The 50,136-nt window shown below is 66.1% G+C and carries 40 protein-coding genes and 11 tRNA genes; 16 read left to right on the top strand and 35 right to left on the bottom strand.

Going from position 1 to position 50,136, the window contains the following annotated elements; all coding sequences use genetic code 11:
- Positions 1-203: 203 nt before the first annotated feature.
- Positions 204-294, bottom strand: a tRNA-Ser gene (locus QMX81_RS07905).
- A 165-nt stretch (positions 295-459) separates the two neighbouring features.
- Here QMX81_RS07905 and QMX81_RS07910 point away from each other — a divergent pair.
- The gene (locus tag QMX81_RS07910; protein WP_121042995.1) at positions 460-1,164 is read left to right on the top strand and encodes a protein phosphatase 2C domain-containing protein; all 705 of its coding nucleotides are present in this window, start codon (positions 460-462) and stop codon (positions 1,162-1,164) included.
- Between the two features lie 45 nt (positions 1,165-1,209).
- Here the strand turns inward: QMX81_RS07910 and dnaQ are convergent, their stop codons facing one another.
- From dnaQ to QMX81_RS07925, 3 genes are read right to left on the bottom strand one after another with little or no spacing between them, the layout of a single operon-like run.
- Positions 1,210-1,941 carry a DNA polymerase III subunit epsilon gene (gene dnaQ / locus QMX81_RS07915; protein WP_121042993.1) on the bottom strand — a complete coding sequence of 244 codons (732 nt, stop codon included), beginning with the start codon at positions 1,939-1,941 and terminating at the stop codon, positions 1,210-1,212.
- A 4-nt stretch (positions 1,942-1,945) separates the two neighbouring features.
- Positions 1,946-2,398, bottom strand: a complete 453-nt coding sequence (rnhA, locus tag QMX81_RS07920; protein WP_121042991.1) for a ribonuclease HI — start codon at positions 2,396-2,398, stop codon at positions 1,946-1,948.
- 11 nt (positions 2,399-2,409) lie between these two features.
- Positions 2,410-3,054, bottom strand: a complete 645-nt coding sequence (locus tag QMX81_RS07925; protein WP_121042989.1) for a class I SAM-dependent methyltransferase — start codon at positions 3,052-3,054, stop codon at positions 2,410-2,412.
- A gap of 11 nt (positions 3,055-3,065) precedes the next feature.
- On the opposite strand from QMX81_RS07925, the gene gloB reads away from it, so the two are divergent.
- Together gloB and QMX81_RS07935 are read left to right on the top strand one after the other, a co-directional pair.
- Entirely contained in the window at positions 3,066-3,833 is a 768-nt protein-coding gene (gene gloB / locus QMX81_RS07930) for a hydroxyacylglutathione hydrolase (protein WP_282260350.1), read from the top strand.
- Positions 3,830-5,044 (top strand): lytic transglycosylase domain-containing protein, encoded by a 1,215-nt coding sequence (locus QMX81_RS07935; protein WP_282260352.1) that lies wholly within the window; start codon positions 3,830-3,832, stop codon positions 5,042-5,044. Before gloB ends, QMX81_RS07935 begins: the two co-directional genes overlap by 4 nt.
- A gap of 114 nt (positions 5,045-5,158) precedes the next feature.
- Here QMX81_RS07935 and QMX81_RS07940 read toward each other — a convergent pair whose 3' ends face one another.
- The 16 genes from QMX81_RS07940 to QMX81_RS08015 all read right to left on the bottom strand — a co-directional run bounded on the left by QMX81_RS07940 (position 5,159) and on the right by QMX81_RS08015 (position 15,481).
- Positions 5,159-7,132: a peptidyl-prolyl cis-trans isomerase gene (locus QMX81_RS07940; RefSeq protein ID WP_282260354.1), complete on the bottom strand. Its 1,974-nt coding sequence runs from the start codon at positions 7,130-7,132 to the stop codon at positions 5,159-5,161.
- A 212-nt stretch (positions 7,133-7,344) separates the two neighbouring features.
- A tRNA-Asp gene (locus tag QMX81_RS07945) sits at positions 7,345-7,421 on the bottom strand.
- A gap of 89 nt (positions 7,422-7,510) precedes the next feature.
- Positions 7,511-7,587: transfer RNA gene (locus tag QMX81_RS07950), tRNA-Asp, on the bottom strand.
- An 83-nt stretch (positions 7,588-7,670) separates the two neighbouring features.
- A tRNA-Asp gene (locus QMX81_RS07955) sits at positions 7,671-7,747 on the bottom strand.
- A gap of 28 nt (positions 7,748-7,775) precedes the next feature.
- A tRNA-Val gene (locus QMX81_RS07960) sits at positions 7,776-7,850 on the bottom strand.
- A gap of 11 nt (positions 7,851-7,861) precedes the next feature.
- Positions 7,862-8,134 (bottom strand): HU family DNA-binding protein, encoded by a 273-nt coding sequence (locus QMX81_RS07965; protein WP_019185801.1) that lies wholly within the window; start codon positions 8,132-8,134, stop codon positions 7,862-7,864.
- A gap of 207 nt (positions 8,135-8,341) precedes the next feature.
- Positions 8,342-10,816 carry an endopeptidase La gene (gene lon / locus QMX81_RS07970; protein ID WP_121042981.1) on the bottom strand — a complete coding sequence of 825 codons (2,475 nt, stop codon included), beginning with the start codon at positions 10,814-10,816 and terminating at the stop codon, positions 8,342-8,344.
- Between the two features lie 142 nt (positions 10,817-10,958).
- Positions 10,959-12,248, bottom strand: coding sequence for an ATP-dependent Clp protease ATP-binding subunit ClpX (gene clpX, locus QMX81_RS07975; protein ID WP_019185803.1), 1,290 nt, complete (start codon positions 12,246-12,248; stop codon positions 10,959-10,961).
- Between the two features lie 126 nt (positions 12,249-12,374).
- The gene (gene clpP / locus QMX81_RS07980; RefSeq protein WP_121042979.1) at positions 12,375-13,001 is read right to left on the bottom strand and encodes an ATP-dependent Clp endopeptidase proteolytic subunit ClpP; all 627 of its coding nucleotides are present in this window, start codon (positions 12,999-13,001) and stop codon (positions 12,375-12,377) included.
- Positions 13,002-13,067: 66 nt separating this feature from the next.
- Positions 13,068-14,360: a trigger factor gene (gene tig / locus QMX81_RS07985; protein ID WP_121042977.1), complete on the bottom strand. Its 1,293-nt coding sequence runs from the start codon at positions 14,358-14,360 to the stop codon at positions 13,068-13,070.
- Between the two features lie 233 nt (positions 14,361-14,593).
- Positions 14,594-14,678: transfer RNA gene (locus QMX81_RS07990), tRNA-Leu, on the bottom strand.
- A 100-nt stretch (positions 14,679-14,778) separates the two neighbouring features.
- Positions 14,779-14,854: transfer RNA gene (locus QMX81_RS07995), tRNA-Lys, on the bottom strand.
- Positions 14,855-15,015: 161 nt separating this feature from the next.
- Positions 15,016-15,091: transfer RNA gene (locus tag QMX81_RS08000), tRNA-Lys, on the bottom strand.
- Between the two features lie 80 nt (positions 15,092-15,171).
- Positions 15,172-15,248, bottom strand: a tRNA-His gene (locus tag QMX81_RS08005).
- 34 nt (positions 15,249-15,282) lie between these two features.
- Positions 15,283-15,359: transfer RNA gene (locus QMX81_RS08010), tRNA-Arg, on the bottom strand.
- A gap of 45 nt (positions 15,360-15,404) precedes the next feature.
- A tRNA-Pro gene (locus tag QMX81_RS08015) sits at positions 15,405-15,481 on the bottom strand.
- Positions 15,482-15,659: 178 nt separating this feature from the next.
- On the opposite strand from QMX81_RS08015, the gene QMX81_RS08020 reads away from it, so the two are divergent.
- Complete coding sequence (locus tag QMX81_RS08020; RefSeq protein WP_121042975.1) at positions 15,660-16,418, top strand: Bax inhibitor-1/YccA family protein; 759 nt, start codon at positions 15,660-15,662, stop codon at positions 16,416-16,418.
- A 138-nt stretch (positions 16,419-16,556) separates the two neighbouring features.
- Here the strand turns inward: QMX81_RS08020 and QMX81_RS08025 are convergent, their stop codons facing one another.
- From QMX81_RS08025 to grxC, 3 genes are all read right to left on the bottom strand, one after another.
- The gene (locus tag QMX81_RS08025; protein ID WP_121042973.1) at positions 16,557-17,564 is read right to left on the bottom strand and encodes an isocitrate dehydrogenase; all 1,008 of its coding nucleotides are present in this window, start codon (positions 17,562-17,564) and stop codon (positions 16,557-16,559) included.
- 409 nt (positions 17,565-17,973) lie between these two features.
- On the bottom strand, positions 17,974-18,366 hold the full coding sequence (locus QMX81_RS08030) for a carboxymuconolactone decarboxylase family protein (protein WP_019185812.1): 393 nt from the start codon (positions 18,364-18,366) through the stop codon (positions 17,974-17,976).
- Positions 18,363-18,662: a glutaredoxin 3 gene (gene grxC / locus QMX81_RS08035; RefSeq protein WP_121042971.1), complete on the bottom strand. Its 300-nt coding sequence runs from the start codon at positions 18,660-18,662 to the stop codon at positions 18,363-18,365. The genes QMX81_RS08030 and grxC overlap by 4 nt, the downstream gene beginning before the upstream one ends.
- A gap of 142 nt (positions 18,663-18,804) precedes the next feature.
- On the opposite strand from grxC, the gene QMX81_RS08040 reads away from it, so the two are divergent.
- The 9 genes from QMX81_RS08040 (at position 18,805) to lpxH (ending at position 32,119) form a co-directional block, all read left to right on the top strand.
- A complete protein-coding gene (locus tag QMX81_RS08040; protein WP_282260373.1) occupies positions 18,805-20,445 on the top strand; it encodes a M48 family metalloprotease in 1,641 nt (546 codons plus the stop codon).
- A 122-nt stretch (positions 20,446-20,567) separates the two neighbouring features.
- Positions 20,568-21,257: a phosphate regulon transcriptional regulator PhoB gene (gene phoB, locus QMX81_RS08045; RefSeq protein ID WP_121042967.1), complete on the top strand. Its 690-nt coding sequence runs from the start codon at positions 20,568-20,570 to the stop codon at positions 21,255-21,257.
- 98 nt (positions 21,258-21,355) lie between these two features.
- Positions 21,356-22,696 carry a phosphate regulon sensor histidine kinase PhoR gene (phoR, locus tag QMX81_RS08050; protein WP_282260377.1) on the top strand — a complete coding sequence of 447 codons (1,341 nt, stop codon included), beginning with the start codon at positions 21,356-21,358 and terminating at the stop codon, positions 22,694-22,696.
- Complete coding sequence (gene ppk1 / locus QMX81_RS08055; protein WP_121042963.1) at positions 22,693-24,774, top strand: polyphosphate kinase 1; 2,082 nt, start codon at positions 22,693-22,695, stop codon at positions 24,772-24,774. The genes phoR and ppk1 overlap by 4 nt, the downstream gene beginning before the upstream one ends.
- 76 nt (positions 24,775-24,850) lie before the next feature.
- The gene (gene ppx / locus QMX81_RS08060; protein ID WP_121042961.1) at positions 24,851-26,377 is read left to right on the top strand and encodes an exopolyphosphatase; all 1,527 of its coding nucleotides are present in this window, start codon (positions 24,851-24,853) and stop codon (positions 26,375-26,377) included.
- 236 nt (positions 26,378-26,613) lie between these two features.
- Positions 26,614-29,523, top strand: coding sequence for a TonB-dependent receptor (locus QMX81_RS08065; protein WP_282260381.1), 2,910 nt, complete (start codon positions 26,614-26,616; stop codon positions 29,521-29,523).
- Between the two features lie 146 nt (positions 29,524-29,669).
- Positions 29,670-30,809, top strand: a complete 1,140-nt coding sequence (locus QMX81_RS08070; protein ID WP_121042956.1) for a glycosyltransferase family 1 protein — start codon at positions 29,670-29,672, stop codon at positions 30,807-30,809.
- Complete coding sequence (locus QMX81_RS08075; RefSeq protein WP_121042954.1) at positions 30,790-31,329, top strand: phosphatase PAP2 family protein; 540 nt, start codon at positions 30,790-30,792, stop codon at positions 31,327-31,329. Before QMX81_RS08070 ends, QMX81_RS08075 begins: the two co-directional genes overlap by 20 nt.
- A 46-nt stretch (positions 31,330-31,375) precedes the next feature.
- Positions 31,376-32,119 (top strand): UDP-2,3-diacylglucosamine diphosphatase, encoded by a 744-nt coding sequence (gene lpxH, locus QMX81_RS08080; RefSeq protein ID WP_282260387.1) that lies wholly within the window; start codon positions 31,376-31,378, stop codon positions 32,117-32,119.
- A gap of 43 nt (positions 32,120-32,162) precedes the next feature.
- On the opposite strand, the gene QMX81_RS08085 is transcribed toward lpxH, so the two are convergent.
- Complete coding sequence (locus QMX81_RS08085) at positions 32,163-33,419, bottom strand: zinc-dependent metalloprotease (protein ID WP_282260389.1); 1,257 nt, start codon at positions 33,417-33,419, stop codon at positions 32,163-32,165.
- Positions 33,420-34,054: 635 nt separating this feature from the next.
- Between QMX81_RS08085 and QMX81_RS08090 the strand changes: the two genes are divergently transcribed.
- On the top strand, positions 34,055-35,533 hold the full coding sequence (locus QMX81_RS08090; RefSeq protein WP_282260391.1) for a DUF2235 domain-containing protein: 1,479 nt from the start codon (positions 34,055-34,057) through the stop codon (positions 35,531-35,533).
- Here QMX81_RS08090 and QMX81_RS08095 read toward each other — a convergent pair.
- The 7 genes from QMX81_RS08095 to QMX81_RS08125 all read right to left on the bottom strand — a co-directional run bounded on the left by QMX81_RS08095 (position 35,506) and on the right by QMX81_RS08125 (position 44,282).
- The gene (locus QMX81_RS08095) at positions 35,506-36,366 is read right to left on the bottom strand and encodes a ferritin-like domain-containing protein (protein WP_282260392.1); all 861 of its coding nucleotides are present in this window, start codon (positions 36,364-36,366) and stop codon (positions 35,506-35,508) included. The genes QMX81_RS08090 and QMX81_RS08095 overlap by 28 nt on opposite strands.
- A gap of 9 nt (positions 36,367-36,375) precedes the next feature.
- Positions 36,376-37,842, bottom strand: coding sequence for an amidophosphoribosyltransferase (purF, locus tag QMX81_RS08100; RefSeq protein WP_121042944.1), 1,467 nt, complete (start codon positions 37,840-37,842; stop codon positions 36,376-36,378).
- Positions 37,843-37,872: 30 nt separating this feature from the next.
- Positions 37,873-38,604, bottom strand: coding sequence for a CvpA family protein (locus QMX81_RS08105; RefSeq protein WP_121042942.1), 732 nt, complete (start codon positions 38,602-38,604; stop codon positions 37,873-37,875).
- Positions 38,605-38,662: 58 nt separating this feature from the next.
- Positions 38,663-39,691 carry an SPOR domain-containing protein gene (locus QMX81_RS08110; RefSeq protein WP_282260398.1) on the bottom strand — a complete coding sequence of 343 codons (1,029 nt, stop codon included), beginning with the start codon at positions 39,689-39,691 and terminating at the stop codon, positions 38,663-38,665.
- A gap of 98 nt (positions 39,692-39,789) precedes the next feature.
- Positions 39,790-41,067 (bottom strand): bifunctional tetrahydrofolate synthase/dihydrofolate synthase, encoded by a 1,278-nt coding sequence (folC, locus tag QMX81_RS08115; protein ID WP_282260400.1) that lies wholly within the window; start codon positions 41,065-41,067, stop codon positions 39,790-39,792.
- Between the two features lie 51 nt (positions 41,068-41,118).
- A complete protein-coding gene (locus QMX81_RS08120; RefSeq protein ID WP_282260402.1) occupies positions 41,119-41,763 on the bottom strand; it encodes a histidine phosphatase family protein in 645 nt (214 codons plus the stop codon).
- Between the two features lie 356 nt (positions 41,764-42,119).
- A complete protein-coding gene (locus QMX81_RS08125) occupies positions 42,120-44,282 on the bottom strand; it encodes a S46 family peptidase (RefSeq protein ID WP_282260404.1) in 2,163 nt (720 codons plus the stop codon).
- Between the two features lie 256 nt (positions 44,283-44,538).
- Between QMX81_RS08125 and tdh the strand changes: the two genes are divergently transcribed.
- Entirely contained in the window at positions 44,539-45,561 is a 1,023-nt protein-coding gene (gene tdh / locus QMX81_RS08130) for an L-threonine 3-dehydrogenase (protein WP_121042931.1), read from the top strand.
- Positions 45,562-45,759: 198 nt separating this feature from the next.
- Here tdh and QMX81_RS08135 read toward each other — a convergent pair whose 3' ends face one another.
- Positions 45,760-46,461, bottom strand: coding sequence for a TorF family putative porin (locus QMX81_RS08135; RefSeq protein ID WP_282260406.1), 702 nt, complete (start codon positions 46,459-46,461; stop codon positions 45,760-45,762).
- 196 nt (positions 46,462-46,657) lie between these two features.
- Between QMX81_RS08135 and kbl the strand changes: the two genes are divergently transcribed.
- On the top strand, positions 46,658-47,869 hold the full coding sequence (gene kbl, locus QMX81_RS08140; RefSeq protein ID WP_121042927.1) for a glycine C-acetyltransferase: 1,212 nt from the start codon (positions 46,658-46,660) through the stop codon (positions 47,867-47,869).
- A gap of 60 nt (positions 47,870-47,929) precedes the next feature.
- On the opposite strand, the gene QMX81_RS08145 is transcribed toward kbl, so the two are convergent.
- The 3 genes from QMX81_RS08145 to QMX81_RS08155 form a co-directional block, all read right to left on the bottom strand.
- Positions 47,930-48,274: a hypothetical protein gene (locus QMX81_RS08145; RefSeq protein WP_121042925.1), complete on the bottom strand. Its 345-nt coding sequence runs from the start codon at positions 48,272-48,274 to the stop codon at positions 47,930-47,932.
- 91 nt (positions 48,275-48,365) lie between these two features.
- A complete protein-coding gene (locus QMX81_RS08150) occupies positions 48,366-49,217 on the bottom strand; it encodes a pseudouridine synthase (protein WP_282260410.1) in 852 nt (283 codons plus the stop codon).
- A 19-nt stretch (positions 49,218-49,236) separates the two neighbouring features.
- Entirely contained in the window at positions 49,237-49,746 is a 510-nt protein-coding gene (locus QMX81_RS08155; protein WP_282260412.1) for a hypothetical protein, read from the bottom strand.
- Between the last annotated feature and the right edge of the window lie 390 nt (positions 49,747-50,136).

Raw genomic sequence — 50,136 nt, forward strand, 5'->3', positions numbered from 1 at the left:
CACCCCTGAACCCCGCCCTTCCGCGCTTGCGCGCTCCAGGGCCAGACGTTCGTCTGTCCGGATCTGCTCCTGCAGATCCGTCGAACCCCCGTCGGGGGTTCTCGTCCCCCCGCAATTGGGCGCCGCTCATTTCGTAGCGGTCGGAAGACGCCCGATCTCGGACATGAAAAAGGCCACCCAATGGGCGGCCTTTTTCATGTATCTGGCGGAGAGGGGGGGATTCGAACCCCCGAGGCGCTATAAACGCCTGCCTGATTTCGAGTCAGGTACATTCAACCGCTCTGCCACCTCTCCAGATGGTCCCGGCGAACCGGGACGCGAATGATACGGGCAGGACGCGCTGGCGACAAGTCATTGCGTGCAAAGAAGTGAATTTCTTCTGTATGGATGCCTTGCCGGATGTCCGGCGGGCCGCGATCATGCCGTTATCCCTCGCAATCCTCACCGGCACGCGCCTTCATGATCGAATTCGGACACCTGACCCACCCCGGCCTGCGCCGTGACCTCAATGAGGATACGTATTACGGCGATGGCGAACTGGCGCTGTGGCTGGTCGCCGATGGCATGGGCGGGCACGCCTGCGGTGAGGTGGCCAGTGCGCTGGCGCGCGAGACCATCGTGCGGGAGATCCGCCGCGGGGCGACGCTGGCGCATGCGATCCGCATCGCCGATGAGGAGATCATCCGCACCTCGCGCCGCCGCAACGACAGCCTGCCGATGGGCACCACCGTGGTGGCGGCCCGTGTGCAGGGCAGTCGGTATGAGGTGGCGTGGGTCGGCGACAGCCGCGCGTACCTGTGGCGCGACGGCACGCTGGCCCAGCTCAGCCAGGATCACAGCGTGGTCCAGGAACTGGTCGCGCAGGGCAATCTGACCGCCGAGCAGGCGCGTGCGCATCCGCATCGCAATGTAGTGACCCAGGCGCTGGGCGTAACCGATCCGGCGCACCTGAATGTGGCGACCACCACCGGTGAGCTGCGCCCGGGCATGCAGTTGCTGCTGTGCAGCGACGGGCTGACCGAAGAGGTCGAGGACAAGGGCATCGCCCGTACCCTCGCCTTCGATGATGCCAGTGCGCAGGAATGCGTGGATACGCTGGTCGCCGCCGCGCTGGATGGCGGCGGTTCGGACAACATCACCGTGATCCTGGTGCGGTGTCATTGAGGCAGGCATCCCGACCAACGCCCGGGATCTACCGGGGGCGGGCCGTCAGGCGCTGACCGCTTCCACCGCTTCAGGCTCACCATCCCAGATCGCGCGGCCGGCCTTCTTGCGCAGCTTGGCCAACCGCGCTTCGTGCGCTTCCAGCTCGGAGGCGGTGGCAACCACGCGCGGGCGTGGCAGCAGGCGCGAGGTGTCAAAGGTCTGCGCGTGGGCGCTGCCGGTTTTCTGCTCATCGGCCGAGCCGAAGCCGATTTCTTCCTGGCCCGAGGTCAGGGCGATGTACACATCGCCCAGGATCTGGGCATCGAGCAGGCCGCCGTGCAGCTGGCGGTGGGCGTTGTCCACGCCCAGGCGACGGCACAGTGCATCCAGCGAATTGCGCTGGCCGGGGAAGCGCTCGCGCGCCATCTTCAGCGTATCGATCACCGTGCAGCGGTCGGTGATCTTGCCGTAGTGGTCGCCCAGCAGCGACAGCTCGTTATCCAGGAAGCCCAGATCGAACGCCGCGTTGTGGATGATCAGCTCGGCGCCGTCGATGTAGGCGAGGAAGTCGTCGACGACCTGGGCGAAGTCCGGCTTGTCAGCCAGGAACTCCAGGGTCAGGCCGGTGACTTCCTGCGCGCCCTGTTCGAACTCGCAGTCCGGCTTGAGGTACTGGTGGTAGTTGTTGCCACTGGGGCGGCGCTCGAGCAGTTCCACACAGCCGATTTCGACGATGCGGTTGCCCTTCCGCCATTCCAGGCCGGTGGTTTCGGTATCAAGGATGATCTGACGCATGGGCTCAGTGTACCGGGCCAGCGGCGCGGATCCGGATCGCGGCGTCCCGCGCCAGCTGATCCACGCGCTCGTTGTCCGGGTCGCCGGAATGGCCCTTGACCCAGCGCCAGTCAATGGTGTGCTTGAGCGTGGCCGCGTGCAGGCGCTCCCACAACTCCCGGTTCTTGACCGGCGAGCCGCCGGCGGTCTTCCAGTTCTTGCGGATCCAGCCGGGCATCCACTCGGTCAGGCCCTGGCGCACGTACTGCGAATCGGTGAACAGCACGATGTTGCACGGCTCGGTGAGCGCTTCCAGCCCCGAGATGGCCGCCATCAGCTCCATGCGGTTGTTGGTGGTATGCGCTTCACCACCGCTCAGTTCGCGCTCGTGCGCGTTGTAGCGCAGCAACGCCGCCCAGCCGCCGGGGCCGGGATTGCCGAGGCAGGAACCGTCGGTGTGGATTTCTATCGTCTTCATTCCATTCCAGATCAGGTGGCCACGGTCCCGTGCCAGCGTGGCGCGGCCACGGGCGTCGGTCCCGGCAAGGCCAGAGTGCGTTTTTCAGCGGTGAACAGACAGGCAGCCCGCAGCGGGGCCAGATCGCGCCGCGCCGGCGAGCGATCACGCCACATCGGGCCGAGGTACTGCAGGTCTTCGCAGCTCAGGCCGGCCTGCGTGAGGGTGTGGCGCAGCCGCTGCGGGCTGCGCACGACCAGCCCGTGATGGCGCCACTGGCGGCGGTACGGGCTGAACGGGTTGAGCGTGGAAAGCCACAGGCGGCCGCCCGGCATCAGGACACGGGCGCAGTCGGCGATCAACGCCTCGGCATCCCGCGCGGTGACATGCTGCAGGACGATCGCATTGACGCTCTCATCCGGCAGCGGCAACGGCAGCCCGCAGTGCACATCCCCGGCGTAGGCCGCGCCGTCCCGGAACAGGCGCAGGCCACGGCCGGGCAGTTCCACACTCCCCAACCAGCCAGGCGTCGGTGCCAGCCATAGCCAGGGGTTCACCGGACGCTCGGCGAGGAGGGTGCGCAACCGCTCGGATTCCAGACGGCACAACGCTTGTGCCGGTTCAGTATCAAACCAGGATGCGACTGTCGCTTGACGGGGGCTCGGCACGAGGGGCATGGTCCAATTCTATGCGACTGACCGCCCTACCCGCGTTTGCGGACAATTACATCTGGGCGCTGGTCGCCGACGACCGCCGCGCCGTGGTCATCGACCCCGGCCACGCCGACCCCGTCCTGGCCGCCGCAGCGCAGCAGGGATGGGCCCCGCACAGCATTCTGCTGACCCATCACCACGACGACCACATCGGCGGCGTCGCCGAACTTCAGGCCCGTTTTCCGGCGGTGGAGGTCTATGCACCGGCGGAACCGCGCATTGAGGTCCCGGCCCATCGGGTCGCCGAAGGTGAATGCGTTCAGGCATTGGGGCTGGGGTTCCACGTAGTATCCGTGCCCGGGCACACCCGGAGCCATATCGCGTTTCACACCGCTGAACACCTTTTCAGTGGCGATGCGTTGTTCAGCCTGGGCTGTGGGCGCATGTTCGAAGGTACGCCTCCCCAGCTTCTGGCATCCCTGCGGAAGCTGGCGTCCCTGCCAGCGCAACTGATGGTCTGTTGCGCCCACGAGTACACCCTGTCCAATGCCGTCTTCGCGCGGCATGTAGACCCCACCAACGCTGCGCTGTCGCAGCGCCATGAGGAGGCCTTGGCCATGCGCCGCGATGACCTGCCAACGCTGCCGGTTTCACTGGCAAGCGAGCTGGAATGCAACCCGTTCCTGCGTACGAACACCCCCGCCATCCAGGCGGCCGTCAGCGCCCATCTCGGGCGTCCCGTTACCGATGAAGTCGATGTTGTCGCAGGGCTGCGACACTGGAAAGACGGATTTCGAACATGAGTCGGCGATTGTTGCCGCTCGCGCTTGGCCTGGCGATCGCCGTGGCCGGCAGCGCGGGCGCCCAGTCGTTGACCGCCGGCATGTCGCAGAACGTGGCCGGCCTGTCCTCCCTCCCCCTGACCGCTGCGGCGCTGCCGCCGGCCTCGGTGCGCAACGGGCAGGACATTTTCGCCAGCTTCCGCGATGGCCTGGCCGAACCCACCTGCGACGCCGAGGCGACCAGCCCGCGTTGGCAGAAGCAGTTCGCGCATGCCCCCTCGCGGTTGGCCAACCAGGATGATGATGCGCTGGTGCTGTTCGGCTATGTGGTCGAAGAGCTGCGCAAGTCCGACCTGCCCACCGAATTCGCGCTGATTCCCTTCGTGGAAAGCGGTTACCGGCCCAACGCCCGCAACGGCGGCGGCCCGGCCGGCCTGTGGCAGTTCATCGCCACCACCGCCAAGAACCACCGCGTGCAGATGACCCCGGGCTACGACGGTCGCCTCTCGACAGTGGATTCCACCCAGGCCGCGGTGCGGTACCTCAAGACCCTGCACGGCATGTTCGGCGGCGACTGGCGTTTGGCGACGATGGCCTACAACGCCGGCGAGTACCGGGTGCTGCAGTCGCTGCGCAAGGCGGGCATGAACGCGCAGAACGCGCGGCCGGCCGAGTTGCCGGGGCTGTCGCCGGTCACCTATGCCTATGTCGAGAAGCTGCATGCGCTGGCCTGCGTGCTGGAAGATGCGGAAACCGAGCCTGCGGTGATGGCCTCGCTGGATCGCACCGTGCCCGTGCTCAAGGGCCACACCCTGCCGGCCGGCACCAGCGTCCAGCAGTGGGCCCAGCAGCGCGATCTGGACCCGGCGCGGATCGCCCGCCTCAACCCGGCCCTGGCCAGCGGCAAAGGCCGCCCGTCCGGCCTGGTGACGGTTCTGGCCCCAACCGCGCACGCGCCGGTGGATGCCAGCGCCAGCGTGGCCGCCATTGCGATGGCTCCCAGCGCACCGGCGGACACCACGGCGGCCCGCACGACCCCTGCGCCGGCAGCCACCCGTACCGTCGCCAGCGCGGATCGCCCGCGCAGCCGCCGGCATACCGTGCGCGACGGCGAGTCGCCCTGGACCATCGCCCGCCGTTACGGGATGCCCCTGAAGGCCCTGCTGTCGCTCAATGGGCTCAGCGGGAGCAGTGTGCTCAAGCCCGGTGCGGTGCTGCGCGTCGAAGACTGAGCGCGCGGATCGCATCGCGGGTGACGACACTGCCCGGTCCTGCCGGGCAGTGTCGTTTTCGACAAAAAGCCCGGCATTGCCGGGCTTTTTGCTGTGCAGCAGACGCCGACCCGGTTAGAGGTTGGCTTCTTCGGTCTGCACCTTGAAGTGCTTGCGCATCGCGTCGACGTAGGCCTTGGCGGCGGCCATGCCGTCGATCTGGCTCAGCTGCTCCTTGAGCTGCTGCTGCTGGGCGGGATCCACTTCGGCCACGTTGCCCGGGGTGACCTTGGTCACCGCGTAGATCACGTAGCGGCCCTGCACGGCAACCTTGCCGTAGCTCGGCTTGCCTTCGGCCGGCAGCGGCGCGCTGAACACGGCGCGGTTGATCTCCGGGGTCGGCACCGGCTGGGTACGCGGCAGGCCCGGCAGCGGGCTGATCTGCAGCTTGTCACTGGTCGCCAGCGCCTGCAGGGTCTGCCCGGCCTTCAGCTTGGCCAGCACGGCGTCCACGGCCTTCTCCGAGGCCTGGCGGGTGCGGTCGGCATGGATCGCGGCGATCACCTGCTCACGGGCCTTGGCCAGCGGCAGCGCCTGCTCCGGGCTGTGCTCGGTCACGCGGATCATCACGTTGTGGTTCGGGCCCAGTTCGATCGGGTCGCTCACCGTGCCATCCTGGGTCAGGATGTCGGAGAACGCCGCGCGCAGCACGGCCGGATTGGCGGCGATGCCGCTGGCGGTGGCGTGCGTGAACGGACCGATCGTCTGCACCGGCAGGCTCATGTCCTTGGCCGGGCCTTCCAGCGAGGTCGGGTTCTTGTAGACCAGATCGACCAGACGGCCACTCAGCTCGGTGAACACGCGGTCGGTGTCGGCCTTGAGCTGCTCGGCGGCCAGTTGGTCACGGACCTCGTCGAACGAACGGCCTTCGCCGCCCTTGGTCTCACGCAGCTTGAGCACGTGGAAACCGAAGTCGGTCTTGACCGGCCCGGTGACCTCGCCCGCCTTCATGGCGAACAGGGCATCTTCGAACGGCTTCACCATCGCGCCGCGTTCCACCCAGCCCAGGTCGCCGCCGGTGTCCTTGGAACCCGGATCTTCGGAGTTGGCCTTGGCCAGTGCGGCGAAATCGGCGCCAGGTGCCTTGGCTTGCGCGGCCAGGCGCGTGGCCTTTTCTTCAGCGGCCTTGAGCTTGGCCGGATCGCTGCCGTCGGCGCTGATCAGGATGTGCGAGGCCAGACGCTGTTCCGGCGTCGCGAAGCGTGCCTTCTCATCTTCATAGCGCTTGCGCAGGGTGGCTTCGTCTGCCGCCGCCGGCGCCGGCAGGTTCGCGCCGTTGATCTCGACGTACTCCAGCGACACGGTTTCCGGCTGGCGGAAATCCTTGGCGTGGCTGTCGTACCACTGCTTGATCTGCGCGTCGGTCACTTCGGCGGTATCGGCCGGGGTTTCCGGCAGCGCGGCCAGTTCGACATCACGGGTTTCGCCCAGCAGCTTCATCAGGCGCTCGGCTTCGCTCTGGGTGGTGAACCCGGAACGCTGCAGGGCCGACGGAATGATCGACTGCTGGATGCTCTCGCGCACCAGCGCTTCGAACTGCGTCGGGGTGCGCGGCGGATTACCGCTGGCCAGCGCGATGCGGTAGTTGTCCTGGTTGAACTTGCCGTCCGCATCCAGGAAGGCCGGGATCGAGGCGATGTACTCGCGCACGGCACCATCACCGATCACGATGCCGGACTGTTCGCCGGCCAGGCGCACGACCTGCTCATCGATCATCTGATCGAGCACGGCCAGTTTGCTTTCGGTGCTTTCGAACTGGCGCGGATCGAAATCCTCGCCCTGTTCCTGGCGTGCCTGCTGGCGCGCCTGTTCGAAGCGCACGCGGAAATCGTTGGAGCTGATCTCATGGTGCTGCCACAGGAACGAGACCGGCCACCACGACGGGGCGGACTTCCACCAGGTCGGCGGGGCGGCCACTTTGGCCACGTTCTGCGAGCCGACGCCACCGAGGTAGCTGGAGTCGATCACGAACAGGAACGGAATCATCAGCAGCCCCAGGATCACGGTAACGATCCAGCCCGAGGTCTTGTCGCGAAGTTTCTGCAGCATGGGAAAAATCAAGGCCTGATTGGCGAGCCCGGCAGTGTAACCCGCTTCGCGGCAGGCTCCAAAAGTGCCCGCGGCCGCCCCTGCGCGCGATCCGCCCGCTGCCACACCCGCTGACCGTGGCGGACGACGGGCGTGCGCCGCCTCGTCGATCGACATGCTGAATTGAAAACAAAAAAAAAGCCCTTGGTTTTCACCAAGGGCTTTTCAAAGATTGGCGGAGCGGACGGGACTTGAACCCGCGACCTCCGGCGTGACAGGCCAGCATTCTAACCAGCTGAACTACCGCTCCGCACTTGAACTTTGCAGGCGCTCATTCTATCCGAAGATATTCAGATTGCCCACCCCGAAATACTGCTTTTTTCGAGGTTTTTTTAAAACTGGCGGAGCGGACGGGACTTGAACCCGCGACCTCCGGCGTGACAGGCCAGCATTCTAACCAGCTGAACTACCGCTCCGCACTAAACCGCTTTTGTTTCCACCGCGACCTGCGTCGCTGGAGAAAACAAGGCCCCCGATCGCTCAGGGGCCCTATTGAAACTGGCGGAGCGGACGGGACTTGAACCCGCGACCTCCGGCGTGACAGGCCAGCATTCTAACCAGCTGAACTACCGCTCCACATTTCAAAACTTTTACTGGCAGTGCCTGGTGGGTGCTGAGGGTTTCGAACCCCCGACCCTCTCCGTGTAAAGGAGACGCTCTACCGCTGAGCTAAGCACCCCAGCAAGCCGCTTAGTTTACGGCATCCTTCAGGGCTTTGCCAGCCTTGAACGACGGATTCTTCGACGCAGCGATCTTGATGGTGTCGCCGGTCTTCGGGTTGCGGCCGGTACGGGCAGCGCGGTCGCGGACCTGGAACGTGCCGAAGCCCACCAGCGTCACCGCGTCACCGCCCTTCAGGGCCTTGGTGACGGAAGCGATGACGGCATCAACGGCGCGGCTGGACTCGGCCTTGGTCAGGTCGGCGGCTTCAGCAACGGCGTCGATCAATTCGGTCTTGTTCATTCTCTACAGCTCCTTTGGCGGGGATTCCGCGGATTCAACATTGAGACACCCGAGGACGATACGCCGCCGGATGCCAGTGAAGTTCTCAGTTCGCCGAATTCAGCATGACGCTGACTTGCGAGTGGTGCTTTTATACCAGTGCCCCCCTACCCACGCAAGCTGAAAAGCCAATAACGACGCGGGTTTCGGGCATTTCCACAGCACGCGTCAGTGCTTGACGCGCGTCGTGGAAGCTGTCTTGGACTTGCCACGTACCGTGACACGCTGCCCATCTTTCTTCGGCTTCGGTGCAGTCAGTGGCGTCTCCAGGGCCAGGTCGAGCACTTCCTCGATCCACTTCACCGGCACGATCTTCAGATCGCGGGTGACATTGGCGGGGATATCGGCCAGATCCTTGCGGTTCTCCTCGGGGATGATGACCGTGGTGATCCCGCCACGCAGCGCCGCCAGCAGCTTCTCCTTCAGGCCGCCGATGGCCGTGACGCGGCCACGCAGAGTGATCTCGCCGGTCATCGCCACTTCGGCCCGGATCGGCACCTTGGTGAGCGTGGACACCAGCGAGGTCACCATCGCGATACCCGCGCTGGGGCCATCCTTGGGCGTAGCACCATCGGGCACATGGACGTGCACGTCGTGCTTCTGCAGGAACTCGTTGTCGATGCCCAGCCGCTCGGCGCGCGAGCGCACCACCGACAGCGCCGCCGAGGCCGATTCCTTCATCACGTTGCCCAGCTGGCCGGTCAGGATCAGCTGGCCCTTGCCCGGCACCAGGGTGGATTCGATCTGCAGCAGATCGCCGCCCACTTCGGTCCAGGCCAGGCCGGTGACCAGGCCCACTTCGTTCTGCTCTTCGGCCCGGCCGAAATCGACCCGGCGCACGCCCAGGTACTTGTCCAGGTTCTTGCCGTTGACCACCACCAGCGCCTTCTTCTTTGCGCTGGCCTTCTTGCCGGCCTTGGCCGGCTTGGCGGCCTTGGCCGGTGCCACCGGGCCGGCGAGCGCGATCTCCTTGACCACCTTGCGGCAGATCTTGGCGACTTCGCGCTCGAGGTTGCGCACGCCGGATTCGCGCGTGTAATAGCGCACGATGTCCTGGATCGCGTCCGCCTCGATCTCCAGCTCTTCCGGCTTCAGGCCGTTGGCCTTGATCTGCTTGGGCACCAGGTAGCGCATGGCGATGTTGAGCTTCTCATCCTCGGTGTAACCGGGGATGCGGATCACTTCCATGCGGTCCAGCAGCGGGCCGGGGATGTTGAGCGAGTTGGACGTCGCCACGAACATCACTTCGGACAGGTCCAGGTCCACTTCCAGGTAGTGATCGTTGAAGGCGTTGTTCTGCTCCGGATCCAGCACTTCCAGCAGCGCCGACGACGGATCGCCACGGAAGTCCATCGACATCTTGTCGATCTCATCCAGCACGAACAGCGGGTTCTTGCTGCCGACCTTGTTGAGGTTCTGCACGATGCGGCCCGGCATGGAGCCAACGTAGGTACGACGGTGCCCGCGGATCTCGGCCTCGTCGCGCACGCCGCCCAGGCTCATGCGCACGAACTTGCGGTTGGTCGCCTTGGCGATGGACTGGCCCAGCGAGGTCTTGCCCACGCCGGGCGGACCGACCAGGCACAGGATCGGGCCCTTCATCTGCTTCACGCGTGACTGCACCGCCAGGTATTCCAGGATGCGGTCCTTGACCTTGTCCAGGCCGAAGTGATCGGCATCCAGCGTGTCCTGCGCGGCCTTGAGGTCCTTGCGGACCTTGCTGCGCTTCTTCCACGGCACGCCCAGCAGCCAATCCAGGTAGTTGCGCACCACCGCAGCTTCAGCCGACATCGGCGACATCTGCTTGAGCTTGTTGAGCTCGGCCTTGGCCTTGGTCTCCACCGGCTTGGGCATGCCCGCCTCGGCGATCTTGCGGGCCAGCTCGTCCATCTCGCCGGGCGCGTCGTCCAGGTCACCCAGTTCTTTCTGGATGGCCTTCATCTGCTCGTTGAGGTAGTACTCGCGCTGGCTCTTTTCCATCTGCGACTTCACGCGGCCACGGATGCGCTTTTCCATCTGCTGCACGTCGATCTCGCCATCGACCAGGCCGACCAGCATTTCCAGGCGGTCGCCGATCTGCAGCGTTTCCAGCAGGCGCTGCTTGTCGGCCAGGCGCACGCTGATGTGCGCGGCGATGGTATCGGCCAGGCGCGCGGGTTCATCGATGCCGGCCAGGGTCTGCAGCAGCTCCGGCGGCAGCTTGCGGTTGGTTTTGACGTACTGCTCGAACAGCGACATCAGCGAACGGGCGATCGCCTCGATCTCGCGCGGCTCGCGCGACTCGTCCGATTCGATTTCCATGCCCACGCCGTGCAGCGCGCCGTCGCGCTCGGTCACGTCGGTGACGTTGACGCGCGACAGGCCTTCGACCAGCACTTTGATCGTGCCATCGGGCAGCTTCAGCAGCTGCAGGACCTGGGCGAGCGTGCCGACCTGGTACAGATCGGCGGCGGACGGATCATCCGTCTCGGCGGACTTCTGCGCGAGCAGCAGGATGCGCTTGTCCGCTTCCATCGCCTGCTCCAGCGCATGCATGGACTTGTCACGGCCGACGAACAGCGGAATGACCATGTGCGGGAACACCACCACGTCACGCAGCGGCAGTACCGGCAGGTCGAGAGTCTCAGTTGGGGAACGGGCCATGTGGGCTCCAGTGGAACAGTGGGGATGGCCTCCGGGCGCCTCGCCCGGATACAAAAAAAGCCGATGGCCTCGTTATGGGGCCATCGGCTTCTAGATGCAAGCTGTTCTGAAAAAATTCTTTCAATTCAATTACTTGAACTGATTATTCAGCACCAGCCGCCTTCTGTTCAGGCGCCGGTGGCGTCTGGTAGATCAGGTACGGTTCGGACTTGTGTTCGATCACCGATTCGTCCACCACCACCTTGCTGACGTTCTCTGCCGAGGGCAGGTCATACATGGTGTCCAGCAGGACCGATTCGACGATCGTACGCAGGCCGCGGGCACCGGTCTTGCGCTTGAGCGCCTTGCGGGCAATGGCGGCCAGTGCGTCCGGACGGAACTCCAGCTCGACGTGCTCCATCTCGAACAGCTTCTTGAACTGCTTGGTGATGGCGTTCTTCGGCTCGGTCAGGATGCGCACCAGGGCGGCCTCGTCCAGCTCTTCCAGGGTCGCCACGACCGGCAGGCGGCCGACGAACTCCGGAATCAGGCCGAACTTGATCAGATCTTCCGGCTCGACTTCGGCCAGGATCTTGCCCACTTCCTGCTTGCGCTCGGAACTCTTCACCTTGGCACCGAAGCCGATGCCGCCCGAATCGTTGGAACGCTGCTGGATCACCTTGTCCAGGCCGGCAAACGCGCCGCCACAGATGAACAGGATGTTCTTGGTGTCCACCTGCAGGAATTCCTGCTGCGGGTGCTTGCGACCGCCCTGCGGCGGCACGCTGGCCACGGTGCCTTCGATCAGCTTCAGCAGGGCCTGCTGGACGCCTTCGCCGGACACATCGCGGGTGATCGACGGGTTCTCGCTCTTGCGCGAGATCTTGTCGATTTCATCGATGTAGACGATGCCCTGCTGTGCCTTCTCGACGTCGTAGTCGCACTTCTGCAGCAGCTTCTGGATGATGTTCTCCACGTCCTCGCCCACGTAACCGGCTTCGGTCAGCGTGGTGGCGTCGGCCATGGTGAACGGCACGTTGAGCAGGCGGGCCAAGGTTTCGGCCAGCAGCGTCTTGCCCGAACCGGTCGGACCGACCAACAGGATGTTCGACTTCGCCAGTTCGACTTCGTCGTTCTTCTGGCGGCTCTCGATGCGCTTGTAGTGGTTGTATACGGCCACGGCCAGGGTCCGCTTGGCGCGGTTCTGCCCGATCACGTACTGGTCCAGGACCTCGAGGATCTCGCGCGGCTTGGGCAGCGAACTGCGGGCCGACTGCGCCTTCTCCTCCAGCTCCTCACGGATGATGTCGTTGCACAGCTCGACGCATTCATCGCAGATGAACACGCTCGGACCCGCAATCAGCTTGCGCACCTCATGCTGGCTCTTTCCACAGAAAGAGCAGTAGAGGATCTTGCCGGTGTCCGTGGAACGACCTTGGCGGTCTTCGCTCATGCTTCGCTTACCCAGTTACCCCACCCGACTGAACGGGGGTTCGATTCGAGAATAGCACAGGGTCAGGAGGACGCCAGTCCTGCCCGACCCGGTGGAAACAAGCCGGTTTCCCGGCCTGGCACAACCTTACGCCGGCTGGATCGACTCTTCCGGACGACGCTCCAGGACCTGATCGACCAGGCCGTAGGCCACCGCATCGACCGCGCTCTTGAAGTTGTCACGCTCGGTATCCCGGGCGATGGTCTCCAGCGACTGGCCGGTGTGCTTGGCCAGCACTTCGTTCAGGCGCGAACGCAGGGTCAGGATTTCACGGGCATGGATGTCGATGTCCGTGGCCTGGCCCTGGAAGCCGCCCAGCGGCTGGTGGATCATCACGCGCGAATTCGGCAGCGCATAGCGCTTGCCGGCTGCGCCGGACGCCAACAGCAGGGCGCCCATCGAGGCGGCCTGGCCGACGCAGATGGTGCTCACGTCCGGCTTGATGTACTGCATGGTGTCGTAGATCGCCATGCCGGCGGTGACCACGCCACCGGGCGAGTTGATGTAGATGCTGATGTCCTTTTCCGGGTTGTCCGCTTCCAGGAACAGCAGCTGCGCCACCACCACGTTGGCCATGTGATCGTCGATCGGGCCCACGAGGAAGATCAGACGCTCTTTCAACAAGCGCGAATAGATGTCATAGGCGCGCTCGCCGCGGCTGGTCTGTTCGACCACCATCGGAACCATGTTCAGGGCTGTGGTTCGGTTGTCCATTAGTGAGGCACCTATTTTGGGGGGAACGACCCCGCGCCGGGGCGCGGGGCGTAAAACGCGGACCGCTTACTGGCGGATCGCGTCCTGGAACGACAGCTTCTCTTCGGTGTGCTGGGCGCGCTCGGCGATCCAGTCGATCACCTGCTCTTCCATCACACGATTCTGCAGCCCACTCATCAGCTGGGGGTCGTTGCGGTACATCTCAATGACCTGCTCCGGCTCTTCATAGGTCGACGCGATCAAGCGCATGGTTTCATTCAGGCGCTTCGGGTCCAGGCGCAGGTCGTTCTTGCGGGCCACTTCACCAACCAGCAGGCCGACCAGCACGCGCTTGGCGGCCGCTTCCTTGAAGCCTTCATGGGCATCGGCCGGGACGTCGCCCGGGTTGCGGCCGCTGCGGCGGATCTGCTCGAGCTGCTGATCCAGCATGGCGCGGGCTTCGTTCTCGACCAGGCGCGGCGGCATTTCCACCGAGGCGTAGGCGGCGATCAGCTGCTCGCCGACTTCGCGGCGCAGGCGGTTCATCAGGGCACCCTTGAGCTCACGCTCCAGGTTGGCGCGGATGTCCTTGCGGAACTGCTCCACGTCGCCACCCTTCACGCCGAAGCTCTTGATGAACTCGGCATCGACCTCCGGCAGCACCGGCGCGGACACGTCCACCGCCTTGACGGTGACCTTGACCTGCTTGCCGGCCAGCGCGGGCACGCGCCAATCGGCCGGGAACTCGACGTCCAGGGTCTTTTCTTCACCGGCGGTCAGACCGACCAGGCCCTGTTCGATCTGCTCGAACATCATGCCCTGGCCGACGATCACGCTGCCCTTTTCGGTGCCTTCGGCCGGCAGGCGCTCATCGCCGGCCTGCGACCAGGTTTCCAGGGCGACCAGATCGCCGTCCTGGGCGCCACGGGTGACCGGGCTCCAGCTGCGGCGCTGTTCGCGCAGGTTGGTGATCATCTGATCGATGTCGGCGTCGTTGATCTCGGCGGTGTGGCGGACCACGGTCAGCTTGCTGACGTCCACGTCGCCGAAGTCCGGCACCAGCTCGACGGTGGCCACGAAGGACAGCTCGCCCTCGCCCTTGTCGATGCGCGGGGTGCCGGCGATGCGCAGCTCGTGCTCGCGCAGGGCGGCATCGAAGGTCTCACGCAGCAGGCCGTCGACGGCTTCGCTGCGGACCTGCTGGCCGAAACGCTGCTCGATCACCTTGGCCGGCACCTTGCCCGGGCGGAAGCCCTTGATGCGCGTGGTGCGGGCGATTTCGCCCAGACGGCCGCTGATGTGCGTCTGCAGACGGTCTTCCGGCAGCGAGAAGGTCAGGCGGCGTTCCAGATTGCCAGTGGATTCGATCGAAGCTTGCATGTTGACTCCTGCCACCGGCGGCATGGGCCCCGGCACGATGTGATGGATGAAACGGGTTTTGGACGCGGGGTCGTGGACGCGCATGCCCGCCGCAGCCCTGTAGTTTCGCCGATAAACGCCAGCGCCGCCAGCGCGGGCCGAGAACGCCCGGGGGCCGCCAGGGCCCAGCATGTGGCCGTCTCCCCGATCGGGGACGTGCCCATGGTCATGGTGCGGGCGAAAATGCCCTGCACTGGTGCGAAAGGGGGGACTCGAACCCCCACGCCTTGCGGCACTGGAACCTAAATCCAGGGCGTCTACCAATTCCGCCACTTTCGCGAGTCTGAACACTCAGGCGCGCATTGTTGCAGGCCCGCGCCCAAAGCTGAAGCGCTTTGACAAGAAAAAAGCCGCCTGGCGGACCAGGCGGCTTTCGTCTTGGTGGGCTGTCAAGGATTCGAACCTTGGACCTATTGATTAAGAGTCAACTGCTCTACCAACTGAGCTAACAGCCCGAAAATCGGGAGGCGAATTATGCAGGGTTTCCTGCGCGCGACGCAAGCGTTTTATTTAAATGGATGGCGAATGGCGTCCGTAGACGCTCAACTACTACACCGTTCAACGCGATGTCTCAAACAAGAAAAAAGCCACCGGGCGGACCCGATGGCTTCTGTCTTGGTGGGCTGTCAAGGATTCGAACCTTGGACCTATTGATTAAGAGTCAACTGCTCTACCAACTGAGCTAACAGCCCTGAAAACTCAGGCGCACATTGTAGCGTGTGTGCTGCCTTTTGCAACCCTGATTCACTTTCGGTGAACCAGTCTGAATCAGTGGGGTGGCTGAGGGGACTCGAACCCCCGACCACCGGAATCACAATCCGGAACTCTAACCAACTGAGCTACAGCCACCACTGAAAACCTTGTTCCTACCGCTTGCACCGAATGGCGCGCCCGACAGGAATCGAACCTGTAACCGCCGGCTTAGAAGGCCGGTGCTCTATCCAGTTGAGCTACGGGCGCTCGATCCGGATTGTCGCATTCCAATCCCGATTTGAGCAGCGGGCTTGGTCGGGGTAGAGGGATTCGAACCCCCGACATCCTGCTCCCAAAGCAGGCGCGCTACCAGACTGCGCTATACCCCGGCGGTTTGTTTCCCTCCGGGGTTCCCCCCGAAAGAGCCGCCTATTGTGGGAATCGACAAGGCATCTGTCAACGGTTTTCACACATCAATTCACATGTCGTCATTGCCGATGGCGGCTTCGGCTATGCTCGGGGCAGCGGCCGGAGGGCCGAACCCCTACCCCATCAAGGAGATTGGCAATGCGCAGCGGCAATCCCGCACTTTCCGAGTCCACCTTCCTCGACCTGGCCAGCGGCTCGGTCGTGGCCCGCCCCGACCAGGCGATGACCATCAACGGCACCGTCAACAAGACCGGCGTCCTGTTGCTGCTCACTGTGCTGACGGCCGCGTTCGCGTGGAGCCAGTCGATCGATGCGAACGGCCTGCCCACCTCCAGCGCCATGCTCTACACGCTCGTTGGCGCGATCGGCGGCCTGGTGCTGGCCCTGGTGACCGTGTTCAAGAAGGAATGGTCACCGGTCACCGCACCGATGTATGCGCTGGTCGAAGGCCTGTTCCTGGGTGCGATATCGGCGATGTTCAACGCCAAGTTCCCCGGCATCGTGATGCAGGCCGTGATGCTGACCTTCGGCACGATGTTCGTGATGCTGGCGGTGTACCGCAGCGGCCTGATCAAGGTCACCGAGAACTTCAAGCTGGGTGTGGTGGCGGCAACCGGCGGCATCGCGCTGCTGTACCTGGCCTCGTTCGTGCTGAGCTTCTTCAACATCAACATCCCGATGATCCACGAGGGCGGCTGGATGGGGATCGCTTTCAGCCTGTTCGTGGTCGTGGTGGCGGCATTGAACCTGGTGCTGGATTTCGACTTCATCGAAACCGGTGCCGAGGCGCGCGCACCGAAGTTCATGGAGTGGTACGGCGCGTTCGGCTTGATGGTCACGCTGGTGTGGCTGTACGTGGAATTCCTGCGCCTGCTGTCCAAGATCCAGCAGCGCTGAGCCACACGCTCACTGCACGATGACGAAGGCGCCGCAAGGCGCCTTTTTCATGTCCCCACCCCCTGCCGAATGAGGCGCCAGGCAACAAAAAAGCGGGACGCCGAAGCGCCCCGCTTTCTGGACAACCGACCCGCGCGCTTACAGGCGGCTGGCGATGGCCTGGGCGAAGCCCATGGTGTTGCCGGTGCCGCCCAGATCGCCGGTCAGCGAATCCTTGGCTTCCAGCGTGGCCACGATGGCCTTGCGCAGGCGCTCGGCGTTCTCGACCTGGCCGACGTGGTCCAGCATCTGCGCAGCGGCCAGCAGCAGCGCGCACGGATTGGCCTTGCCCTGGCCGGCGATGTCCGGCGCGGTGCCGTGCACGGCTTCGAAGATCGCCGCGTTCTCACCGATGTTGGCGCCCGGGGCCAGGCCCAGGCCGCCGACCAGACCGGCACACAGGTCGGAGATGATGTCGCCGAACAGGTTGGTGGTCACGATCACGTCGAACTGTTCCGGACGCATCACCAGCTGCATGCAGCAGTTGTCGACGATCATTTCCTGGAACTCGATGTCCGGGTACTTGGCCGCCACTTCGCGCGCCACGGCCAGGAACAGGCCCGAGGTCGACTTGATGATGTTGGCCTTGTGCACGGCGGTGACCTTCTTGCGGCCGGTGCTGCGGGCCAGCTCGAAGGCGTAGCGCACGATGCGCTCGGAGCCCTTGCGGGTGATGCGGGTGCCGGAGAAGGCGGTCTCGCCATCGGCCGACACTTCCTGGCCTTCGGCCAGGTACGCGCCTTCGGTGTTCTCACGGACGGTGATCAGGTCCACGCCGTCGCCGAAACGCGACTTGGTGTTCGGGAACGAGACGGCCGGGCGCACGTTGGCGTACAGGTCGAAGTGGCGACGCAGGCTGACGTTGATCGAGGTGAAGCCACCACCGACCGGCGTGGTCAGCGGGCTCTTCAGCGCGATCTTGTTGCGTGCGATCGACTCCAGCGTGGAGGCCGGCATCAGATCGCCGTGCTTTTCCAGCGCGACCAGGCCCGCGTCGGCGTCTTCGTATTCAAAGCCGGTGTCCAGCTTGCCGAGCACGAACAGGGTAGCGTCCATGATCTCCGGGCCGATGCCGTCACCGCGGATGACCGTGATTTTCTGCGTCATTGATGTGTATTCCGAACCGAGGGGGAGCGCCATCCGTGAGGTGCGCGAAGCGCGGGCGCAAGGGAAGTTTCATCGGCAATTATGCCTTAGCCGGGGCAGACGTCCCAACTAGACCATTGGCGCAGCCCGGCAAAGGCACAATTGGCCGCGCATTCCTTCTCTACCCCCGCCTGTCGGCGCGCCCCTGCAAACCGCGAAGCGGTTTGCCCGCGCATTCCCCCTCTACCCCGCGCCTGTCGGCGCGCCCCTTCAACAGAAGGGGCTTTCCTCCAGAGGCATTGCTATCCGGGTTGCTGAACGGGGTCTCGCACCTGAACGGTGCGCCACCGGAAGCGCCGACATCGCTGGGGCGCCGAAGCAGCCGACCAACGGTCGGCGCCTACCGCGGCGGGGCCATCACGGCCCCAGCTCAATGCTCGTGAACGGCCGGCGCTTCGGCGCCACCTTCGAGCTGATCCAGGAAGTCCACGGCGCGGCGCAGGTGCGGGATCACGATGGAACCGCCGACCACCAGACCGACCGAGAAGGTCTCGAAGAACTCCTCGCGGGTCACGCCGGCGTCCTTGCACTGGGCCACGTGGTAGCTGATGCAGTCATCGCAGCGCAGTACCATCGAGGCGACCAGGCCCAGCAGTTCCTTGGTCTTCACATCCAGCGCACCGGCCTGGTAGGTCTGGGTGTCCAGCGCGAAGAAGCGACGCACGACCTGGTTGGGTTCACCCAGGATGCGCTGGTTCATGCGCTGGCGGAACTCGGTGAATTCGGCGATGCGGTCCTTGCTGCCGTCGTCGGCCGCGCTCATGCCGGGTCCTGCCCGGCCAGCAGCGGCTCCAGCTTGCCTGCACGGTGCAGCGCCATCATGTCGTCGTAGCCACCCACATGGACCTCGCCCACGAAGATCTGCGGCACGCTGGTGCGGCGGGTCTTGGCCATCATTTTATCGCGCTCGACCGGGTCCAGATCGATCCGGACCTCGGTCCAGTCGCGGCCCTTGCTCTTCAGGAAGTTCTTGGCGGCCACGCAGTACGGGCACACCGCGGTCGAGTAGATGGTGATGGCGGGTGCGCCACCGGGGGTGGAAACAGCATCTTGGCTCACGGGAAACTCCACAGCGGAACGTTGGTCTGTATATGGTAGCGGTCCGCTGGATTTTCCACGTCACCACCGCAACACTGTGGTTTAACTGCAGGTTGTACTGGCCCTGTCACGCTGTCGTCCGTCTTCCCCCCAGGAGCTCCGTTTGCGCCCCTTGCTGCTCTCTGCCGCGTTGACCCTGGCCTTGGCCGTGCCGCTGGCCGGGGCCCAGGAAAGCAAGCTGCCAGACATCGGCTCCTCGGCCGGCGAGCTGCTGACCCCGGCCCGGCAGGCCGAGTACGGCGGGATGATGCTGCGCGAACTGCGCAATTACGGCTATCTGCTCGATGACCCGCTGGTCGATGACTGGCTGCAGACCATGGGCGCCCGGCTGGGCTCCAACAGTGCCCAGCCGCGCCAGTCCTACACGTTCTTCATGCTCAAGGACCGGCAGATCAACGCCTTTGCCACCCTCGGCGGCTATATCGGGGTCAACGCGGGCCTGGTGCTGACCGCCGAGCGCGAGGACGAAGTGGCCGCGGTGCTGTCCCACGAAATCGCCCACGTCACCCAGCAGCACGTGCTGCGCGGTGTCGAACGTGCCCAGCGCGACCAGATCCCGATCCTGCTCGGCATGCTCGCCGCGATCGTGGCCGCGCAGCAGGCCGGCGGCAATTCCGCCGGTGATGCCACCATGGCCGCGATCACCTCGGGCATGGGCCTGATGCAGCAGCGCCAGATCAATTACACCCGCTCCAACGAATCCGAGGCCGACCGCCTGGGCATCCGCACCCTGGCCCGCAGCGGCTACGACGTGGATGCCATGGCCGGCTTCTTCGAGCGCATGTCGGCCTCGATGCGGGGCAACCAGGGCGGTTACAGCGTCCCGGATTTCCTGCAGACCCATCCGGTCACCACCACCCGCATCAGCGAGGCCAAGGCCCGCGCCGAGCAGATGAAGAAGGACACGGTGCTACTCACCACCGAGGTGCCCGGCGGGGTTCGCCAGGAGCGGGTAAACCCGTCCGACCCGGCGTTGTCCGATCCGCTGGTGCGACGGAGCAACCCCTTGCTGCCGGCCTCGATGCAGATTTCGGTCAACGCGCTCAGCCGCGGCAGCACCGGCCAGTTCGAGTGGGCGCGTGAGCGCCTGCGCGTGCTCAGTGCCGATACCCCTGGCGATGTCATCCGGGAATACGAAAGCCTGCAACGCGCGCAGAAGAACGGGTTGACCGAGCCGCAACGCTACGGGCTGGCCCTGGGCCGGCTGCGCAACAGTGCGGCCGCGCAGGCCACCCGCGATCTGGCCGAGATGCTGCGCGACCACCCGGACAACGTCTGGGTGGCGCTGGCTTTGGGCGAGGCGGAGTCGCGCAGCGGCCAGCCGGTGCAGGCCAACGCCCGGTTCGAAACCCTGATGCGCCAGCACCCCGGCAGCCGCCCGGTCGCGTTGACCTATGCGGCCATCCTCAATGAACAGGGCGGGCGCGAGGCCGGCCAGCGCGCGCAGGCGATGCTGCGCCCGATGCTGTCGCAAAGCGGCAATGATCCGGTCTTCCAGCAGCGCTTCGCCCGCGCCAGTGAACTGGCTGGCGACACCACCCGGGCCAGCGAGGCCTATGCCGAAGCCGCGTACCTCAGTGGCCGCCCGGAGCAGGCGCTGATCCAGCTGCAGGCCTTGAAGCGGCAGCCGAACCTGGATTATGTCGGCCGTGCCCGGGTCGATGCCCGGATCGAGAGCATCACCCCCACGGTGCTGGAAATGCGCCGGCAGGGAATCGACGACCCCGAGCTGGACCGCCGCTGAGGGGCGACCGGATGACGGTGGGATGGCGGCCCACGACGGTAACGGCCACCTCGTCACAAACCTGTCATGAAACCGTAGTCTACTGAGCTCAATCCCGATCTGATGAGCAATACGGTGGGCACGTGCAGAAACGCATCCTGATCGTCGATGACGAACCCGCGATCCGCGAGATGGTCGCCTTTGCCCTGCGCAAGGGCGACTACGACCCGATCCATGCCGGCGACGCGCGCGAGGCGCAGACCGCCATCGCCGATCGCGTCCCGGACCTGATCCTGCTGGACTGGATGCTCCCGGGCACCAGCGGCCTGGAGCTGGCCCGGCGCTGGCGCAAAGAAGCCCTCACCCGCGAGGTGCCGATCATCATGCTGACTGCACGCGGGGAAGAGAACGACCGTGTCGGTGGCCTGGAAGCCGGTGTCGACGACTACGTGGTCAAGCCGTTCTCGGCGCGCGAACTGTTGGCCCGCATCCGTGCGGTCATGCGCCGCGCCCGCGACGATGACGAAGATGGCAGCGTCGCGGTCGGTACGATCCGCATCGATGGCGCCGCACACCGCGTCTTCGCCGGCGACCAGCCGGTGCCGATCGGCCCGACCGAGTACCGCCTGCTGCATTTCTTCATGACCCACCCTGAGCGCGTGTACACCCGTGCCCAGCTGCTGGATCACGTGTGGGGCGGCAGCGTGTATGTGGAGGAGCGCACCATCGATGTGCACATCCGCCGCCTGCGCAAGACGCTGGAGCCGTTCGCCGCGGAGAACATGGTGCAGACCGTGCGCGGCGCCGGTTACCGGTTCTCCACCTCCACCTGAGTCTCGTCGGGCCGGTCCCGGGCGCGCATGCCCGGTTCCGGTCACTCCTGCTATAACCTTGGATCGAGTCCGAGGACCGCACTTTCTGCGAGACCGCAATGCCCCGCCACATCCGTTCTGCCTGGTTGAAAACGCTGGCCACCCTCGCCGCCCTGCTGCTCGCGGCCGGCTTGCTGGGCCTGGCAGCCGGCCATGTGTGGATGTGCATCGCACTGGCCTCGATCGGTGCACTGGCCTGGCATTACTGGCGGCTGCGCCGGGTGCTGCGTGGCCTCACCGCACGCCATCGCTGGGACATGGGTGACGGTACCGGTGTATGGAACGAGCTGGACCGCCTGCTCTACCGCAACCAGTGGGAAATGCGCACGCGCAAGCGGCGCCTGCTGGACATGCTGCGCAGTTATCGCGCCGCGGCCGCCGCCCTGCCCGATGCCGTGGTCGTGGTCGACCGCAACAGCCAGCGCGTGCAGTGGTTCAACGAAGCGGCGACCTCGCTGCTCGGGCTGCACCACCCGGGCGACCTGGGCGAAGCGCTGGTTGAACGCCTGCAGCCGATGCCGCTGGCGCACTGGCTGGCCGGGGGCCGCAATGCCGAACCGATCCTGGATGTACCCTCCCCGGTCGATCCGGCGATCCGCCTCAACCTGCGCCTGATTCCCTACTCGCCCGACTACTGGCTGCTGATCGCGCGTGACGTCAGCAAGCTGCTGCGACTGGAACAGGTGCGCCGCGACTTCGTCGCCAACGTCTCGCATGAACTGCGCACGCCGCTGACCGTGGTGCACGGCTACCTGGACATGATGGATCCGGAGGATTTCCCCGGCACCGGCCCGATGCTGGAGGAGATGCGCAAGCAATCCCAGCGCATGGCGCAGCTGGTCGAAGACCTGCTCACCCTGTCGCGGCTGGAATCGCAGGAGCACACCGAAGCCGAAGCCGTGGCGATGACGCCGATGCTGGCCACGCTGCGCCGCGAGGCCGAAGCGCACAGCCAGGGCCGTCACCAGATCAGCATCATCGATACCGCCGGTGTGGATCTGCAGGGCTCCAACAAGGAACTGCACAGTGCGTTCTCCAACCTGGTCACCAACGCGGTGCGCTACACCCCGGCCGGTGGCCGCGTGGAAGTGGCGTTCGCGCGCGAAGGCGATGGCGTGGTGCTGTCGGTACGCGATACCGGTTACGGCATTCCGGCCAACCATCTGCCGCGCCTGACCGAACGGTTCTACCGCGTCTCCAGCAGCCGCTCGCGCGAAAGCGGCGGCACCGGGCTGGGGCTGTCGATCGTCAAACACATTCTCGGCCTGCACCATGCCCGCCTGGAGATCCAGAGCGAGGTCGGTAAAGGCAGCACGTTCTCGTGCCATTTCGATGCCGACCAGGTGCGTGCGCGCAACGAGGTCGTCTCCCTTCCTTCTTCTGAAGACTTTTCCGCATGAGCACTCCTGTTCCCGTCGCCGTGCCTGTGGACGGCGATCCGCTGCGCGATCCGGCGCTGTACATCAACCGCGAGCTGTCGCAGCTGGATTTCAACTTCCGCGTACTGGCCCAGGCCATGGACCCGCAGGTGCCGCTGCTGGAGCGCCTGCGCTTCATGTGCATCTCCTGCACCAACCTGGATGAATTCTTCGAGATCCGCGCGGCTGCGGTGCGCCATGCGCAGGAATTCGGCCTGCCGCCCGCGCCGGACGGCATGACCCCGCAGGCGATCCTCAATGCCATCCATGACCGTGCCGCGCAGTTGGTCGACCAGCAGTACCGCTGCTGGAACGAGACCCTGCGCCCGGCACTGCATGACGCCGGCATCGACGTGCTCGGCCGGCACTCCTGGAACCATCGCCAGAAGCGCTGGCTGCGGGCGTATTTCCGCAACGAGATCATGCCGGTGCTGTCCCCGCTTGGCCTGGATCCGTCGCACCCGTTCCCGAAGATCCTCAACAAATCGCTGAACATCGTGGTGGTGCTGAAGGGCACCGATGCGTTCGGTCGCGCGGGGCATCTGGCGATCGTGCGTGCACCGCGTTCACTGCCGCGCATCATCCAGCTGCCGGAAAAACTCGGCGGCCCGCAGACCTTCGTGTTCCTGTCCTCGGTGCTGTCCACCTTCGTCGATGAGATGTTCCCGGGCATGGAAGTCCAGGGCGCGTATCAGTTCCGCGTGACCCGCAATTCCGAGCTGGTGGTGGACGAGGAAGAAGTCGAGAACCTTGCGCTTGCCCTGCGCGATGAGCTGGTCGACCGTGGCTACCGCCCAGCCGTACGGCTGGAGATCGCGCAGGATTGCCCGCGCGACATCGTCCGCACCCTGCTGCAGAACTTCGGGCTGACCGAGAACGCGGTCTACCGCATCGACGGCCCGGTCAACCTCAACCGCGTGGTCCAGCTGTATGACGTGATCCAGCGGCCGGACCTGAAGTACCCATCGCTGAGCCCGCGCGTCCTGCGCGACAGCGATGGCATCTTCGAGATCGTCGCGCGCCGGGACGTGCTGCTGCACCATCCCTTCGATGCGTTCACCGCCGTGCTGGATGTGATCAAGCAGGCGGCGGTCGACCCGAATGTGCTGGCGATCAAACAGACCCTGTACCGCACCGGCAAGGATTCGCTGATCGTCGATGCGCTGATCCAGGCCGCACGCAACGGCAAGGACGTGACCGTCGTGGTCGAGCTGCGCGCGCGCTTCGATGAGGAAGCCAACCTCGGCCTGGCCGACCGCCTGCAGGAAGCCGGCGTGCAGGTCGTCTACGGTGTGGTCGGTTTCAAGACCCACGCCAAGATGCTGCTGATCGTGCGCCGCGAGGGCCGCAAGCTGCGCCGCTACGTGCACCTGGGCACCGGCAACTATCACAGCGGTACCGCGCGGGCCTACACCGACCTGAGCCTGATCACCGCCGATGCGGACATCGGCAACGATGTGCACCTGCTGTTCCAGCAGCTGTCCGGGCTGGCCCCGCGGATGAAGCTCAAGCGCCTGCTGCAGTCGCCCTTCACCCTGCACCCGGGGCTGCTGCAACGGATCGAGCGCGAAACGCGCCTGGCCGCCAGTGGCCGCCCCGGGCGGATCATCGCCAAGATGAACGCCCTCAACGAACCCCAGATGATCCGGGCCCTGTACGCGGCCTCACAGGCGGGCGTACAGATCGACCTGATCGTACGCGGCGCCTGCACGCTGCGACCCGGCGTGCCCGGCGTGTCGGACACCATCCGGGTGCGCTCGATCGTGGGCCGCTTCCTGGAACACAGCCGGGTCTACTGGTTCGGCAATGACGGGGCCTCGGAGCTGTTCTGCGCCAGCGCGGACTGGCTGGAGCGCAACCTGCTGCGCCGGGTCGAGACCTGTTTCCCGATCCTGGACCCGGAACTGGCGCGCAAGGTCTACCGCGACGTGCTGCAGAACTACCTGGACGACAACCTCAACGCCTGGGAACTGCAGGCCGACGGCAGCTACATCAAGTGCACGCCCGGCCACGACGAGCCGCCGCACGCGGCGCAGATGGCCCTGCTGCAGGGTCTGTAGCCTGCGACCCCGCGTCGCATCCCCTGTGAAGGCGGTGCGGTGACGCGGGGCCCCTGCCTTCGGCTAACATTCGCCCATGCCGCATACCTCCACGACTCCGCCCGCTTTGCAGGATGGCGACCTGCTCGCCGCCATCGACCTGGGATCCAACAGTTTCCATATGGTCATCGCGCGATACACCCTCGGGCAGTTGCGGGTGGTCGACCGCCTGCGCGAAACCGTGCGCATGGCCGATGGCCTGGATGGCAAGGGCGGCCTGTCCGCCGAGGCCCGCCAGCGCGCGCTGGAGTGCCTGGCCCGGTTCGGCCAGCGCATCCGTGCGATCCCCTCGGTGCGCGTCCGCGCGCTGGCCACCAACACGGTGCGCCAGCTGCGCTCGCCGCAGGCCTTCCTGATGCCGGCCGAAACCGCGCTCGGGCATGCGATCGAAGTGGTCAGCGGCCGCGAAGAAGCGCGCCTGATCTACCTCGGCGTGGCCCATGCGCAGCCCCCCAAGGCGGACCAGCGCCGGCTGGTGATCGACATCGGCGGTGGCTCCACGGAATTCATCATCGGCCAGGGCATGCAGACCCTGGAGCGCGAAAGCCTGCAGGCCGGCTGCATCGCCAGCACGCGCCGCTTCTTCCCCGGCGGCAAGCTGAGCAAGAAGCGCTGGAAGGACGCACTGACCGAAATCGGCGCGGAGTTCCAGCAGTTCGCCAACAAGTACCGCGCACTGGGCTGGCACGAAGCACTGGGGTCCTCCGGCACGCACAAGGCGATCAGCGAAATCTGCGCCACCATGAAACTGAGCAAGGGCGCGATCACCGCCGAAGCATTGCCGCAGCTGCGCGATGAACTGCTCAAGGCCAAGCGCATCGAGGACATCGATCTGCCGGGCCTGTCCGCGGATCGTCGCCCGATCATCGCCGGTGGCATCCTGGTGCTCGAAGCCGCCTTCCAGGCGCTCGGGCTGCAGAAGCTGCTGGTCAGCAAGGCCGCGATGCGCGAGGGCATTCTCTACGACATCCTCGGCCGCGCCAGCGAGAACGACCTGCGCGACGAATCGGTCGCGGCACTGACCCAGCGTTACGGCATCGATACCGTGCAGGCCGATCGTGTGGAACGCACGGCCATGAACCTGCTGGCCCAGGTCGAAGAAAGCTGGCAGCTGGATCCCGACGATGCGCGCATGCTCGGCTGGTCCGCGCGCCTGCACGAGCTCGGCCTGATGATCGCGCACAGCGGCTACCACGTGCATGGCAGCTACGTGCTGGAGAACTCGGACATCGCCGGTTTCTCGCGGCAGGAACAGCAGCTGCTGGCCGCGCTGGTGCGCAGCCATCGCCGCAACATTTCCAAGTCCGCCTTCGAGGCGCTGCCCGAACGTCTGCTGCAGCCGGCACGGCGCATGACCGCGCTGCTGCGCCTGGCGGTCCTGCTCAACCGCGCGCACGAAGACACCCCGATGCCGGCGCTGGAACTGACCGCCGATGACGCGCGACTGTCACTGATCCTGCCACAGGCGTATATCGATGCGCGTCCGCTGCTGCGCGCGGATCTGATCGGGGAAACCGAGGGTATGGCCGGGCTGGGTGTGCAGTTCCGACCCTTCGTTGCATGACGCTTTTCAACCGTTTCTAAACGTGCATCTGCAGCAATTCATGGGCTGAATTCGCAGATCGCTGCACCCATGAACTCATAGTGAGAACGGCCTCACATGTGCTTCATGGCTTCTTAACCAATCGATCTACTCTCGGGACACCGGTCTTCACACGGCCGGACTTTTGAAGCAGGCGGCACTTGGGTCCGCCGACTTCTTGGACGTCGTTCCGATAAGAGAGAGAGAGAGAGTCGATCATGTCTTCATCCACCACCCCGTTGTGGCAGGCGATCCGCCTTGCCCTCGTGGCCGGCACCGCTGGCCTGGCCTCCACCGCCGTCCTCGCCCAGGACGCCACCCCGACCACCCTGGACCGCATCGAGATCACCGGATCGCGCATCCGCCAGGTTGATGTCGAATCCGCGCAGCCGGTGCTCGCGATCAGCCGCGCCGACATCGAACGCCAGGGCTTCAGCTCGGTCGCCGACATCCTGCAGAACCTGACCGCGGTAGGCAGCCCGTCCATCAGCCGCTCCAACGTCCTGGCCGCTGGCGAGAACGCCGGTGGCACCTACATCGACATGCGCAACCTGGGCGCACAGCGCACCTTGGTGCTGATCAACGGCAAGCGCCTGGGCATCAACACCGGCGGCTACCAGGACATCTCCAGTGTGCCGGTCTCGGCGATCGAACGCATGGAAGTGCTGAAGGACGGCGCCTCGGCGATCTATGGTTCGGACGCCATGGCCGGCGTGATCAACATCATCACCCGCCACAACGTCAATGGCGTCACTGCCAACGTCTACCACGGCCAGTACAGCCAGGGCGATGGCGCGCGCAACAGCGTCGACGTGGTGGCCGGCTGGTCCAACGACCGCGCTTCGCTGACCTTCTCGGCCGAGCACACCGAAGAGAAGGGGGTGTGGGCACGCGATCGCTGGTTCAGCCAATTCCCGAACACCACGCGCCACCCCGGCGACAACTGGACCCAGGTCAGTCAGTGGGGTCAGATCAACGGCCTGAAGGGCCCGGGCTGTACCGCCGCGGCAGGCTGCAACTACTCACTGGACCGCGGCGCCGACCCGACCAACCCGGGCAACTACCATCTCAGTGACTTGACCCCCGTCACCGGCGACGTCAGCAACGCGCAGGAACAGATGCACCTGATCTCGCCGCTCAAGCGCGATTCGCTGTTCCTGGATGGCCGGTTGGAGTTGACCGATGACATCCGCCTGACCACTCAGCTGGGCTACAACAAACGCACGTCCACCCGCCAGATCGCCGGCTATCCGCTGCAGTCCTCCACCGCCGGCATCGGGCGGATGTCGGCCGACAGCTGGTTCAATCCGTTCGGCAATCACCATGGGTACGAGAACCCCACCGACATCGCCTGGAATCGCCGCACCTGGGAGGTCCCGCGGGTCAGCACCAGCGAGCTGACCACCTGGCGTGCGGTGGCGGCACTGGAAGGCAGCTTCGAGGTGGGCGAGCGCTACTTCGATTGGGAAGTGGGCTACCAGTACAACCGCAGCGAACTGCTGCAGCGCGCCACCGGCAACCTCAACAAGGAACGCGTCAAGAACGCGGTCGGCCCGTCGTACTACAACGAGGTTACCGGCAAGGTGGAATGCGGCGTTCCTGGCGCGCCGATTGCCGGCTGCATGCCCTGGAATCCACTGGTGCCTTACGGCAGCAATGACCCCAATGGCCTGACCGGCAACCAGGCGCTGATCGACTATCTGTTCCCGCCGGAAGTCTCCCGCGGCAAGACCACCACCCGCAACGCGTTCGCCAGCATCGCCGGTACGGTCATGACGCTGCCAGCCGGCGGTCTTGGCTTCGCCTTCGGCGTGGAAACCCGCAAGGAGGCCGGTGAGTTCATTCCCGATCCGCTGGCCCAGAGCGGCGCCACCACCAATCTGGCCGCCGGCCCGACCGGCGGCGACTACAAGGTCAACGAGGCCTACCTGGAGCTGAGCGTGCCGATCCTGGCCGACCTGCCGGGTGCGCGCGAGCTGAGCCTGAACGCCGCCACCCGTCACTCGGACTACAGCACCTTCGGCACCACCCTCAACAGCAAATTCGGCTTCAAGTGGAAGCCGATCGAGCAGCTGCTGGTGCGTGGCACGTGGGCGCAAGGCTTCCGTGCACCCACCATCTCCGATCTGTACGGCGGTGGCTCGGAGACCTTCACCACCGGCTACCGCGACCCCTGCGATACCGTCTACGGCGCCTCGGCCAGCAGTGCCGAGGTCCGCGCGCGCTGTGCCGCTGACATCGCCAATGCGGACAGCTACCGTCAGCTGCGCCAGGGCGGCGTGCCGATCACCAGCAGCAGCGACCAGACCCCGGTGCCGTTCACCAATGGCTCCAATCCGGACCTGCAGCCGGAAACCTCGACCAGCCGCACGCTGGGCCTGGTCTGGAGCCCGACCTTCGTGCCCAACCTCAACGTGGCACTGGACTGGTGGAAGATCCGCATCGACAACACCATCGTCAACGACCACCCCAACGACATGCTGCGCGACTGCTATGAGCAGGGCATCGCGTCTCGCTGCAGCGGCTTCACCCGCGATCCGGTCACCGGCATCGTCGACCAGTTGAAGTATGGCAAGCGCAACTCCGGCTTCGTGGAAACCGAAGGCTACGACCTGGAGCTCAGCCACCATCTGGATACCGCTTACGGCAAGCTGAGCACGGGATGGTCGACCACCTACGTCAGCTCGTACCTGTCACGTTCGACCAACGACACCGACGTCGTGCCGACCCCTAGCAACGGCATCGGCAGCGGCTTCCGCGTGCGCTCCAACCTGACCCTGGGCTGGGACGTTGGGGACTTCGGGGTGAGCTGGACCGCGCGCTACTACTCCGGGGTGAAGGAACGCTGCATCAACGTCAAGACCCGGCCGGACGAGTGCTCCGACCCGGGCATGCAGGCGCCCTGGTTTGCCGGCTCGCGCGACTACAACCGGCGCGGCTCTGTCACCTTCCACGACGTGCAGTTCCGTTACAACCTGCCCTGGGATGCCACTGTCTCGGTCGGCGCCAACAACGTGTTCCAGAAGTATGGCCCCATCATGTACAGCCAGCCGAACTCGGCGTTCTCCTATTACGGCGGCTACGACATCGGCCGTTTCATGTACATGAAGTACCAGCAGCGTTTCTGATCGCCGCCGGATAGCACCAGGTCACTGCCACGGCCCTTCGGGGCCGTGGCTTTTTGTGGCGGCGCGTGCGTCATCCAAGCGTCATACAGCGGTCATGTCGGCTACATCGCCCGGCCCCAGCATGCGTGGCATACCGGAGGCCCGCCATGCGCTATGCCATCGTCACCGAAACCTACCCCCCTGAAGTCAACGGCGTTGCCTTGACCGTGCAGGGCCTGGAACTGGGTTTGCGTGCCGCGGGCCATCAGGTCGATCTGGTCCGGCCGCGGCAACCGTCCGACAGCGAGGCGGTGGACAGCACCGTGCTGGTCACCGGTGCCGGCCTGCCACGCTATCCCGGCCTGCGCTTCGGCCTGCCCGCCCCCACCCGCCTGGCCCGCCAGTGGCAACACCAGCGGCCGGACGCGATCTACATCGCCACCGAAGGCCCGCTGGGCTGGTCGGCACTGCGCACCGCGCGGCGCCTCGGGATCCCGGTCGCGACCGGCTTCCATACCCGCTTCGATGAGTACCTGCCCGACTACGGCGTGGCCTGGCTGCAGGCGGCCGCCCTGCGCTGGATGCGGCGCTTCCACAACCAGGCCGATGCGACGCTGGTGCCGACCCAGGAGCTGCAGCACTTCCTCGGCGAACAGGGCTTTGATCGGGTGCGTCTGCTGGCGCGCGCGGTGGACAGCAGCCAGTTCGAGCCCGAGCGGCGCGATCCGGCACTGCGCGAGGAATGGGGCATCGATGGCAACGGCTTCGCGGCGATCTATGTCGGCCGCATCGCACCGGAAAAAAACCTCGGTCTGGCGGTCAAAGCATTCCGCCGCCTGCAGCAGGTGCGACCGAAGGCGCGGTTCGTGTTTGTCGGTGATGGACCGTCACGCGCCAAGCTGTCGCATGACAACCCGGACTTCATCTTCTGCGGCGTGCAGCGCGGCGATGCGCTGGCGCGGCACTTCGCCAGCGGCGATCTGTTCCTCTTCCCCAGCCGCAGCGAGACCTTCGGCAACGTGACCCTTGAAGCGATGGCCAGCGGTCTGGCCACGGTCGCCTTCGATTACGGCGCTGCCCGCGAGTACCTGCGCACCGATGAAAACGGCATTGCCGTGAATGACGACAGCGAGTTTGTGACCGCCGCCGTGCAGTTGGCCGGCGACGACGCCCTGCGCCACCGGCTCGGCCGCACGGCCGCCGTTGCGATGAAGCGGCTGCATCCGCAGCACGTGGTGGCCGAGTTCGATGCGCTGCTGGCCGAACTGGCCCAGGCCCGGAGGCCGCATGCCGACCACGCCGCTTGATGCCCTGCGCGGGCGCGAAACCCGTTGGTGCCGCCGCGCCAACCACTACTGCCGGCACCGCCGGATCCGCCATGCCTTCGCGGTGATCAGCCGCTTGGGCGATGGCGCGTTCTGGTACGCGCTGATGGGCGCGCTGGTGCTGCTGGACGGCTTCGATGGCCTGCGTGCTTCGTTGCACATGGCTGCCACCGGCTTGATGGCACTGCTGCTGTACAAGGGCCTCAAGCGCTGGACGCGCCGCCCGCGGCCATTTGCCGCCGACCTGCGCATCCGTGCCTGGGTGGCGCCGCTGGACGAGTTCAGTTTCCCGTCCGGGCACACCCTGCACGCGGTGTCCTTCACGATCGTGGCACTGGCCTACTACCCGTGGCTGGCCCCGCTGCTGGTGCCCTTCACCGTGCTGATCGGGCTGTCGCGGGTGGTGCTGGGTCTGCACTACCCGAGCGATGTGCTGGCCGCGACCGGCATCGCCGCACTGCTCGCTGCCGCCAGCCTGCAATGGCTGCCGTTGCCGGTGTGAGCAACAGGCACGCGCGCATCGCGCACCTGCGTTTTACAATGGGTCCATGACCACGCTGTTCATCTCCGATCTGCACCTGGACCCGAGTCGTCCAGCCATCACCGACCTGTTCCTGGCCTTCCTGCGCGATGAAGCGATGCAGGCCGAGGCGCTGTACATCCTGGGCGACCTGTTCGAAGCCTGGATCGGCGATGACACGCCCTCCCCGGCCGCCGATGCGGTGGCGATCGCGCTGCATGCCGTGGCCGATGCCGGGGTGCCGGTGTACTTCATCCGCGGCAACCGCGATTTCCTGGTCGGCGAGGACTACGCGCGCCGCGCAGGGTTCACGATTCTCCCCGACCCGAGCGTCATCGACCTGTATGGCCGTCCGGTACTTCTGCAGCACGGCGATCTGCTGTGCACGGATGATGTCGCCTACCAGCAGTTCCGCACGCAGACCCGCGACCCGGTCTTCCAGGCGCAGTTCCTGTCGCAGCCGCTGGCCGCACGCATCGCGTTCGCGCAGAAGGCGCGCGATGCGAGCCAAGCGCGTCAGTCGGAAATGAAACAGGGCGATCGCGCCCAGTTCGAAACCGTCACCGATGTCGCGCCGACAGAGGTCGACGCCACGTTCGGCCGCTATGGCGTGGACACGATGATCCATGGCCATACCCACCGCCCCGCCATCCACGCGCTGCAGGCCGGCGGGCGAGACTGCACCCGCATCGTGCTGGGTGACTGGTACGAACAGGGTTCGGTGCTGCGCGTCACGCCCGAAGGCTGGACGCTGGACGCCCTGGCGAACTGAACCGCCCCCGCGACGGCCCAGTGGCCGCCGCGGGAAATCCAGATCAGCGGAATGCGGCCACAGCCGCCTTGGTGTTGACCAGCACGCGCTGGTTGTCGGCACTGCTGGCGATGCCCATCGGGATCCCGTTGTAGCTGACGTTCGGGTTGGACCAGTAGTTCAACCGCGGGCAGCTGCGTGTGCAGTTGTAGGCCATGATCGTGCGCCAGCCGGTGCCGCTCGCCGGCTCGTAACGGTAGCCATGGCCGTAGGCATACGGCGAAGCGCTCCCGTCGGTGGCGATGTCGTGCCGTGCGCTCTGCAGGTGGCCGATTTCGTGCGCGAAGGAGTAGTACCCGGCCGCGCAGTCCCAATGCACCGCTGCAAACGCCGTCGCCGCCGTGGAGCCGATCCCCGAGGCCAAGCCACAGGAACTGGCGTTGTTGATCACCAGCACCGCTACATCGGCCCGGGTGGTGTTGCGGCTGGTATGGATGCTGTCCATCACCCCATCGCTGGTGTTGCGGAAGCGCGACAGATCCGTGGAAAAACTGCTCGACTCGGCGTAGCTGGTGGTCTCGTACCCGGCCAGCTCCAGGGTGATGCCGACATTGCTGTTGCTGTAGCCCTGGTTGGATTCGGCCACCGCCAGCTGCACCAGCGATTGCATGTTGCCGCCATAGGCCGCCACCGCACCATTGGTGGCTACCACCAGCACGCGGATGGTGGCCGGCGTACCCGACGAGGCGGCCGCGATCCCGAGCCGGTCATTGGCCGGCATCGCCACGGTGGGCAGGGTGTTGTACTCGGCGGGATGATCGGCCGGCATGCGCGCCTCATCCACTTCCACCAGCACATGGCGACCATCGCTCAGCGGACGCAGCCGGTACAGCTGGCCGTCCTTCCGGATCGAGCCAGTGATCGTGTCGCCCGAACGCACCAGGATCACCGCGTTCATCGGGTCCGGCGCGCCGGCCTTGATCAGGCGAGCGCCGGCACGCGTGCCGATCTGGCCGTACCAGATGCTGCCGCCGTCGGCGAGCGTCTCGACCTTGCTCTGCAGGGCCTGCACCGGCTGTCCCAGCAGTTCGAACTCCAGGTGTTTCTGTGCCGGCGCGACCGCCCTCGCATCCACCCGTACCTCCTGCACCGCGCTGGTCGACGGCGAGCCCATCAGGGCCTGCAGGGCCGGTTGATGAGCGTTGCCGGCCCGGCTCAACACAGTGACCGGCTCGAACAACGGCGCCGCGGCAGCGCCACCGGCCCCCAACAGACACAACGCGATCACACCTGCGGCCTTGCTCATCGAACTGGACATCATGTCGCCTCTCTTTGAGTGAAAAACGGGAGCGGAGTCGGTGCTGCGGTCAGCCGGTAGGGCCGGCATGCCCATCTGGCGCGACATGACCGCGTGAATTCAATAGAAATTGAGGACGAAACTTCCGAACTGTGATCGACCGCATCTTGGTTCAGGCTGGCCCAACATCCCGGAGCGCCGGCTGCAGCCCGGCTGGCCACACGCGCTGCAACCGGACCGCCGCCAGGGCTTTGAGGGTCAGGGCGCGGAAAGCGCCCCACCACCAGTCCGCATCGAACGTGGCGGTGAGCGCTCCGTCCAGATGCTGTGCCAGAGCGTGCCGGGGGAGGCTGAGCGCGGTGCTTCCCAGCGCCGCCAGACCGAGAAAACGACGCCGGTTCAGGGCCGGTGGGCGAAGCATCATGGGAAGGCCCGTTGTGCGGAAACGGCCTGCAGAATAGGCACCGCTCGACACGGCCCCGTAAACCTTGCGTTATATCGGCCTTGGTATCAAAACAAAATGCCGATAGCGACATCTCGATCATCGCCGCGTATTGAATTATCGTCCTACCGTGCGTCCCCATTGCTGCTCAACCCCGCGGGTCGATCATGGCCGGACACAGGCGGATATGCATGCAGACCCGAACCAGGCGCTGGATATGAGCCCACCCGATCGCACCCGCCTCGACAGTACGCTGCACATCGGTCTGTTCTTCGATGGCACCCGCAACAACGCTGACAATCTGCAGCGCGCCTCACGCCCGGCAGGCGCCACGACGCCAACACCGCGCCCACCCGCCGTGGTCGCCGATGATGCCTCCCCGTACCAGAGCCGCTTGACCAGCAGCTACAGCAACGGCCTGACCAACATTGCGCGGCTGCATGCGCTGTATCCGGACCATCGGCAGATGCCGCCCGCAGGTAGCATGCTCGCGTTGTCGATCTATATCGAGGGTGTGGGCACGCGCACCGGTGAAGAGGACGACCTGCTGGGGCTGGCGTTCGGCATCGGCCGCACCGGTGTCCGCGCAAAGCGACGCCGGGCCCTGGAGCAGCTGCTACCCGACGCGCTGCGCCAGCTCGCCCGCGCACACCCTGGCCGCGTACTCGGCAGCGCGCGGGTGGATCTGTTTGGCTATTCGCGTGGCGCGGCCAGCGCGCGCGACGCGGTGAACGTGCTCAACACACCCGGTGCCGCCGCGTGGCTGCGCGAGCAACTGGTGCGCTCGGGCTGGTCATTGGCGCCGGGATTTCCAGCCGCGGTGCGGCCGGTGCGCTTCGTCGGGCTGCTCGATACGGTGGTGGCGATCGGCCGCCAGCACCCCGGTGAGATGCCGGCGGTCGCACTGCCCGCCGGCTGTGCGGACAAGGTGGTGCAGCTGGTCGCGCGCGATGAGCACCGCGAACATTTCGCGCTGACCAGCGTGGCGCCCGAACATGAAGAGATCGCGTTGCCAGGCGTGCACGCCAACATCGGCGGCGGCTACGACCAGCGCATCGAAGGACCCAAGCTGCTGAGCCGCCCACAGGGACAGCTGCTGCGTGGCACCGGACTGGCGGCAGGCGATGTACCGCCGCTGGCGCTGCTGCGCGCGAGCACTGTCTACCGCGCCGCACAGGCGACGTGTCGGCGCTGGCAGCGCGCACTGGGGCTGGGAGATGACGCGATCTGGGTGGACGTCTGGCACCACTGGCAACAGCAGCGTGTCGCCGGCAGCCGCAGCGTCCTGCCGCAATTTACCCTGCGTGCCTACGCGGCGGTGGTGCTGCGCCGCGAGATCGACGCGCGTTACCAGTTCATCGCCTTGCGGTTGCTGCACCAGCATGCCGCAGCGGCGGGCGTGGCCTGGACAACCTCGCCTGACCAGCTGCCGGCATTGGCGTTGCCCGCTGAACTGCAGCCCATCGCGGCCCGGTTGCTGGCCGGCCATCCGCTCGATGCCGCGCAGGAGCGCACGCTTGGCCAGCATTACCTGATGCAGTCCGCGCACTGGAACTTCGATGCACTGGGTGACACTGCGCTGCTCTATGCCGCCGATGAAGGCACGCGGGAACTGCCGTACCGGCCGGGGCCGGGCCTGTTCTATGTCAACCGGCCGACCGAAAACGGTCAGCGCGTGGTGCTGGCCAACACCTGACCGCGCAGTTCGGTCTGTTCGATCAGCTCGGCCAGTTCTTCTTCGTCGAATCCGGCAAGCAGCCTGGCTTCCAGGTTGAACGGGCCATAGAGGAAGCCGCCGGCGTACTCGCGCAGCAGTGCCATGAACCGCGGGCGCGGCTCGACGTTCTCGCGCGTGCAGTACCAGCGGTACCACCGCGAACCCGCGGCCACATGCGCGACCTCTTCGCGCAGGATGATCTCCAGCACATCGGCGGTGGCATGGTCGCCACCGGCACGCAGCTTCACGATCATGCCCGGCGTGACATCCAGCCCGCGCGCTTCGAGAACACGCGGCACCAGTGCCATGCGCGCGAGCCCGTCATGCGCGGTTTTCTCGCACATTTCCCACAGCCCGTTATGCGCGTCGAAATCGCCGTAGGCATAGCCGTTGGCCTGCAGCCGATCGTGCAGCAGCATGAAGTGGCGCGATTCGTCATCAGCCACGCTGACCCAGTCGGCATGGAAGGAGCTCGGCAGGCCGCGGAAGCGGTACACCGCATCCCAGGCCAGATCGATCGCATTGAGTTCGATATGCGCGATGGCGTGCACGAACGCGGCGCGCCCCTCCACGCTGCCCAGGCCACGCCGCGGCAGATCGCGCGGGTGGACCAGGGTCGGCCTGGCCGGGCGGCCCGGCATCCGGATCGGCTCCGGCGCCGGCGCATCGGCCGGTGCCTTCAGGCGACCGGCGCGGAACTGCACCGCGTAGTGCTGGGTCAGCGCGACCTTGCGCAGCGGATCCGGCTCGCCCAGGCACTGCTGCGCGGCCTGCAGCAGATCGCCGGCCGCGCTGTCCAACACGTCACTCATGCCCTGCCCTCAGGCGCGACGCTTGTGCTTGGCATCGTCCGAACGCAGCTGCTGGATGCGCTCGAAATACCCCGGCTCGATGCCGGTCGGGTAGACGCCGTTGAAGCACGAGGAATCGAACGACGTCAGCTCCGGATTGCCTTCGCTCACCGCCGCTTCCATGTCCTCGATGTCCTGGTAGATCAGCCAGTCGCAGCCCAGGTGCTTCTCGATTTCTTCGATGCTGCGGTTGTGCGCGACCAGTTCTTCGGCGGCCGGCATGTCGATGCCGTAGATGTTCGGGTAGCGCACCGGCGGCGCGGCACTGGCCAGGTAGACCTTGCGGGCGCCGGCGTCACGCGCCATCTGCACGATCTGCTGGCTGGTGGTGCCGCGCACGATCGAATCATCGACCAGCAGCACCACGCGGTTGCGGAACTCCAGGTGGATCGGGTTGAGCTTGCGGCGCACCGATTTCACCCGCTCACCCTGGCCCGGCATGATGAAGGTGCGGCCGATGTAGCGGTTCTTGATGAAGCCTTCGCGGTACTTCACCCCGAGCGTGTTGGAAATCTCCAGCGCGGCATCGCGCGAGGTATCCGGGATCGGGATGATGGTGTCGATGTCGTGATCCGGGCGCAGGCGCAGGATCTTCTCGCCCAGCTTGATGCCCATGCGCATGCGCGCCTTGTGCACCGACACGTTGTCGATCATCGAATCCGGGCGGGCGAAGTACACGTACTCGAAGATGCACGGGCTGTGCTCGACCGGCTCGGCGCAGACTTCGGAGAACAGCTCACCACGCGCGGTGATCACCAGGGCTTCGCCCGGGCGCACATCACGCACGCGCTGGAAGCCGAGCACGTCCAGTGCGGCCGATTCGGAGGCCACGATGTATTCGTCGCCTTCGGCGTGCGCGCGCTTGCCCAGCACCAGCGGGCGGATGCCGTGCGGATCGCGGAAGGCCACCAGGCCCAGGCCCAGCACCACGCTGATCACCGCATAGCCACCCTTGACGCGGCGGTGCACGGCGGCCACGGCGCGGATCGCCGCTTCCGGGGTCAGCTGGCGCTGCGCATCCAGTTCGAAGGCGAACACGTTCAACAGCACTTCGCTGTCCGAATCGGTGTTGACGTTGCGGCGGTCCTGCTCGAACACCTGCTGGCGCAGGGCTTCGGTATTGATCAGGTTGCCGTTGTGGGCCAGCGCGATGCCGTACGGCGAGTTCACGTAGAACGGCTGCGCCTCGTCCATGCCTTCCGAACCGGCGGTGGGATAGCGCACGTGCGCGATGCCGACGCGGCCTTCCAGCGTGGACATCCGCTTGGCATCGAACACATCGCGGACCAGGCCATTGGCCTTCTGCACGCGCAGGCGGGTGCCGTCGGCGGTGGCGATGCCGGCCGCGTCCTGGCCACGATGCTGGAGGACGGTCAGGCCGTCATACAACTGCCCGGCGACGTTCTGGTTGCCGACGATTCCGACGATGCCACACATGGTGCGAATTCTCCGCTGGGCTGCGCCCATCTACAGTGAAGGTGGCCGTGCCTGGCCGGGGGTACCGTTCCGTGCCGGAGCGGTGTCGTCCGGACGCGGGTGCGCCGGCTCGATATTGACTGGCAGTGTGGAAGCCGGCCCGCGCGCCGCAGCGTCGGCAGGTGCCGTTTCCCTCCCCTCGTCAACGGGACGCGGCCATCCGCGCCCTGCCACTACTTCGCCAAGGACGCCATTATCGCCTGTCGCGAGCGGCTTGCCCAAATCCATCGTCGGCAGTTGCGGCAGATTCACCTCCGGCAGCGCCATCTCGGGCAGCTGCGCCTGCATCCAGCGCACGCCAGGCTGCAGCAGCGGCCGCACCTGCGAGGTCTGCCAGGCCGGCTCCTGCGGCAGCGGCGTGAAGGCGGCCAGCATCAGCAGCACGCAGCCCAGGAAGGCGCCGCGGACCAGACCCAGTGCCCCGCCCAGCAGGCGGTCGGCGCCGGTCAGGCAGGTGACCTTCACGGCCGCCTTGATCAGCATGCCGATCAGGCCAACGGCGATCATGACGATCAGGAACACCCCCAGGTAGCCGGCAACGTAATGGCCGGTGCCCGGTTCCAGCGGCGCCGCCCACCAGTGGGCCGCGTCATTGCCGAACAGGAACGCGGCCCAGCCGGCCAGCAGCCAGGACAGCGTGCTGACCACGATGCCGACAAAGCCGCGCATCAGGCCAAGCAGGACGGAGGCCCCGATCAGGACCAGCAGGACGATGTCGATCATGCCGGCAGGCCGCGCGGTTGGCGCCGTCCAGCGGGTGCGGGGCGGCGCAGAACAGGCATCAGGGGTGCGGGCGGACCATGCCGGCCACGCCGACCTTGGCGGCCACCTGGGCCTTGAGGTTCTCGGCATCGGCGCGGTTGGCGACCGGCCCGACGCGGACCCGGCTGAGGGTGCCCTTGTCGGTCCGGACCTGCTCAACGAAGGCGCTGAAGCCGGCGGCGCGGACTTTGTCGCGCAGCGCATTGGCCTCGGCCGCCTGGCCGAAGGCACCGAGCTGCACGGCGAAACCAACGCTGCTGGCGGCCGGGGCAGCCGGTGCCGCCGGTGCCGCGACGGCAGTCTCGGGCTTCGGCGCCGGGGCCGGCTTGGGCTCGGGCTTGGGCGCGGCCGGCTTCGGTTCCGGCTTGGCGGCCGCGACCGGCTCGGCCGGCAGGGATTCGGTTTTCACGGTAGTGCCCGCCGGCGCGGCGGCAACGCTGGAGGCAGGCGGAGCCGCCGCCGGGGCCGGTGTGGTGGCGGCCGGCGTGGCGGCAACCGCGGTATCGGCGCGGGCATCCAGGGTGATGACCTCGGCCTTGACGTCATTGCGCACCTTCACCGCCTGCAGGCGGCCGGCTTCAGCCAGCGCGCGATCGGCGTAGGGGCCCACGCGCACGCGCCAGGCCTGGCGGCCATTGATCGTGGCCGGCTCGCGGAAGCCGGCCAGCTGGGCGCTCTTCAGCGAGGCGATGACGCGGTCGGCATCGGCTTCGGTGGCGTAGGCGCCAAAGCTCACCGCGTAGTTGCCGGCGGCCACGGCCGGCGAGGTGTCCGCCGGCGCCGGAGCGGGGGCGACCGCAGCGCTGTCGGCCAGCGGCTGGGTGGTGGATGCCCCGCTCTGCAGGCCGGTGGCGCCACCGGTGGGTGCGACCAGCGGCAGCTCGCGGGTTTCGAACTGGCCATCCGACGGCGCGGCCGGTGCACTGATCGGCACGTTGGCGACACCACTGTCAGGAGCGGGACCCTTGACCAGCATGGGCAGGAAAATCACGGCCAACGCCACCAGGACGATGGCACCAATCAGTCGCTGTTTCAGAGGAGTATCCACGTGAAGGCAGGCAGGCGGCGCGGCGGAATGCCACGGCGATTATACGGGTGCGCGCGTGTGCGGCGGCTGATGCGGCTGAACGGCGCTGCAAAGCAGCCTCAGGCGCCGGGATCGAGGGTCTGCAGCGCCTGCGCGGCGGTGTGGAAGGAACCGAACACCAGCACGCGATCGCCGGCCTTGGCCTGCGTCACGGCATGCTGCAGGGCGTCCACGACGGTGGCGTGCGGCGTAGCACCGGCCGCAGCCGTGCCGGCCAGGCGGTCCCGCAGTTCCTCGGCGCTCTGCGAACGTGCCCCCTCCAGCCCGGCCAGATGCCACTGCTGGACCTGATCGGCCAAGGCCTCGACCACCCCGGCGGCATCCTTGTCCTGCAGGGCGGCAAACACCGCGATGGTGTCGCCGGTGACGCGACTGGCCTTCAATGCGGTGGCCAGTTCGCGTGCAGCCTGCGGGTTGTGGCCGACATCGACCAGCACCTCCACGCCGTCACGATCGAAGGCCTGCAGACGGCCACGGATACGCGCGGCGGCGACGCCTTCGATGAAGGCGGTGCGCGGCAGCGGACGATCCAGCGCACGCAGCGCGGCGATCGCCGTCGCGGCATTGGCCCGCTGGATGGGCCCGCGCAGCGTCGGATGCGGCAGTTCGATACGGAAGCCGACATCGCGCCAGCGCCAGCGCTCGCCATCGATGGCATCGGCGAAGAAATCGCTGCCGCCACGGATGGCGTTGGCACCCACCAGATAGGCACGCGCGAGCACACTCGAGGGCGGATCGATTTCACCGAGGATCACCGGCTTCCAGCCTCGGATGATGCCGGCCTTCTCGGTCCCGATCGCTTCACGGTCCTCGCCCAGCCAGTCGCTGTGGTCGATATCGACGGTGGTGATCACCGCCACGTCGCCATCGACGATGTTGACCGCATCCAGACGCCCGCCAAGGCCGACTTCAAGCACGGCCAGATCCAGGCCCGCCTGCGCGAACAGCTGCAGGGCGGCCAACGTGCCGTACTCGAAGTAGGTCAGCGTGGTATCGCCACGCGCGTCCTCAATGGCGTTGAAGGCCGCCATCAGAGCGTCATCGGTGGCGTCCTGGCCATCGATGCGCACGCGCTCGTTGTAGCGCAGCAGGTGCGGCGAGGTGTACGCACCGACCTTCCAGCCGGCGGCACGTGCGATGGCCTCGATGAAGGCCACGGTGGAGCCTTTGCCGTTGGTGCCACCGACCACGATGCTGCGCTCGGCCGGCGCGCCCAGCCCCATCGCCTGCGCCACGGTACGCACCCGGTCCAGCCCCATGTCGATGGTGGCCGGGTGCTGCTGCTCGATGTAGCTGAGCCAATCGGAGAGGGTCTGCGGGCGGGCGGTGGTGGTCATGGTCGTTGGATCGGAATCGTTGGGGCGGACGGCAGGATGGGACGCAGTGCGTTACAGCGCGCGGTGCTTGGCTTCGCCGAAGAACGGGGTGTGGTGCGCACAGTCGTTGAGGCGGACCACTTCCAGCTGATCGAGGTCGGGGCCTTCGAGCAGGTTGAGGGTGGTCGGTGCCTGGCGGAAGGCCCACAGGCGCGAGATCGGCAGGCCGAGGATGCGGCACAGGATCACGCGGTTGACGGCGTCATGGGCGACCACCAGCAGGGTGTCGTGCTCGCCCAGGCCTTCAGCGGCACGGGCCAGGCCACGCCAGCTGCGCTCGAGCACCAGGCGCAGCGATTCGCCGCCGGGCATCAGCACGGTGTCCGGTTCTTCGCGCCAGGCGCGCAGGCGGGAGGGATCCTTGTCGTGGATTTCGCTGGCCAGCAGGCCTTCCCATTCGCCGTGGGCGATTTCCTGCAGGTCCGGCTCGGTCTGCAGCATCGGAGCGCGTTCGGCACCGAGTGCGAGCTGGGCGGTGAGCTGGGCGCGCGAGAGCGGTGAGGCAACGGCGCGGGTGATGTCGACGGACTTCAGACGTTCCCCCAGTGCCTTGGCCTGGGCTTCGCCGATCGGCGACAACGGGATATCGATCTGGCCTTGGTAGCGGCCTTCGGCATTCCACGGCGTTTCGCCGTGACGGGCAAGCAGGATGCGCATGCGGACAAGGGGTCCTTGGGGGAGGAGGTTCCGGCGCTTCGTTCACATCCTGTGAAACCACGCCGAACAGGGATCATACCCGGTCGCGGCGGTGAAGCTGTGTGGCGCTTTGCGCTTCGTTGTTTGCGTGCTTGCTGACTTGCTGACTTACGGAAGGATGGCTCGTACAGCCCGGCGCCTGACTGGCCCGCGCAGGCTGAGGCCGGGCAGCCTCTGGCAGGACGCGCCGTGTCTCGCCCAGCCCTGCCTGGCGCGCTCCCGCAGGGGAAAGCAAGACGCCACGCGTTTGACTGTCATTCGCACATGAAAAAACCCCGCAGATGTCGCTGCGGGGTTCTGGAAACCGACGGGTCGGCTTACTTGCTGAGGTTCAGTTCTTTCAGCAGCTGCGGCGCCGGCGCCACTTCCTGCATGATCCACTGCATGTAACGGCTGTCGACCGCGATCATGCGGGTCATCACCGGATCGAACACCCAGTTCGAGCTCACCGACTCCCAGTTGCCATCGAACGCCAGGCCGACCAGCTTGCCGTTGGCATCCAGCACCGGCGAACCGGAATTGCCGCCGGTGATGTCCAGGTTGGACAGGAAGTTCACCGGCACCGAGCCGATGCGCTTGTCTTCCAGGCCGCCGTAACGCTTGGCCTTGACCGCCTCCAGCAGCGCCTTGGGCGAATCGAACGGGTCTTCGCCGGTTTCCTTCGCGGCCACGCCTTCCAGGGTGGTGAACGGGGTGTAGTTCACGCCGTCCTTGCCGTAGCCCATGACGTTGCCAAAGGTGATGCGCAGCGACAGGTTGGCGTCCGGATAGACGAACTCGCCCTTGCTCTTCTTGTAGTCGGCCACGGCCTGCAGATACAGCGGGCGCGACACCAGCGACTCGCCTTCGCGGGTCTTCTTCTGCTCTTCCTGCTTCAGCAGCGCCGGCATCACCGCCACCGCGTACTGGATCGCCGGATCGGTGCTGGCCTCGAAGGCGGCGCGGTCGGCCTTGAACCACGTCAGGCGCTCATCCAGGCTGCCCAGCTTGGTGGCCGAGAGCTTGCCGACCAGACCCTGCACGGCCGCCGCATCGCTGCCTGCCAGCCACTGGTTGAGCACCTCGTTGGTGCGCTGCGCGGCCGGCAGGGCCACGTACTGGCTCAGCCAGTAGGTCTGCAGCTGCTGGTCCATGCGCGGCACGTAACGGCGGTCCATCTGCTTCAGGCCGCCTTCGATGGAGGGCAGATCGCGCTCCTGATAGCCGACCTCACGCTCGGCATCGGCCTTGCTGCGCTCGATCGAGAGGCGGTACAGGGTGATTGCCGAGCCCACTGCGGACGTACTGTTGAACTGGCTGACGAACAGGTCGCGCTCACGCGTGGCCTTGCTGGTGTCCAGGTGCTGGATCAGCTGCGCATGCGCAGCCAGGGCCGGTTTGCCGGCGGCGCCACGCTTCTTCAGCCAGGCCAGCACGGCGGCTTCTTCGGCCTGCTTCTGGCCGGCCGCGTCGATGCGCTTGAAGCCTTCCAGCTGGCCGGCGTAGTTCTTGGCCACGTTGTTCATGCTGGCCGCGGTCGCCGCGTACTTCACCTTGACGTCCGGGTCGGCCTTGCCGGCCTCGTCGATCATCTTCAGCACCGCGTTGTAGTGGCGCGCGATGGTCGGGTAGGTCCAGCTGGCGGTTTCATTGAACTCGCCGGCCAGCGCGTAGCGGTTGGTGCGGCCCGGGTAACCGGCCACCATCACGAAGTCGTCGGCGCCCAGCGGCTGGTCGGCGAACTTCAGGAAGTGCTTGGGCTGGTAAGGCACGTTGTCGGCCGAGAAGGCGGCCGGCTTGCCGTCCTTGCCCACGTAGGCGCGGTAGAACGAGAAATCACCGGTGTGGCGCGGCCACATCCAGTTGTCGATGTCGCCGCCGAACTTGCCGACGCTGCCCGGAGGCGCGTAGACCAGGCGCACGTCCTTGATTTCCATGTTGCGGAACAGGCGGTAGGTGTTGCCGCCGGAGAAGCTGTACAGGCGGCAGCGGAAGCCGGCATCGGCTTCACAGGCGGCGGTCTGGGCCTTGTCGAAGGCGTCCAGCGCGCGGGTACGGGCCAGCGGGTTCTTGCCGGCGGCGGCGATCGCGGCCTTGGCCTGGTCGGTGACGTCGGTGATCTGGTCCAGCACGAACACGCGGGCGTTCGGGCCGGCGCTCAACTCGTCCTTCAGGGTCGGCGCGTTGAAGCCGTCCTTGATCAGGTTCTTTTCAGCCGTCGAATTCAGCTGGATCGCACCGTAGGCACAGTGATGGTTGGTGACCACCAGGCCCTGCGGGGAGACGAAGCTGGCGGTGCAGCCGCCCAGCGCCACCACCGCGCCCATCGGGTCGCCGGTCAGGTTGGAGATCTGCTCCGCGGACAGCTTCAGGCCCGCCTGCTTGAGCGGGCCGGCGATTTCCGGCAGCTGCTGCGGCACCCACATGCCTTCAGCGGCATGGGCGACCTGGACCAGCCCAAGGCTGGCGACGACGGAGAAGGCAAGCAGGTTCGAGCGCATTGAGCAGCCCCTGGTGAAAGAACCGCCGAGTGTAGCCCAGCCCCTGCCACGGCCCGATCCCCGGAAGTCATGGGCCAGGCCAGGCCGCCGTCCGCCGGGCATGGCCCGGCGAGCGCAGCGGCGCCGTTCGAAACGCCCATGCACCCCCGCCTTTCGCTCCGCCAACGCACCCGCAGCGCAACATGGGAATTCCGCGCAGCCCTCTATAATCCGCGTTTTCCCCCAGACGAGTTCCACCCCGATGGCGCAGCAAACAATGAAGGCCCTGGTCAAACGCGAAGCCGCCAAGGGCATCTGGCTGGAAGACGTTCCGGTCCCCACCCCCGGCCCGAACCAGGTCCTGATCAAGCTGGAAAAAACCGCCATCTGCGGTACCGACCTGCACATCTACCTGTGGGACGAGTGGAGCCAGCGTACGATCAAGCCGGGCCTGACCATCGGCCACGAGTTCGTCGGCCGCATCGCCGAGATCGGCCCGGGCGTGACCGGCTATGAGATCGGCCAGCGCGTCTCGGCCGAAGGCCATATCGTCTGCGGCCATTGCCGCAATTGCCGCGGCGGCCGCCAGCACCTGTGCCCGAACACCGTGGGCATCGGCGTCAACGTCAACGGCGCCTTCGCCGAATACATGGTGATGCCGGCCAGCAACCTGTGGCCGATCCCGGATCAGATCCCCTCCGAGCTGGCTGCGTTCTTCGATCCGTACGGCAACGCCGCGCACTGCGCGCTGGAGTTCAACGTGATCGGCGAGGACGTGCTGATCACCGGTGCCGGCCCGATCGGCATCATCGCCGCCGGCATCTGCAAGCACATCGGTGCGCGGAACGTGGTGGTCACCGACGTCAATGATTTCCGCCTGAAGCTGGCCGCCGACATGGGCGCCACCCGCGTGGTGAACGTCTCCAACACCTCGCTCAAGGACGTGATGAAGGAGCTGCACATGGAGGGCTTCGACGTGGGCCTGGAAATGAGCGGCAACCCGCGCGCGTTCAACGACATGCTCGACTGCATGTACCACGGCGGCAAGATCGCCATGCTCGGCATCATGCCCAAGGGTGCCGGCTGCGACTGGGACAAGATCATCTTCAAGGGCCTGACCGTGCAGGGCATCTACGGCCGCAAGATGTACGAGACCTGGTACAAGATGACCCAGCTGGTGCTGTCCGGCTTCCCGCTGGGGAAGGTGATGACCCACCAGCTGCCGATCGATGATTTCCAGAAGGGCTTCGACCTGATGGAACAGGGCAAGGCTGGCAAGGTGGTCTTGAGCTGGAATTGATCACCTGTGCCTTCGGCACAGATGATCCATTGTCCATTCCACCTTGATTCCCGCGCCGTTGGCGCGCCCCGTTGAACAACAAGGGGGCTGTTCTCCAGCAAGGGTCCGGTGTGAGGCCAACATTGAAAAGGCGCCCATCCGGGCGCCTTTTCTGGTTCACGAGGTTGCCGGCGGTGTCGGGCGCCGGCCAGTGGCGGGCTACTTGCCAACGGCGACCGTGAACACCACGCGGTTGTCAGCCAGCTTGCCGTTGTTGTCGCGACCGGCGCCATCGGTGCCGTGGTACCCCAGGCCCAGGTTGAACAGGCCGAACTGGCGGCTCACGCCGACGTTGAAGTCGGTGTAGTCCTTGCCAAAATCGGTCTCGAGCGAGGTGCGGCCCACGTTCGCGCTCAGGGTGAAATCATTGGGCAGACCCCACTCGCCGCCCACCGCGTAGTACCAGCTCTTGGTATCGGACCCGGACAGATCATCGGTGTAGGCCACCGTCAGCTTGTACTGCTCGGCGAAGGTGGTGGTGGTGATCAACTCGTTGTAGTTCAGCTCGCTGGCGCCCGGATAGGTGTAGCGGTTGAGCAGCACGTCGAAATTGACGCCGTCGGTGACATCCACCCCGTAGCCGATCAGGTAGTCGATCTCGGTGCTTGGGTCGCCCGGCCCGAAGTCCACGCCCGAGCCCCACACGCCCGCATACAGGCCTACCGGCGAGGTATAGGTGAAGCCGGCCTGCAGTGTCGGATCCTCATCGGTCTGGGACACACCACGGAACACGTAGTCCGACACCGCGGTGACGTTCCAGCTGAACGGCGATTCGGCCTCGTCCTGGGCGCTGGCGGCAAACGGGGCAAGCAGGGCGGCGCAGAGCACAACGGCGGCGGTACAGCGCGTGGCGTGGTTCATGCGGGGTCTCTCCAGACGTGGGTGGGGTGGGCGGAACGGCGCGGTTTACAGTTTTTTAACCTGATTGATATTGCGATGCAACAATCACGTCTGCAACCGTCCCCCGGCCTGCCCCGCCCTTCCACCGCCGGCGGCAACCCCGCCGTCGCCCCCGACAGGTAAAATCCCGGGTTTCCCGTGCCGAAGACTGCCTGCCATGACCGACGCCACCACCGCCTCGCTGACCCAGCACTACGTTGAAGAACTGGAGGCGATCCGCGCCCAGGGCCTGTTCAAGTCCGAACGCATCATCACCAGCCCGCAGTCGGCCGAGATCACCTTGGACGACGGCCGTACGGTGCTGAACTTCTGCGCCAACAACTACCTGGGCCTGGCCGACCATCCGGACCTGATCCAGGCCGCCAAGGACGCGCTGGATACCCATGGCTTCGGCATGGCCTCGGTGCGCTTCATCTGCGGCACCCAGGACCTGCACAAGCAGCTGGAAACGCAGATCGCCGATTTCTTCGGCAAGCAGGACACCATCCTGTACGCGGCCTGCTTCGATGCCAACGGTGGCCTGTTCGAGCCGCTGCTGGGCGAGCACGACGCGATCATTTCCGACGCGCTCAACCATGCCTCGATCATCGATGGCGTGCGCCTGTGCAAGGCCAAGCGGTTCCGCTACGCCAACTGCGACATGGCCGATCTGGAAGCCCAGCTGCAGGCCGCCGATGCGGCCGGCTGCAAGACCAAGCTGATCACCACCGATGGCGTGTTCTCGATGGACGGCTTCATCGCCCCGCTGGATGAGATCACCGCGCTGGCCAAGAAGTACAACGCGCTGGTGCACATCGACGAATGCCATGCCACCGGCTTCCTCGGCGCGACCGGCCGCGGCTCGGCCGAGGTCAAGGGCGTGCTGGAAAAGATCGACATCATCACCGGCACCCTGGGCAAGGCCATGGGCGGTGCGCTGGGCGGCTTCACCTGCGCCAGCGCCGAAGTGATCGAACTGCTGCGCCAGCGCTCGCGCCCGTACCTGTTCTCCAACTCGCTGCCGCCGCACGTGGTCGCCGCCGGCATCAAGGCCTTCCAGATGCTGGCCGCCGCCGATGACCTGCGCGATACCCTGGCGCAGAACACTGCCTACTTCCGCGAGAAGATGACCACTGCCGGTTTCGATGTGAAGCCGGGCGTGCACCCGATCAGCCCGGTGATGCTGTACGACGCGCCGCTGGCGCAGAAGTTCGCCGAGCGCCTGCTCGAAGAAGGGATCTACGCGATCGGCTTCTTCTTCCCGGTGGTGCCCAAGGGGCAGGCCCGCATCCGCACCCAGATCAGCGCCGCGCACACGCGTGCGCACCTGGACCGTGCCATCGATGCCTTCACCCGGATCGGCCTGGAGCTGGGCGTGATCAAGGGGTGACCGGACGACGGCGCCCTGCGCGCCGTCCCCACAGAACGCCGGGCAGTGCCCGGCGTTTTTTTATTTTTTCTTTTTCTTCTTGTCCTGGGCCTGTTCCTTGCTGGCCACCACCACCGGTGCGGCGACGGGCCCATCCTGGCCGTTGCCCTTGGCGACGCGGATGCCGTTGGCCTTCATCCACGCATCGAACTCGTCGGCGCTCATGCGCTTGTCGCCATCGCTCATCAGGAAGCGGTAGCTGCCGCGGCCATCCAGCTCGGGGATCTTGATCTCCACCACCTTGTCGGTCACCGGCGGATCCTGTTTGGCAATCTGCTTGTGGCCGCCACAGGCGGTCAGCAGCGCGGCCGGCAACAACAGGCAGGCGCCGCGGAACAGGGAACGGTTGAGGGTACTGACGTGCATGGTCTTACTCCCGGTATTGAACGGAACATCCCTTCGAAGGCCATCCATTGCCCGGGTCGAATGGCCTGCCACATGCCGGCAGGCCACGAGGTCACGGTGTGGCCGCGGCGCTGTCGGCCACGGCGTAAAGCAGCTCCAGATCGTGTGGGCTGAGCTCGCGCCAGGCGCCCTTGCCCAGCTCGCCCAGCGGCAGCTGGCCGATCGCCACGCGCACCAGGCGCAGCACGTTGATGTCGAACGCGGCGAGCAGGCGGCGGATGTGCCGGTTGCGGCCTTCCTCCAGCACCACTTCCAGCCAGGCGGTCTTGTCGCCACTGCGCAGCAGCGTGGCGCGTCGCGCGCGCAGCAGTTCGCCCTCATCCTCGATGCCCGTACACAACGCCTGCAGCTGCGCGGCATCGGGGATGGCATCGATCTGGACGTGATAGGTCTTGTCCGGGCCGGTGGCCGGATCGGTCAGGCGCGCGGCCCACTGCGGATCATTGCTGAAGAGCAGCAGGCCTTCGCTGGCCTTGTCCAGGCGCCCGACCGGCGCGATCCACGGCAGGCTGGCAGCATCGAAGCAGCGATAAACGGTGTCGCGGCCGCGCTCGTCCTGCGCGGTCGTGACCAGGCCGCGCGGCTTGTTGAGCATCAGGTGCACGCGCTTGGGCGCATCCAGCGGCTGACCATCGACGCGCACGTGATGGCGCCCGTCGATGATCGGAAATTCGGGGTTGTTGATGACACGGCCGTCGACCGTCACCCGGCCATCGGCGATCCAGCGTGCGGCTTCGGTCCGCGAGCACAGCCCGGCCTTGGACAGCACGCGCGCCAGGCCATGGCGCGGTGCGCCCGCAGGGGTGCTGGAGGCGGCGTTGCGGGCAGCTGTTGCAGGGCTCGCACGCCGCTCGGGGCGGCGTGGTCGGGACGCGTTCGCGGCGGGTGGCCGGCGTGTCGTCATCGTGCTCCGCTCAGGCGGCTTACTTCTTGTCCGCCGGCTTGGTCTCAGCCGGTGCTTCGCTGGCGGCGGCCGGCACGGCAGCCGGTACCGGGCGCGCCTTGACCACGCGCACACCGCGCGCTTTCATCCAGGCGTCGAATTCTTCGGCGGTCATGCGCTTGCCGTTCTGGCTCATGTCAAAGCGCCACGGCGTGTTGTCGAACTCGGTCTGCGGCTTGTAGGCCGCCGGATCGTTCGGGTTGATCACCGGTGCGCTGGGAATCGCCTTGGCGATGTTCTGGCAGCCGTCGATGCGCAGGCGCTGCAGCACGCTGTCCAGCGACTGCTCGCGGTCGTAGCTGGAGGTCAGCACGCCGGCGGGCATGCCCAACTGGACGTTGCGGATGTACAGCTCTTCGGCAACCGGTGCGATCGCGGTGGCCGGCAGCGGCAGCGGCGATGCGCTGGCAGGTGCCGAACAGTCCACGGCAGCGTGGGCGGCGGGAACCAGGGCCAGGCCAAGCGCGGCGGCCAGTGCAAAACGCTGCATGGGATGCATCCAGGAAGGGGTCGACGCGGCGAGTTTAACAGCGCCACAACGTCTTTCAAGCGCCACTTTCAATGAATACGGCAACTTATTGGATTTATTGTCGATTTCCAGGATTCGACCCGACTGGATGCGTGACAAGGCGCTTCTCCATCGGCGAGGGCACTTCTTGAAGCGAACGGCGAACTTTTTGACTCTCGGCGGCCAGTGCGTCGAGCGCTGGGCCAAGCCCGTTGGCGCCGCAACGAAAGGCTGGGTTTTAGTGGACTTACAGCACGCCGAGCCTCGTAGCGGCCGGTAGGCCCCTGGGCAAAATCAAGGAGGAGGCCGTCGCCGCAAGGCGGCGGGCCGGGGGCATTTGCCAAGGGGCCGACCGCGGTCTCTTATACACAA

This window comes from Stenotrophomonas sp. PS02301, from assembly GCF_029959485.1.
In the GTDB taxonomy this organism is placed as follows: domain Bacteria; phylum Pseudomonadota; class Gammaproteobacteria; order Xanthomonadales; family Xanthomonadaceae; genus Stenotrophomonas; species Stenotrophomonas maltophilia_Z.

Bases quoted from the DNA above. Each gene is read 5' to 3' on its own strand.
- QMX81_RS08075 (WP_121042954.1), top strand. From the start codon at position 30,790: ATGCCGACCACGCCGCTTGATGCCCTGCGCGGGCGCGAAACCCGTTGG.
- QMX81_RS08105 (WP_121042942.1), bottom strand. From the start codon at position 38,604: ATGATCGACATCGTCCTGCTGGTCCTGATCGGGGCCTCCGTCCTGCTT.
- clpX (WP_019185803.1), bottom strand. From the start codon at position 12,248: ATGAGCGAAGACCGCCAAGGTCGTTCCACGGACACCGGCAAGATCCTC.
- QMX81_RS08120 (WP_282260402.1), bottom strand. From the start codon at position 41,763: ATGCGCATCCTGCTTGCCCGTCACGGCGAAACGCCGTGGAATGCCGAA.
- kbl (WP_121042927.1), top strand. From the start codon at position 46,658: ATGACCGACGCCACCACCGCCTCGCTGACCCAGCACTACGTTGAAGAA.
- QMX81_RS08070 (WP_121042956.1), top strand. From the start codon at position 29,670: ATGCGCTATGCCATCGTCACCGAAACCTACCCCCCTGAAGTCAACGGC.
- QMX81_RS08095 (WP_282260392.1), bottom strand. From the start codon at position 36,366: ATGAGTGACGTGTTGGACAGCGCGGCCGGCGATCTGCTGCAGGCCGCG.
- QMX81_RS07965 (WP_019185801.1), bottom strand. From the start codon at position 8,134: ATGAACAAGACCGAATTGATCGACGCCGTTGCTGAAGCCGCCGACCTG.
- phoR (WP_282260377.1), top strand. From the start codon at position 21,356: ATGCCCCGCCACATCCGTTCTGCCTGGTTGAAAACGCTGGCCACCCTC.
- QMX81_RS08030 (WP_019185812.1), bottom strand. From the start codon at position 18,366: ATGAGCGCGGCCGACGACGGCAGCAAGGACCGCATCGCCGAATTCACC.
- QMX81_RS08020 (WP_121042975.1), top strand. From the start codon at position 15,660: ATGCGCAGCGGCAATCCCGCACTTTCCGAGTCCACCTTCCTCGACCTG.
- gloB (WP_282260350.1), top strand. From the start codon at position 3,066: ATGCGACTGACCGCCCTACCCGCGTTTGCGGACAATTACATCTGGGCG.
- QMX81_RS07910 (WP_121042995.1), top strand. From the start codon at position 460: ATGATCGAATTCGGACACCTGACCCACCCCGGCCTGCGCCGTGACCTC.
- purF (WP_121042944.1), bottom strand. From the start codon at position 37,842: ATGTGTGGCATCGTCGGAATCGTCGGCAACCAGAACGTCGCCGGGCAG.
- QMX81_RS08145 (WP_121042925.1), bottom strand. From the start codon at position 48,274: ATGCACGTCAGTACCCTCAACCGTTCCCTGTTCCGCGGCGCCTGCCTG.
- tig (WP_121042977.1), bottom strand. From the start codon at position 14,360: ATGCAAGCTTCGATCGAATCCACTGGCAATCTGGAACGCCGCCTGACC.
- clpP (WP_121042979.1), bottom strand. From the start codon at position 13,001: ATGGACAACCGAACCACAGCCCTGAACATGGTTCCGATGGTGGTCGAA.
- rnhA (WP_121042991.1), bottom strand. From the start codon at position 2,398: ATGAAGACGATAGAAATCCACACCGACGGTTCCTGCCTCGGCAATCCC.
- tdh (WP_121042931.1), top strand. From the start codon at position 44,539: ATGAAGGCCCTGGTCAAACGCGAAGCCGCCAAGGGCATCTGGCTGGAA.
- QMX81_RS08090 (WP_282260391.1), top strand. From the start codon at position 34,055: ATGAGCCCACCCGATCGCACCCGCCTCGACAGTACGCTGCACATCGGT.
- folC (WP_282260400.1), bottom strand. From the start codon at position 41,067: ATGACCACCACCGCCCGCCCGCAGACCCTCTCCGATTGGCTCAGCTAC.
- QMX81_RS08135 (WP_282260406.1), bottom strand. From the start codon at position 46,461: ATGAACCACGCCACGCGCTGTACCGCCGCCGTTGTGCTCTGCGCCGCC.
- ppx (WP_121042961.1), top strand. From the start codon at position 24,851: ATGCCGCATACCTCCACGACTCCGCCCGCTTTGCAGGATGGCGACCTG.
- QMX81_RS08085 (WP_282260389.1), bottom strand. From the start codon at position 33,419: ATGATGTCCAGTTCGATGAGCAAGGCCGCAGGTGTGATCGCGTTGTGT.
- QMX81_RS08125 (WP_282260404.1), bottom strand. From the start codon at position 44,282: ATGCGCTCGAACCTGCTTGCCTTCTCCGTCGTCGCCAGCCTTGGGCTG.
- QMX81_RS07925 (WP_121042989.1), bottom strand. From the start codon at position 3,054: ATGCCCCTCGTGCCGAGCCCCCGTCAAGCGACAGTCGCATCCTGGTTT.
- QMX81_RS07935 (WP_282260352.1), top strand. From the start codon at position 3,830: ATGAGTCGGCGATTGTTGCCGCTCGCGCTTGGCCTGGCGATCGCCGTG.
- QMX81_RS08155 (WP_282260412.1), bottom strand. From the start codon at position 49,746: ATGCAGCGTTTTGCACTGGCCGCCGCGCTTGGCCTGGCCCTGGTTCCC.
- dnaQ (WP_121042993.1), bottom strand. From the start codon at position 1,941: ATGCGTCAGATCATCCTTGATACCGAAACCACCGGCCTGGAATGGCGG.
- ppk1 (WP_121042963.1), top strand. From the start codon at position 22,693: ATGAGCACTCCTGTTCCCGTCGCCGTGCCTGTGGACGGCGATCCGCTG.
- QMX81_RS08065 (WP_282260381.1), top strand. From the start codon at position 26,614: ATGTCTTCATCCACCACCCCGTTGTGGCAGGCGATCCGCCTTGCCCTC.
- lpxH (WP_282260387.1), top strand. From the start codon at position 31,376: ATGACCACGCTGTTCATCTCCGATCTGCACCTGGACCCGAGTCGTCCA.
- QMX81_RS08025 (WP_121042973.1), bottom strand. From the start codon at position 17,564: ATGACGCAGAAAATCACGGTCATCCGCGGTGACGGCATCGGCCCGGAG.
- QMX81_RS07940 (WP_282260354.1), bottom strand. From the start codon at position 7,132: ATGCTGCAGAAACTTCGCGACAAGACCTCGGGCTGGATCGTTACCGTG.
- QMX81_RS08150 (WP_282260410.1), bottom strand. From the start codon at position 49,217: ATGACGACACGCCGGCCACCCGCCGCGAACGCGTCCCGACCACGCCGC.
- lon (WP_121042981.1), bottom strand. From the start codon at position 10,816: ATGGCCCGTTCCCCAACTGAGACTCTCGACCTGCCGGTACTGCCGCTG.